The following is a 54,980-nucleotide window of genomic DNA, read 5'->3' on the forward strand; positions in this document are numbered from 1 at the left end:
CGGAAGCTAAGCCTTTCAGCGCCGATGGTACTGCAGGGGGGACCCTGTGGGAGAGTAGGACGCCGCCGAACAAATTGTGGGGAAAGCCCCGCACCAGACTCTTCGGAGTCACGGTGCGGGGCTTTCTCGCGTTTCAGGGCATTTTGGGGCGGAATTTGGGGTCCGTGAGACCGGGTGCTCGTACCCCCTGTGCATCCGTGGGCTCTCGCTGACGGTAGGGTCAGGGGGCATCGTCGGCACATTTCCCACAGGAGGCCCCCGGGTGGAGGTCCAGGAGACTCGCGTTCAGACGGACCGGGTGCTCACCATCCCCAATATTCTCAGCATGGCGCGCCTCGTCGGCGTACCGCTCTTCCTGTGGCTGATTCTCCGCCCTGCCTTTGGCGGGCCGAACAGCGATGGCTGGGCCCTGCTGGTGTTGGCGTTGAGCGGTGTCAGTGACTACCTGGACGGGAAGCTGGCCCGGCGCTGGAACCAGATCAGCAATCTGGGGCGACTGCTCGACCCGGCTGCCGACCGGTTGTACATCCTTTCCACGCTGGTAGGTCTCACCTGGCGGGAGATCCTGCCGATTTGGTTGACTGCTGCCCTTGTGGCCCGTGAGTTGATGCTTCTGGTGATGGTGGGAATCCTTCGCCGGCACGGCTATCCGCCGCCCCAGGTGAACTTCTTGGGTAAGGCCGCGACGTTCAACCTGATGTATGCCTTCCCGCTGCTGCTGCTCAGTGACGGACATGGATGGCTTGCCTCCCTTGCGGCGATTTTCGGATGGGCGTTCGCCGGATGGGGTACAACTCTCTATTGGTGGGCAGGCATCCTGTATGTGGTTCAGGTCCGTCGGTTGGTGAAGGCGGACATAGCGGCCGATTGAGCTCGGCGACCAGTGGGCCCCGGCGGCGAGTCGGCAGCCGCGTGTGACGCCAGAGGCCTGCCCGGTCGGGCGAAGTCGGCCACACCGTCGTCTCTTCAAGGAGGACGTTTCCGACATGAAGGCCGTCGTGATGGCTGGTGGCGAAGGCACACGCCTTCGCCCCATGACCTCTAGCATGCCCAAGCCACTCCTGCCGGTCGTCAACCGACCGATCATGGAGCATGTGCTACGGCTGCTCAAGCGGCATGGGCTCAATGAGACCGTCGTAACCGTGCAGTTCCTGGCGTCGCTCGTCAGGAACTATTTCGGTGACGGAGAAGAGCTCGGAATGGAGCTCACCTATGCCAATGAAGAGAAGCCCCTCGGTACCGCGGGAAGCGTCAAGAATGCCGAGGAAGCCCTCAAGGACGATGCCTTTCTGGTCATCTCGGGTGACGCCCTCACCGACTTCGATCTGACCGACCTCATCAATTTCCACAAGGAGAAGGGCGCACTCGTCACGGTGTGCCTGACCCGTGTGCCCAATCCCCTCGAATTCGGCATCACCATTGTCGACGAAGAGGGAAAGGTCGAGCGTTTCCTGGAGAAGCCGACGTGGGGGCAGGTTTTCTCCGACACCGTGAATACGGGCATCTATGTGATGGAGCCCGAGGTATTCGACTACGTCGAGGCCGACAAGTCCGTCGACTGGTCCGGCGACGTTTTCCCGCAGCTGATGAAGGAAGGCAAGCCGATCTACGGCTATGTCGCCGAGGGCTACTGGGAAGATGTCGGCACCCACGAGAGCTACGTCAAGGCGCAGGCCGACGTGCTCGAAGGCAAGGTCGATGTCGAGATCGACGGTTTCGAGATCTCCCCGGGCGTATGGGTCGCGGAAGGCGCCGAGGTGCATCCCGACGCCGTCCTCCGTGGGCCCCTCTACATCGGGGATTACGCGAAGGTCGAAGCGGATGTGGAGATCCGCGAGCACACCGTCGTCGGATCGAACGTCGTCGTAAAGAGCGGTGCCTTCCTGCACAAGGCCGTCGTTCACGACAACGTCTACATCGGCCAGCACAGCAATCTGCGTGGCTGTGTGATCGGCAAGAACACCGACATCATGCGGGCCGCACGTATCGAGGACGGCGCTGTCATCGGGGACGAATGCCTCGTCGGTGAGGAATCGATCGTCCAGGGGAATGTCAGGGTCTATCCGTTCAAGACCATCGAGGCCGGCGCCTTCGTCAACACGTCGGTGATCTGGGAGTCGCGGGGGCAGGCCCACCTCTTCGGGGCCCGGGGCGTTTCCGGGATCCTCAATGTCGAGATCACGCCGGAGCTGGCCGTACGCCTTGCGGGTGCGTACGCCACCACGCTCAAGAAGGGGTCGACCGTCACCACGGCGCGCGACCACTCCCGCGGCGCGCGGGCACTGAAGCGGGCGGTCATCTCGGCGCTGCAGGCCAGCGCCATAGATGTACGGGATCTGGAGAACGTGCCGTTGCCGGTCGCGCGGCAGCAGACCGCGCGGGGCAGCGCCGGCGGGATCATGATCCGTACGTCGCCAGGTGTGCCGGACTCCGTCGACATCATGTTCTTCGACGAGCGGGGCGCCGACCTTTCACAGGCGGGGCAGCGCAAGCTCGACCGGGTCTACGCGCGCCAGGAGTACCGGCGGGCCTTCCCGGGAGAGATCGGCGATCTGCAGTTCCCCTCCAGCGTCTTCGACTCGTACACCGGGTCGCTGCTGCGCAAGGCCGACACCACCGGCATCGCGGAGGCCGGGCTGAAGGTGGTCGTCGACGCGTCCAACGGCAGTGCCGGTCTCGTGCTGCCCAGCCTGCTCGGCCGGCTCAAGGTGGACTCGCTGACGATCAACCCGGGTCTGGACGAGTCCCGGCCCACCGAGTCCGCGGAGAGCAGACGGGCCGGGCTCGTGCGACTCGGGGAGATCGTCGCCTCGGCGCGGGCCGCGTTCGGGGTGCGGTTCGACCCGGTCGGCGAGCGGCTCTCGCTGGTCGACGAGCGGGGCCGGATCGTCGAGGACGACCGGGCGCTGCTTGTGATGCTCGACCTGGTCGCCGCCGAGCGGCGCAGCGGGCGGGTGGCCCTGCCGGTCACGACCACCAGAATCGCCGAGCAGGTGGCGGCGTACCACGGCACTCAGGTGGAGTGGACGACCACTTCGCCGGACGATCTGACCAGGGTGGGCCGCGAAGAGTCCACTATCTTCGGCGGGGACGGGCGTGGCGGGTTCATCGTGCCCGAGTTCAGCAGCGTCTTCGACGGCGCGGCCGCGTTCGTGCGGCTCATCGGGCTGGTCGCACGCACCCAGCTCACGCTCAGCCAGATCGATGCGCGGATACCGCAGGCGCATGTGCTGCGGCGGGACATCCCGACGCCGTGGGCGGTCAAGGGCATGGTGATGCGCCGGGTCGTGGAGGCCGCCGGCGGCCGATTCGTGGACACGACCGACGGCGTACGGGTCGTCGAGGCCGATGGACGTTGGGTGATGGTGCTGCCCGATCCGGCCGAGGCCGTCACTCATCTGTGGGCCGAGGGGCCGGACGACGTGTCGGCGCAGGCGCTGCTCGACGAATGGGCCGCAGTGGTCGACAGCGCAGGTCACTGACGTTGTAGCGGTGTGCCGGGCCAAGCTTGGAGGTGCGGCTCGGCACACCGGTGGGGCCATTCGGTGGTAGCGGCGGCGACGTGCGACGATGTGCGGCATGCCGCAGCAGCCCCCCGTTCGGAGCACGCCGTCTCCGCCTCCGCGTCCCGACGCGTCGATGTCGCTGCTGACCAATGTCATGGACCACGCGCTTGACGACGGCTATGCGGAGGCGACCGCCCGCCGCAAGGCCGAGGGCGATGCCGGGATGCCGCGCACGCTGAAGGCCAAGCTGGGTCTCGCGGCCGGTCTGGTGCTTGCCGCCCTGGTCGTGACGGTCGGGGCCGCGCAGGCCCGTATCACCGCTCCCGTGGTCGCCAAGGAGCGCCAGGAGCTGATCAACCGGGTCGAGTCGGAGACCAAGGCCGCCGACAAGCTGCAGAACGATGTCGACGGGCTGCGGACCGAGGTCGGGGACCAGCAGCGCAAGGCGCTTGAGAAGCACGGCGGCGACCAGGGTGAACTCGTGGAGCTGTTGTCCGGCGCCACCGAGGTGCACGGGCCGGGTGTGAAACTGGTCGTCGACGACGCCAAGGACACGGCCCAGGGCGACGGGAGCCGCCCCCGGGAGAGCACGACCTTCGCGGACACCGGCCGGGTGCGCGACCGCGACATGCAGCGCGTCGTCAACGGGCTGTGGCAGTCGGGCGCGGAGGCCATCGCCATCAACGGGCAGCGCCTGACATCGTTTTCGGCGATCCGGGCCGCGGGCGACGCCATACTGGTCGACAACAGGCCACTGGTGCCGCCGTACACGGTGCTCGCGGTGGGGGACGGCAAGAAGCTGAGTACCGACTTCCAGGACAGCGCGGACGGTCAGTACCTGCATGTGCTGGAGCAGAACTACGGGATCAGGGCCAGCATTTCGGCCGAGGGAGACGTGCGTCTCCCGGCGGCGCCGAGCCTGACCGTACGGACAGCAAAGCCAATGGCCACGGGCGCCGGCAAGGGCGTGGCCGATACAGGGAAAGGCACATCGTGATCGCCGTACTTGGCCTCGTCGTGGGAGTCGTGGTCGGACTTTTCGTCCGGCCCGAGGTGCCTGCGGTGGTCGAGCCGTATCTGCCGATCGCCGTGGTGGCGGCACTCGACGCGGTCTTCGGCGGGCTTCGTGCCATGCTCGACGGCATCTTTGTCGACAAGGTCTTCGTCGTCTCCTTCCTGTCGAACGTGGTGGTCGCGGCTCTGATCGTGTTCCTCGGCGACAAGTTGGGCGTCGGCGCGCAGCTGTCGACCGGCGTGGTCGTGGTGCTCGGCATCCGGATCTTCTCCAACGCCGCCGCCATCCGACGGCACGTCTTCAGGGCCTGAGGCCGATGAGCGACGCGAAGAACACCGATCAGGGTGACGGCGACGAGCAGCGGCCCGTCGACGCGCCGGACGAAGCAGGCGAGGCGAAGGCTCAGCTGACGGGGCGCCAGCGGCTCGCCGCGGGGCTCTGGCCGCCGCGGGTCAGCCGTGCGCAGCTCATCGTGGCGCTGCTGCTGTTCGTCCTCGGCCTCGGCCTCGCCATCCAGGTCCGCTCCAACAGCGACAACAGTGCGCTGCGTGGCGCCCGCCAGGAGGATCTGGTGCGGATCCTGGATGAACTCGACTCGCGTACGAAGCGTCTTGAGGATGAGAAGCAGCGTCTGGAGGGTCAGCGCACCGAGCTGGAGACCAGCTCGAACCAGGCCGAGGAGGCGCGCAAGCAGACCGTGGAGAAGGAGCAGCAGCTCGGCATCCTGGCCGGCACGGTCGCGGCGCAGGGGCCCGGCATCACGTTGACGATCAGTGACCCCAAGGGCGCTGTCGAGTCCGACAAGGTACTTGACACCGTGCAGGAGCTGCGCGCAGCAGGGGCGGAGGCGGTCCAGATCAACGACGTCCGTGTGGTGGCCAACACCTACTTCTCGGACGAGACCGGTGGCATCGGTATCGACGGCAAGAAGGTCACCGCGCCGTACGTCTTCAAGGTGATCGGCAGGCCGCAGGATCTGGAACCGGCTCTGAACATCCCCGGTGGAGTCGTGCAGACTCTGGAGAAGGAGCAGGCCACCGCCACAGTGGCCCGCTCGGAGAAGATCGTTGTGAACGCCTTGCGAGCCGCGAAGCGGCCTGACTACGCTCAGTCGTCCTCGCACTGATGAGAGTGGGCGTGAGACCTGCCGCACAAGGGCAGGAGGTTGCGGGGGGTCGCCGCTTCGTAACAGTGGTGCGTGGTGGAAACTGTTTGGCGGATACGGACGTTGTGAGGATGTCCGGGTCGGCAGGTGTGTTGATTCTGGGTTCGTCCTGCCCCACGGGCGGGTCTATTTCGGTCAAGGGGAATCGCCCGTGAAGTTGTTTGCGAAGTTGTTCGGCAAGAGCGCACGCCAGGACGGCGGCAGCGCCGCCAGGCACCGTGCTCAGCGCCCCGGAGGGGCGGAGGAGCAGGGCGGCGAGCGTCCGCTGTTCCGCGATGAGGTGGCTGGTTCCGGTGGTGACATTCCGGGCGCGTCGTCTGTTGACCCCGCGGGTGCAGGCCGCATAGGTTTCGGAGAACCGTCAACCTCAAGTACGGGTGGAGGGTTTGACTCCGACCCGTATGCCACCAGTGCCCACGCGGTGCCGCCGCGGCAGGAGGATCCGTCGATGTCGGGCATGCCTGTTTGTACGAGGTGCGGGCACAGCAATGCCGCCGCCAGCCGTTTCTGCTCCAACTGCGGGGCCCCGCTGCGGCCCGGTGTCGTTCCGGAGCGCGCCTCCGAGACCACCTCGACCATCTCGATCTCGGGCCTTGAGGCGTACGACGCCGAGGTGACCGGCCAGACGCAGCTGCCGTCGCTCTCCCCGGAGGCACAGGCCGCGGTCGACGCCCTGCCGCAGGGCTCGGCGCTCCTGGTGGTGCGCCGCGGGCCGAACTCGGGAAGCCGCTTCCTCCTGGACGGCGAGCTGACCACGGCCGGCCGTCACCCGCAGAGCGACATCTTCCTGGACGACGTGACGGTCTCGCGCCGCCACGTGGAGTTCCGGCGCGGTCCCGACGGGCGTTTCACCGTCTCCGACGTCGGCAGCCTCAACGGCACCTACGTGAACCGCGAGCGGATCGACTCCGTCGACCTGGCCAATGGCGACGAGGTCCAGATCGGGAAGTACCGCCTGGTCTTCTACGCGAGCCAGCGCTCTCTCTGAGTCCCGGCCGGGGAAGATTCATGCTGCAGACACCGACCGGCGGTGCCGGATCCGGCACCGCCGCCGCGGGCGGCCGGCTGATGAGCATCGGCGGGGTGCTCAACCAGCTGCGCGACGAATTTCCCGAAGTGACGATCTCGAAGATCCGGTTCCTGGAGTCCGAGGGCCTGGTGGAGCCCCGGCGTACGCCGTCGGGGTACCGCAAGTTCAGCGCCGAGGACGTCGAACGTCTCGCCCAGGTACTGCGGATGCAGCGGGACCACTATCTGCCGCTCAAGGTCATCCGCGAGCACCTGGACGCGCTGGGCCGCGGCGAGCAGCCTTCCCTGCCGGCCTCCGGCGGCCCCCGGGAGCTGCTCGACGGCCTCGGCGAGCAGGACGCTGACCGGCCCACGGCCGCCCGGGTGGGCCGGGCGGAGCTGATGGCGGCCGCCGAGGTCACCGAGGCGGAACTGGCCGAGTGGGAGTCGTACGGCCTGGTCACGCCCGGGCCCGAGGGCGGCTTCGACGCGGAGTCGGTGAATGTGGCGCGACTTGTGGCGGATCTGGGGCGATTCGGTCTGGAACCGCGCCATCTGCGCGCCATGAAGGCCGCCGCGGACCGCGAGGCGGGTCTGGTCGAGCAGGTGGTGGCTCCGCTGCGGTTGCACCGTAATCCGCAGACCAGGGCCCATGCGGAGGCCACCACGAAGGAGCTCGCGGCGCTGTCCGTGCGGCTCCATGCGGCACTGGTGCAGACCGCCCTGGGTGTCCGGCTTCACTGATCTTGTAGGTGCCCGACTACCCAAACCTGCCGAGCACGTCCTAGGGTTGCTGTGTGAACGAGCTCGACGTCGTGGGTGTCCGGGTGGAAATGCCCTCCAACCAACCGATCGTGCTCCTGCGTGAAGTGGGAGGCGATCGGTACCTCCCCATCTGGATCGGTCCGGGGGAGGCGACCGCGATCGCCTTCGCCCAACAGGGGATGGCGCCGGCGCGGCCGCTGACGCACGACCTTTTCAAGGACGTCCTTGAGGCCGTGGGCCAGGAGCTGACCGAAGTCCGCATCACGGACCTGCGCGAAGGCGTCTTCTACGCGGAGCTGGTCTTTGCCAGTGGTGTGGAAGTGAGCGCCCGGCCGTCCGACGCCATAGCGCTGGCCTTGCGCACCGGAACGCCGATCTACGGCAGTGACGGGGTCCTCGACGACGCGGGAATCGCCATTCCGGACGAGCAGGAGGACGAGGTCGAGAAGTTCCGCGAGTTCCTCGACCAGATCTCGCCCGAGGACTTCGGCACCAACAGCCAGTGAGCACCGGATGCGCGTGATCCGGGGGCCGTCCCCGGGGTGCCGTGCGCGGCGCGTACGCCGGGGCGGTTTCGGCGCATTCGAGTAGCCTTTCCCACAAGAGAGACACGGGAAACCACTCTCAGGGTGATTATCACTCGGCGTGCCGAGTGTGGCGATCGTTGACGCACCCCGAGTGACTGCCTACCGTCGAGTGGGCAGGTCAAGGACGGAGGGTCGGCGTGAGAATGAGCGGCGACGGTACGGCAGGGGGCGCTCCCGGACGAAGTCCGGGGGAGAGCGGGCCGTACCCGCTTCACAGCAGTGCGGCCGACCCGAGTACCGAGACGATCGGATACCGGGGGCCGACCGCGTGCGCGGCGGCGGGGATCACCTACCGACAGCTCGACTACTGGGCCCGTACCGGCCTGGTCGAGCCCAGTGTCCGTCCGGCCTACGGCTCGGGAACCCAGCGTCTTTACAGCTTCCGGGACGTCGTCGTCCTGAAGATCGTCAAGCGCTTCCTCGACACCGGTGTCGCGCTCCAGAACATCCGCGCCGCCGTGCAGCACCTGCGTGAGCGCGGCTTTCGCGACCTGGAGCGGATGACGCTGATGAGCGACGGGGCCACGGTGTACGAGTGCTCGTCCCCGGACGAGGTCGTGAACCTGCTCCAGGGCGGCCAGGGGATCTTCGGGATCGCCGTGGGCGTGGTGTGGCGGGACGTCGAGGCGGCCCTTTCGCAACTGCACGGCGAGCGTGTCGACACCGGCGAGACCCTGGTCGGGCACAACCCGGCCGACGAGCTGGCCAGGCGCCGCAACCGCGCGGTCTGAGCCGCCCGGCGGCCGTGCCGGGGCCGATTGTCAGTGGCGTACGGCAGCATCAGTGATGTGAGAGCCGCGCCGACCATCCTGCATCTGGACATGGATGCCTTCTTCGCCGCCGCAGAGCAGGCGTCGAAGCCCAGCCTGCGCGGAAAGCCGGTCATCGTGGGCGGCCTCGGCCCGCGCGGGGTGGTCTCGACGGCGTCGTACGAGGCCAGACGTTTCGGGGTGCGCTCGGCGATGCCGATGGCGCAGGCCCGGCGGCTCTGTCCGAACGCGGCGTATCTGGTGCCGCGCTTCCAGCTGTACCGCACGATCAGCGAGCAGGTGATGGAGCTGCTCGGCCGGCTGTCGCCGCTGGTCGAGCCGCTGAGCCTGGACGAGGCCTTCGTGGACCTGGAGGCCGGCGGGGTGGCCTTCGGGTCGGTCACGGCGCGGGAGGCCGGTGAGCGGCTGCGCAGGGACATCAGGGCGGTCACCGGGCTGAGCGGGTCGGTCGGGCTCGCCGGATCCAAGATGCTGGCCAAGATCGCCTCCGAGCAGGCGAAGCCGGACGGGCTCGTGCTCATAGAACCCGGCACCGAGCGGGAGCTCCTCGCCCCGATGCCGGTGCGCACCCTGCCGGGCGTGGGCCCGGCCACCGGGGAGCATCTGCGGCGGGCCGGGATGACGACCGTGGCCGACCTCGCCGAGGCCGGCGAGGACGAGCTCGTACGGCTGCTCGGGAAGTCGCACGGGGCCTCGCTGTACCGGATGGCGGCCGGGCACGACGACCGGCCCGTGGTGGCCGAGCGGGACACCAAGTCGGTGTCGGTGGAGGACACCTTCGACGTGGACCTGCACGACCGGGTGCGGATCATGACCGAGGTCGGCCGGCTCGCGGACCGGTGTGTGCAGCGGCTACGGGCGTCCGGGCACTCCGGCCGCACCATCGTGCTCAAGGTCCGCCGCTACGACTTCTCGACGCTGACGCGGTCCGAGACGTTGCGCGGGCCCACGGACGACCCGGGGGTGGTGCGGGAGGCCGCCGGGCGCCTGCTCGACTCCGTGGACACCACGGGCGGCGTGCGGCTGCTCGGCGTGGGGGTCAGCGGGCTCGCCGACTTCACGCAGGAGGACCTGTTCGCGCAGGCCGCCGAGGAGCGGGCCTCGGAGGCGCGGGCCGAGGAGGAGCCCGAGAACGAGGAGACCCCGGCGGCCGCTGCGGAGGCGGAGCCCGTGGAGGACCCGGCCCAGCGGCGGTGGCTGGCCGGGCACGACGTCACGCACGCCGAGTACGGGCCGGGATGGGTGCAGGGCAGCGGCGTGGGGCGGGTCACGGTGCGCTTCGAGACGCCGGCCTCGCTGGTGCCGGGGCGGGTGCGGACCTTCAGGGTGGACGACCCCGGCCTGGCGCCGTCGGAGCCACTGCCCCTGGTGGAGAAGGCGGAGCCGCTGTCCCCGGTCGAGGAAATCGAGACCAAGACAGAGACAGAGACCGAGACAGAGGCGGAGACCGAGGCGGACGGGGAGGCGGAGGCGGAGCCCGGAGGTGGGGCCCCGGCCGGTCAGGAGTCGCCGTTGGCAAGGCGGCCGAAGTCGCGGTCGGACGGCGGCGGGCCGGGGTCGGGGGCCGCGATGTCCAGACCGTAGTGGTGATACAGCTGGAGCTCCTGTTCCGGGGAGAGGTGGCGGCCCACGCCGAAGTCGGGGGCGTCCTTGATCAGGGCGCGCTCGTAGGGGACGTGCAGCGCCTCGTCGACCAGGGTGCTGGGTTCGAGCGGGACGAAGGCGTCCCGGCTGAACAGGCCGGTGCGCACCGCCGCCCACTCCGGTGCGCCCGTCGCGTCGTCGAGGTAGACCTCGTCCACCGTTCCGATCTTGCGTCCACTGCGGTCGTACGCCTTGCGGCCGATCAGGCTGCGCGGATCGATATCGGTCTGCACGGTCCCTCCAACTGGTCGCAACCGTTCACAACTGCTCCATAAGCACTACGAAAGTGCACATCGCGGGTGTTGGCCACTTGAGCAGTTGGACAAAGATTCGGGCTCGGACCTCGCTGGTAGGCTGGCAAACGGCTGCTGACCCCGTGCGGGAGAGTCCTCCGAAGTGCTCACTGAGTTCTCGGCGGGCGCCGAAGGAGCAACTCCTCCCCGGAATCTCTCAGGCCCACGGACCGCACGGACGAGGTCACTCTGGAAAGCAGGACGGGGGATGCGCGGGCACTTCGGCCCGGGCGGAACCTTTCCTCACCGACGGTGAAAACCGGGTCGCCTCTACGCGCCCCGGTGAAGCTCTCAGGTTGAGATGACAGAGGGGGAGGCCGTCCGGGTACCCGCGCCGTGGTGCCCCTCGCAGGTCGTGCGACCAGGAGGCCTCCGTAATGACCGCCAACCGCATTCCGCTCAGCCAGCTGGAGCGTGGCATCCCGTTCGAGCAGCGCCACATCGGGCCCGATGCCGAGGCTCAGGCGAAGATGCTCGCGCAGGTCGGCTACGGCTCGCTCGACGAGCTGACCGCCGCCGCCGTCCCCGACGTCATCAAGAGTGCCGGGGCGCTGGGGCTGCCCGAGGCGCGGACCGAGGCCGAGGTGCTCGCCGAGCTGCGTCAGCTCGCGGACCGCAACCAGGTGCTCGCCCCGATGATCGGCCTCGGCTACTACGGCACGTTCACGCCGCCGGTGATCCTGCGCAACGTCATGGAGAACCCGGCCTGGTACACGGCGTACACGCCTTACCAGCCGGAGATCTCGCAGGGCCGCCTTGAGGCGCTGCTCAACTTCCAGACCATGGTCGCCGAGCTGACCGGCCTGCCGACGTCGGGCGCCTCGCTGCTCGACGAGGGCACCGCCGCCGCCGAGGCGCTCGCCCTCTCCCGGCGCGTGGGCAAGGTCAAGGGCGGGGTCTTCCTCGTCGACGCCGACACCCTGCCGCAGACCGTCGCCGTGATCCAGACGCGTGCCGAGCCGACCGGCGTCGAGGTCGTCGTCGCCGATCTGAGCGAGGGCATCCCGGCCGAGGTGGCCGAGCGCGGCGTCTTCGGCGTGCTGCTCCAGTACCCGGGCGCCTCAGGCCAGGTCCGCGACCTGAAGCCCGTCATCGACGCGGCCCACGAGCTCGGCGCGATCGTCACTGTCGCCGCCGACCTGCTCGCCCTCACCCTGCTCGCCTCCCCCGGCTCGCTCGGCGCGGACATCGCCGTCGGTACGACCCAGCGCTTCGGCGTCCCGATGGGCTTCGGCGGCCCGCACGCCGGGTTCATGGCGGTGCAGGAGAAGTTCGCCCGCAGCCTGCCCGGCCGCCTCGTCGGGGTCTCCGTCGACGCGGACGGCAACAAGGCCTACCGTCTGGCCCTGCAGACCCGCGAGCAGCACATCCGCCGCGAGAAGGCCACCAGCAACATCTGCACTGCCCAGGTGCTGCTCGCCGTCATGGCCGGGATGTACGCCGTCTACCACGGCCCGGACGGGCTGAAGCAGATCGCGCAGCGCACCCACCGCTACGCCGTCGTGCTCGCCGAGGGCCTGAAGGCCGCCGGTGTCGACGTCGCCCACGGCGCCTACTTCGACACCCTCACCGTGCGGGTCCCGGGCAAGGCCGCGGGCGCCGTCGCCGCGGCCCGCCAGGGCGGGGTCAACCTGCACCTGGTCGACGCCGACACCGTCTCCATCGCTTGCGACGAGACCACCACCCGGGCCCAACTGGCCGCCGTCTGGGCCGCGTTCGGGGTCCACGCGGATGTCGAGGCACTGGATGCCGCGGCCGTCGACACCCTGCCCGCCGCCCTGCTGCGCAGCGACGAATTCCTGACCCACCCGGTGTTCCACCAGCACCGCTCCGAGACCGCGATGCTGCGCTACCTGCGCAAGCTCGCCGACCGCGACTACGCGCTCGACCGCGGCATGATCCCGCTCGGCTCCTGCACCATGAAGCTGAACGCGACCACCGAGATGGAGCCGGTGACCTGGCCCGAGTTCGGCCAGATGCACCCCTTCGCTCCGGTCGAGCAGGCCGCCGGCTACCTCACGCTCATCCGCGAGCTTGAGGAGCGGCTCGCCGAGGTCACCGGCTACGACGCGGTGTCCATCCAGCCCAACGCCGGTTCGCAGGGCGAGCTCGCGGGTCTGCTCGCGGTCCGCGCCTACCACCGCGCCAACGGCGACACCCAGCGCACCATCTGCCTCATCCCGTCCTCCGCGCACGGCACCAACGCCGCGAGCGCCGTGATGGCCGGAATGAAGGTCGTCGTCGTCAAGACCGCCGACGACGGCGAGGTCGACGCAGACGACCTGCGCGCCAAGATCGAGCAGTACCGCGACGAGCTCTCGGTGCTGATGATCACCTACCCGTCCACGCACGGCGTGTTCGAGGAGCACGTCGCCGACATCTGCGGTCTGGTCCACGAGGCCGGCGGCCAGGTGTACGTCGACGGCGCCAACCTCAACGCCCTGGTCGGGCTCGCCAAGCCGGGCAAGTTCGGCGGCGACGTCTCGCACCTCAACCTGCACAAGACGTTCTGCATCCCGCACGGCGGCGGCGGCCCCGGCGTCGGCCCGGTCGGTGTGCGTGCGCACCTCGCGCCGTACCTGCCGAACCACCCGCTGCAGCCCAGCGCCGGTCCGGAGACGGGCGTCGGCCCGATCTCGGCCGCCCCGTGGGGCTCGGCCGGCATCCTGCCGATCTCGTGGGCGTACGTGCGTCTCATGGGCGGCGAGGGCCTCAAGCGCGCGACCCAGGTCGCCGTGCTCGCCGCGAACTACATCGCCAAGCGCCTGGAGCCGCACTACCCGGTGCTCTACACCGGTCCCAACGGACTGGTCGCGCACGAGTGCATCGTGGACCTGCGGCCGCTGTCCAAGGCGACCGGCGTCAGCGTCGACGACATTGCCAAGCGCCTGATCGACTACGGCTTCCACGCGCCGACCATGTCGTTCCCGGTGGCCGGCACGCTGATGATCGAGCCCACCGAGTCCGAGGACCTGGCCGAGATCGACCGGTTCTGCGACACGATGATCGCGATCCGCGGCGAGATCGAGAAGGTCGCCTCCGGCGCCTGGCCGGCCGACGACAACCCGCTGGCCAACGCCCCGCACACCGCGGCCGCGCTCGGCGGCGAGTGGAACCACGCCTACAGCCGAGAGGACGCCGTTTTCCCGGCCGGCGTGTCGGCCGCCGACAAGTACTGGCCGCCGGTCCGCCGCATCGACGGCGCCTTCGGGGACCGCAACCTGGTCTGCTCCTGCCCGCCGCTGGACGAGTACGACAACTGACCGGACATGCGTAAGGGCCGGTTCGGGGTGTCTTCCCCGGGCCGGCCCTTGTGTTTCCGTACGGGACGAGTCCGCTGGGACCAGTCCGCACGAGAGCTGTCCGTACGAGGCCGCGCTAGGCGGCCGTCGCCACCTGCTCCGCCGTGAGCGACCGGTGCGGGGCGATGATCTGCCCGTCCGGCAGCAGCTCACCGGTGTCCTCGAAGAGCAGGACACCGTTGCACAGCAGGCTCCAGCCCTGCTCCGGGTGGTGTGCCACGGGCTTCGCGGCTTCCCGGTCGGCGGAGAAGGCTGTCGGGCAGGCTGGCTGGTGCTGGCACATGGATGCGTTCTTTCGCTGCGTCGTGGTGAGTGTGCTGCGGCTCGATGCGTTGTTGTTCATGGCCGCCCCCCGTAGTAAGTCGGTCGGTCCGATCCCAGTGTTGCCCCACGGGAGTCAATCCGCAGGGATTTCGCGGCAGCGCTTCCTACTGCTTAATGACGTATCACCCGCACGGACGGTTCAGCTCAACTGGCTTGTCTTTTCGGGTGGTTCGCAGTGGCCCGCCAGGACTAGCCCGTATGGCGGAGACGGCGCGTACGCAGCATAGACACACCGGTGCCCCGCGGCCACACCGGTCGCGGGGCACTTTTCCGCGCGTCGCCGAAGGCGAGGTCAGACGGGCTGGCCGAGCAGCGGGGCAGGGGCCAGGCGCAGGGTGAGCACCGGCAGCAGTTCGCTGACCCGCAGCGGGCGGTGGGCGCAGATGCCGGGCGGGGCGGGCGCCAGCGGAACCAGCAGGTCGTGCGGTGCGGGCGTGCCCGAGGCGCCGTCGGCGGTGGTGTCGCCGTGCAGCCACAGCGTGAGCATGTACAGCTCGGGTACCGACAGCAGCCGGGGCTGGTAGTGCGTGGTGAGCAGTTCGGCCTGGCGCACCGCGCGTGCCGTCGAGGCGATGTAGGGGCCCTCGAAGAAATGCGAGAAGGTCCAGCCGTCCGGCGTGAGCCGGGTGTCCGCGGCGGCGACCGGGTGGTCGGGGTCGCTGATGAGGAAACGCCAGCCGGCCAGGCGGGTGCGCGGGGTCCGGCCGCCCGGGGTGATCCCGTCCAGGACGTGCAGCGGGAGCGGGAGTTCGGGGGTGAGCGGACCTGGGGCGGAGCGGAGGGCCGGGGTGCGGGCCTCGCGGACGGCGGTGGGGGAACCGAGTGCCGCGAGGACGCTGCGCAGGGCGGGCGCGGGGGCCGGGGGGACATGCAGCGGCATGGTGGGTCGCCTCTCACTTCGGAGACACGGTGATGCGTGGGCAGTGCGGACGGCGCTGTCTGCGGTGCGGGGTCAGAGGGGGGCCGTCGTGCGATGGCCGGGGCGCCAACTCTCTGCCTCGTTTGCGGAGTTTATACGACACGTGTTCACGCAATGTTTCGGCTAGCTGTCGTCGATATTGCCCGCAAGTCGGTATCAGGTCCTTCTGTGCAGACGATTTACCCGAGGAAATGTCCTGTGCGGACCCCTCACCTGGAAAGGTGCCCCGCCGGGGGTCGGCCGAATCTCGTCGGTGTTTTTCACCATTGCCGACCGCTTGGTAACTGCCCGTTGCGGTATGCCTGCTGAATGTGCCGGAGACCTCAGCTTCTGAGGCTACTCCTTCGGTGCTGGCCCCGCAGGCGTTATGGATCAGTGAGGCTGGGCATTATCGACCGTGACGCGAGCGGCCGGTGTCGCTGGCTGCCCATTCGAGGAGGGACCCTTCGATGGGGGAGAAGGTCGTGGCAGGCGGATTCGACCTGTCCGATCGGCACCGCTACCGGGACAAGTTACAGCAGTGCCTGGAGGGGCTCGGGAGTCTCCTGGCCCAGAAGCGGTTCGACCGTCCCAGGAACCTGATGGGGCTGGAGCTGGAGTTGAATCTCGCGGGTCCCGACGGTATGCCGCGCATGATGAATGCCGAGGTGCTCGAACGCATCGCGAGCAGGGATTTCCAGACCGAACTCGGAATGTTCAACCTGGAAGTGAACATAGCCCCGCACCGGCTCGGCGGCCGCGTATTCGATCAGCTCGCCGAGGAGTTGAGGACCGGACTCGGGTATGCCGATCGCAAAGCCGCCGAGGTCGACGCGGGCATCATCATGATCGGAATTCTGCCGACCCTGACCCGGGACGATCTCGTACCCGGGAACCTTTCCGACGTCGACCGCTACACCCTGCTCAACGATCAAATAGTGGCGGCCCGGGGGGAGGATTTCACGCTCGACATCCAGGGGGTGGAACGGCTCGTCTGCACCTCCGCGTCGATCACCCCCGAAGCGGCCTGCACCTCCGTGCAGTTGCACCTCCAGGTGACGCCCGCGCGGTTCGCCGCGGTGTGGAACGCGGCGCAGGTGGTCACGGCCGTGCAGATCGTGGTGGGCGCCAACGCGCCCTTCCTGTTCGGGCGGGAGCTGTGGCGCGAGTCGCGGCCCCCGGTGTTCGCGCAGGCCACCGACACCAGACCGGCCGAGCTGCGCGCCCAAGGGGTGCGCCCGCGCACCTGGTTCGGGGAGCGCTGGGTGACGTCCGCGTACGAACTCTTCGAGGAGAACCTGCGCTTCTTCCCGCCGCTGCTGCCCATCTGCGACGAGGAGGAGCCGCTGAGCGTCATCGCGGACGGCGGAGTGCCGCGCCTGAAGGAACTGGTGCTGCACAACGGCACGATCTACCGCTGGAACCGGCCGGTGTACGGGATCGCCGACGGCGTGCCGCACCTCAGGGTGGAGAACCGGGTGCTCCCGGCCGGGCCCACCGTCACCGACGTCCTCGCCAACGCGGCCTTCTACTACGGCCTGGTGCGGGCGCTCGCGGAGGAGGCCAGGCCGGTGTGGACGCGGCTGCCGTTCGAGTCGGCCGCCGCCAACTTCGACACCGCGTGCCGGTACGGCATCGACGCCGAACTGCTCTGGCCTGCGCCCCGGCGCGGCGGCGGTCTCGCCCGGGTGCCCGCGGTCAAGCTCGTACGCGAGGAGCTGCTGCCGCTGGCGGCGGCCGGGCTTGACGCGTGGGGGGTCGAGCCGGCCGACCGGGACCACTACCTCGGCATCATCGAGGAGCGCTGCCGGCGTCGCGTCAACGGCGCGTCCTGGCAGGTCGACACCTACCGTCGGGTGCTGGCCACGGGGCTCGGCCGGGAGGCGGCGCTCGCGGCCACCACCCGGCGCTATCGGGAGCTGATGCTCGCGGGCGAGCCCGTGCACACCTGGCCGACGGGCTTTCCCGGCCAGTGACCAGCGCTAACCGCGCCGCTGGGCCTGCCCCAAGGCCGTGATCGCCTCAAGGATCACTGCCTGGATGTCGGCCGGGTCGTTCACCTGGTACCCGGCGCCGCCGGTCGCCTTCGCGATCTGCTGCACCTCGTTCTTGTCGGCGTCCGGGCCGACCGCGATGGCGATCAGCGGCACCGGCTTCGAGGGATCGGTGAGCTTCTGCAACTGCGCGACGAGGTCGGCCCGAGAGATGCTGCCGGGGTCCTCGTTGGCGCCGTCGGTCAGCAGCACCACCGCGTTGAACTTGCCTCTCGCGTACGTCGAGGTCGCCTCCTTGTAGGCGGCCAGTGTCGTGTCGTAGAGCCCGGTCGCGCCGCCCGGCACCGGTTGGAGCGCGGCGAACGCGTCCGTCAGCTTGTCGCGCTGGGTGCGGCCGCCGGCCGCCGGGTCGCCGAGCCGGGCGGTCGGCACCAGGCGGCGGTAGTCGCGTGAGCCATCGAGGTGGGTGGAGAAGTCCCACAGACCGATCTCGTCCTCGGGGGTGAACTGCGAAAGCGCCTGGAGCAGCGAGGCCTTGGTGACCTCCATCCGCGAGCGTCCGCCCGAGCCGGGCACCGTGGCCGCCATCGAACCCGACGCGTCCACCACCGTCGTCAGCCGCGCGCTCTGCACGGTGATCGTCCACATGCCGAGCGTGTCCTGCAGCTCCTGTGCCGACGGGGGATCGGCGGTGGCGCTCGCGTACGGCTGCGGCGAACCGCCCCCGGCGGCCGAGGCGACCGGGCCGACGGCGGGCTGGCCCGGCGTGCGGAAGCCCTGCCCGGCAAGCACCCCGACGGACTCGGGGTCGCCGAGCAGCGTCAGAAAACGCATCGCGGCCCGGCTCTCATTGGTGCTCATGCCCGCCTCGCGGACCATCGTGTACGGATAGTCCAGCTGCGGCGCGCCGTCCTTGGGGTAGAAGAGCCGCACGCCCTGTCCCGCGCCGCGTGAGGCGTTGTGCGCGAAGGCCGCCTGCTCGGACAGGATCACCGCCCGGTTGCGGCGCGCATCGCCGTTCTCTGCGGCCGAGTTGTCGCGAGCCAGTGTGTCCGCGACCTGGCCGTCGCTGTCGGAGACCCGCTGCGAGAGCAGCTTGGCGAGGGCCGCGGTCTGGGTGCTGCCGTCAGGGCCCCGGCTCGCCGCCGACTTGCCGATGCAGCTCAGCGCGAGCAGCCCGGCGGCGCTGTGCGCCGGGTCGGCCGAGCCGAGGCGCACCTTGCCGTCCTGCGCCGCGGCCCCGGTCAACTCGGCCCAGGTGTACGTCTTTGCGGGCCAGCCGAGAGACGTGGCGGCGGCCGGCACCGCGGCGAGGGCGACGGGCGAGGCGGCGACGTGGCCCGCGGTGACGACGGTGGCCGACCCGCTCGTGTCCTTCGCCCGGTCCACCCACAGGGAGGAGTCCGGAATCCACACGGAGAAGTCGGGTTTGCCGCCCGAAGTGAACGAAGCCGCGACCTTGTAGGAGTCGCGGGCGGTCACCCGGACGTCCATGCACGAGCCGTCCGAAGTGATCTTCTCCTTGCGGGCCCGGTCGGCGACGGTCTTCACGGCGGGCGCCACATCGGGCGAGGCGACCAGATCAAGCCGCACGGCGGAGGCCGCGCAGGAGCGGCCGAAGGAGAGCAGCCCGCGCTGTACGGCGATGGCCGTGCCCCCGGCCACGGTCAGGACGAGAGCGGTGGCGAGGGCGACCGTGCGGCGCCGACCGGTACTCCCGCGCTCCCCGGTGCTCCCGGTCGCGGCGTCGTCGGGCAAGCTGTGACGTCCCATGGCGGTGGTGCCCCTCCTTGAATCCTGAACAAGGAAAAGGGAGACCGCACCATCGCAATGGCGCCCGTCCCCCGGCCTGTCGCGCGCGATCTTCGTAATTTCTTTCGAGACCCTAGCGGGGCGGCGGTGGGGATGGAACGCGATTCGTCAACTGGAGGCAGGTGTGCAGGTGGAGGCCGAGCGTGTGGCTGATTCTCTTCCCGAAGAGGGGACTTCACCGCGGATCTTGCGGTCCGAGACCGTGCTTGTACTCGCGCTGTCGCTCGGCGCGAGCGGAGTTTCGGCGCTGATCAGCTTCATCGGCTCACTCACCAAGCCGGGCGGCCTCAAGCACCAGGCGGCGAACCTCAACACCTCGTACGCTCCCGGGCGGCCGTGGCTCGATCTCGCCTGGCAGCTCTTCGGGATCGCGACGGCGCTCGTGCCGGTCGCCCTCGTGGCGCATCTGCTGCTCCGCGAGCGGACCGGCGGCCTGCGGGTGATCGGTTTCGACCGGACGCGGCCCTGGTCCGACCTCGGCCGGGGCGCACTGATCGCCGCTGGGATCGGCAGCGCGGGGCTCGCCTTCTATCTGGTGGCGCGGGCGGCGGGCGGCAATCTGACCGTCGTCCCCGAGTCGCTGCCCGACGTGTGGTGGAAGTACCCGGTGCTCGTTCTCTCGGCGCTGCAGAACTCCGTGCTCGAAGAAGTGATCGTCGTCGGGTATCTGCTGCGCAGACTCGGGCAGTTGGGGTGGACGCCGATGGCCGCGCTCGTCGCGAGCTCCGTCCTGCGCGGCTCGTACCACCTCTACCAGGGCATCGGCGGCTTCCTCGGCAACATGGTGATGGGCGTGGTCTTCGTCCTGCTCTACCGGCGCTGGCGGCGCGTCGGGCCGCTGGTGGTGGCGCATTCGCTGCTCGACGTCGGGGCCTTCGTCGGGTACGCGCTGCTCGCGGGGAAGGTGAGCTGGCTGCCGACGATGTGAGCCGGAGCGAGAGGTGATGAGCCGGAGCGGCGAGGTAAGGGGCGTACGTCTATTGCGTACGCCCCTTACGTCGTTTGAGGCGTGCCCCTGGGACCGCGTCGTTGAGGCGCCTCCCTAGGGCGCGGTCAGCAGCTCGCCGTCAATGACGGTCACCGCACGGCCGGTGAGCAGGGTGCGCTCGCCCCGCAGCTCCGTACGGACGAGGCCGGAGCGGGCCGAGGCCTGGAGGCCCGTCAGCTCGGCCCGGCCGAGGCGCGCCGACCAGAACGGGGCGAGCGCGGTGTGGGCGCTGCCCGTCACCGGGTCCTCGTCGATGCCGACGTTGGGGAAGAAGCAGCGCGAGACGTAGTCGTATCCGGCGGAGGGGTCCGCGGCCGCGGCCGTCGCGATGATGCCGCGCCGGGAGTGCCTCCCCAGCGCGCGGGCGTCGGGCGCCAGGGCGCGTACGGCCGCCTCGTCGGGCAGCTCCACCAAAAGATCGCCGATGTCGGCCGAGGTGTCGTGGACCGAGACGATCGGGGCGCCGAGTGCCTCGGCGAGGCCGTCCGGGACGGCCTCCTCCTTGAGGGGCGAGGTCGGGAAGTCCAGGGTGATCGTGCCGTCCTCGGCGGCGGTCGCCCGGAGGATGCCGCAGCGCGCGGCGAACCGCACCGTCCCGGACGCGGCCCCCGTGGAGTGCAGGACGTGCGCGGTGGCCAGGGTGGCGTGGCCGCACATGTCGACCTCGGTGGCCGGGGTGAACCAGCGCAGCGCCCAGTCGGCGTCCCCGCCCGGCGGCAGCGGATGCGCGAACGCGGTCTCGGCGTGGTTGACCTCGCGGGCCACGTCCTGGAGCCAGCCGTCGGCCGGGAAGGCATCGAGCAGGAGGACGCCGGAGGGGTTGCCGGCGAAGGGGCGGTCGGTGAAGGCGTCGACGATTCGAATGCGCATGGCGGCACCGTACGGGACCGGAAAACCCGCAGGCCAAGGCCAATTCGCGGTGGCTGGACCGCTTCTGGGGGCGCTCCTTGCCCGGAAGGGGGTTGCCAAGCGACTGCCACCGATATATCGTTGACGCATCGCGACAGATCAACGATGGAAGGAAGCGAAACCATGCGTTCCCATGGATACGGACAGCAAGGACCCGGCCATCGCGGTCGGGGCGACTTCGAGGGGCGGCGTTCCGCCTTCGGGCCCTTCGGCCCCGGCTTCGGCGGGGGACCGTGGGGCGGACCGTTCGGTCCCGGTGGCCGTGGCGGCCGGGGCGGTCCGCGGGGCAGGGCGCGGCGCGGCGATGTGCGCGCGTCGATCCTGGCCCTCCTGAAGGACCGGCCGATGCACGGCTACGAGATGATCCAGGAGATCGGCGAGCGCAGCGGCGGGGCCTGGAAGCCCAGCCCCGGCTCGGTCTACCCCACCCTCCAGCTCCTGGAGGACGAGGGTCTGATCACCAGCGAGAGCGAGGGCGGCAAGAAGCTGTTCACGCTCACCGACGCCGGGCGCACGGAGGTCGAGTCGGGAGCCGAGGCCCCCTGGGAGGACGCCGGGCGCGGAGTCGACTGGGAGGCCATGCACGAGATCCGGCAGGCCGGCTTCGGTCTGATGGAGGCGTTCGGCCAGGTCTGGAAGACCGGGTCCGCCGACCAGCGCCAGAAGGCACTCGCAGTCATCAACGACGCCCGTAAGAAGCTCTATCTGATCCTTGCCGACGAGGACTGAACCTCGCGCAGAGCAAAGCCCCGCGGCCGCCACAGGCTCTCAAGCCGGCCGCGGGGCTTCGCGCGCTCAGACGCACAGGCCCCCGAGCTTGCGCAGCGACTCGTTGAGCGCGGCCGTCGCCGAGTCCTTGAGCTTGCCCGCCATGAGCGAGACCGCGGCGCCCGTGAACTCGCCGTCGATGCGGACCGTGGTGGCCGCGCCGTCGGCGATGACCGTGTACCGGTTGGCGACGTTCACACCCATGGGGCCCTTGCCCCGGATGCCGAAAACCCGGCCGGCCTCGAACTCGTCCACCGTCCACGCCACTTCGGCGGGGAAGCCCATGAGCTTCATGTTCTCCGCGTAGGTCGCGCCCAGCTCCAGCTTCTGGGGGCCGCCCGCGGGGAAGCTGGTGTGCGTGGCGTTCCACTCGCCGTACGAGGAGAAGTCGGTGAGCTGTGCCCAGACCTTCTCGGCCGGAGCCTCGATGCGTGCCTCCGCGCTGACCTCGGCCATGCGACCACTCCTTCGTGGGACTGTGACTTCGTGGGACGGTGACGGGGACGTGCGCGGAACGTAGCGGGAGCCGGACGAACATTCAATACTGATGAACCGTCAGATTCCCGGAGTTCGCGAGGCCCGCGGGCTCCGCACCGGCCTGCCCCGTGCCCCGCCCCGCGTCCTGCGCTCAGATCTTCTGGGTCTCCAGCGCCCAGATCCGCGCGGAGTCGAACAGGTCCGAGGCGCGCGGCCGCGCCGACTCGTCGTGGCAGTGGAACGCGGCCCAGAACAGATCGCCCGGCAGCGCCTCGCGCGGCGCGTACACCCGGTACACGTACTGCAGTCCGTCCTGGGCCAGGAGGGCGACCATCCAGCACATCGGCGCTCCCTCGGCGGGCGGTGGGGACGGCTGTGTCATGGGGGAGGGACGAGCCCCGGGCGCGGTGCGGTTGCGCCGGGGGCGCGGGCGCAGGGCGCCACGCGCCGTTGGGTTGCCCTCAGGGGGGAGATTTCCGAGATCTCATCCGTAAGGAGGAGAACCCGGTCATCCGTGCCCAACTTTCGCGGGAGAACGAATGCTCCTCCTCGGGGATGTTCTTCGAGCCGTCGGCTGATGAGGTTGAGGGGTGCACAGTCCTATCCCAGGGGCCCCTCACCAGGTCCCGTCCCCCGCAGACATCGAAGCCCGACTCACCGCGGAGCTGGCCTCGGTGGTCGCGGGCGCCCGCAGGCGTGCGCTGCGCGACGGGGACCGGCAGTTGGACACCGCGCATCTGCTGCACTCGCTGATGGAGAGCGACCCCGAGGTGCGGGCCGCGTTCGAGGACGGCCCGCAGGTGGCGCGCGTGCTCGGCTACCTGGTGCAGCGCAGCATCGGATACGGGCTGCGCTGGCAGGGCTCCGTGGAGGACTCGGGGGCGGTGCCGCTGATGACGCAGCCCGGCTGGTCGCCCAGCGCCCTGACGGCGATGGAGTACGCCCTGCGCCGGTCCGCGGCCCGCGGCGGTGAGCGGCTCACCGGACGGGACCTTCTTGCCGCGCTCGCCGCCGATCCGGAGTGCCGGGCCGTCCAGGTGCTCCAGCACGCCGGGGTGGACGCGGCCGCGCTGAGCGACGGCTTGGCGGAGCCCTCCGGCCAGGGGCTGACCGGCCAGCTGGGAGAGCCCACCCGGCAGGCCTGAAAGCCCCGGGCCGAGCCGCGTCGAGGCCTTCCGTGCGGCCGGGTTCCGCTCCCGCGTCTCGACAGGTGTCATGCGGATGACGGTCCTGACCCGGGCTGCCATGATGTGCCGATGCACGCGTCTCAGGGAAGAAGCGTCGGCCTGGGACTCGCCCTGGTGTCGGCCTTCGCGTTCGGTGGTTCAGGTGTGGCGGCCAAGCCGCTCATCGAGGCGGGGCTCGACCCGTTGCACGTGGTGTGGCTGCGGGTGACCGGTGCCGCGCTCGTCATGCTCCCGGTGGCCTGGCGCCACCGCCGCCTGGTGCTGCGCAGGCCCGCGCTGCTCGCCGGGTTCGGCCTCCTTGCCGTCGCCGGCGTCCAGGCCTGCTACTTCGCGTCGATCTCGCGCATACCCGTCGGCGTCGCCCTGCTCGTCGAGTACCTGGCGCCCGCGCTCGTCCTCGGCTGGGTCCGGTTCGTCCAGCGCCGGCCCGTGAGCCGCGCCGCCGCCGTCGGTGTGGTGCTCGCCGTCGGCGGGCTCGCCTGTGTCGTCGAGGTCTGGTCGGGGCTGAGCTTCGACGCGGTCGGGCTGCTCCTCGCGCTCGGCGCCGCCTGCTGCCAGGTCGGCTACTTCGTCCTGTCCGACCAGGGCGGCGAGGGCGAGGACGCGGCCGACCCGCTCGGCGTCATCGCCTACGGCCTGCTCATCGGCTCGCTTCTGCTGACCGTCGTGGCCCGACCCTGGGGCATGAAGTGGTCGGTGCTCGGCGGCAGCGCCGACATGAACGGCTCCCAGGTCCCCGCCGTGCTGCTGCTTTGCTGGATCGTGCTGATCGCGACCGTCCTCGCGTACGTCACCGGAGTCATCTCGGTGCGCAGGCTCTCGCCGCAGGTGGCCGGTGTGGTCGCCTGCCTGGAGGCGGTGCTCGCGACCGTCTTCGCCTGGGTCCTGCTCGGTGAACACCTCTCGGCGCCGCAGATGATCGGTGGCGCAGTGGTCCTGACCGGCGCGTTCATCGCCCAGTCCACGGCCCCCAGAGCGGCCTCGGGACCAGTCGCCTCGGGTGGCCCCGCGCCCTCCGAGGGGGAGTTGTCGGCCGGGCACTCCGCCGCCTAGGCTGGCGATCATGCATTCGACCGTACTGCCGCCTCCCGCCGCGTAACGCGGGCGGCCGCACTCCTGACGAAGACCCGGCTCGGGCAGTCCCCGAGCGGCTCGTCGCTGCCCGCGTACTCCACGCCAGCGCCCAGCCAGCCGTCTTCCTCCGCGGAGTACGTACGTGTCGAACTCTTCCACGGGCCTTGCCATGGGCCCCTCCACCACCCTGCCCGTAGGGCGCGGTCTGCTCTGTCTCGCCTTCGCCGGAGTCGCCTGGGGCACCGCGGGCGGCGCCGCGGCCCTGGTCTTCGGGGCCAGCGACCTCGGACCGCTCGCCCTGTCCTTCTGGCGCTGCGCCGGCGGACTCGTCCTGCTGCTCGGCGCGATGGCGCTGCGCCGCCGACCCGTACCCAAGGTCGCTGAACCGCGCGGCCGCCGGCTGCTGCGCATCCTCGGCAACGGCATCGGCCTGATGGTCTTCCAGAGCGCGTACTTCGCCGCCGTCGAGGCCACCGGCCTCGCGGTCGCGACCGTGGTGACGCTCGGTGCGGGCCCCGTCCTCATCGCGCTCGGAGCCCGCGTCGCCCTGGGCGAGCGGATCGGCCGGGCCGGCACCGCGGCCGTCGCCGGGGCGCTCGCAGGCCTCGCTGTCCTGTGGCTCGGCAACGGCGGCGGCACGGTCCGGCCCGCCGGGGTCGTGCTCGCCCTGCTGTCGGCCGGCGGATACGCGGCCATCACCCTGCTGACCAGGTGGCTCGGCCGCGACGGAGGCGCCGCCGACCCGTCGGCCACCACGGCCTGGGCCTTCGGCGTCGCGGCCCTGTGCCTCCTGCCGTTCGCCGGCGCGGAGGGCCTGCTTCCGCATACCGTGGAGCCGATGCGGGTGGTGTTCCTGCTGCTCTACGTGGCGGCCGTGCCCACCGCGCTCGCGTACGCCCTCTACTTCGCCGGGGCCGCGGTCGTCCGTGCCGCGACCGTCTCCGTGATCATGCTCCTTGAGCCGGTCAGCGCGGCCGTGATCGCGGTGTCCGTACTCGGCGAACGCATCACCCCGGCCACCGCGGCCGGCACCACGCTGCTGCTCCTCGCGGTGATCGGGCTCGCGGCGGCCGAGACGAGGCAGGCGGCCAGGGCCCGCCGCGAGGCGGTGGCGCGGTAGCGAGCGGTGGGCCCCCGCAGGACGGGGGCCCACCGCGGCGGGGACGCCGTGCGGGGGCTGCCGTCAGAGCGCCGACAGGTAGGCGGGCACGGGCAGCGCCGGGTCCAGGCCGTCCGCCGGGACGGGGGCGCCGTAACCGGGGGTGAGCGGCAGGACGCCGGACCAGTGGGGGAGCGAGAGGTCCTCGGGATCGTCGTTCGGGCCGCCGGTGCGGAGCTTCGCGGAGACCTCGTTCAGGTCGAGGCTGATCACCGCGGTCGCGGCCAGCTCCTTCGCGTTCGCGGGGCGCGAGTCGAGGGAGCGGCCCGGGACGACGTGGTCCACCAGCGCGTCGAGCGCGGTGCGCCGCTCCTCGGGGTCGGTGACCTCGTGGGCGATGCCGTGCACCACCACCGAGCGGTAGTTGATCGAGTGGTGGAAGGCGGACTTGGCCAGGACCAGGCCGTCGACGTGGGTCACGGTCAGGCACACCGGAAGGCCGGGATCGGCCTGGCCCGCCGCGCGCAGCGGGCGGGAGCCGGTCGAGCCGTGTATGTAGAGCCGCTCGCCGACCCGGGCGAAGAGCGTCGGCAGCACGACGGGCGCGCCGTCGCGGACGAAGCCCAGGTGGCAGACGTACGCCTCGTCGAGGATGCCGTGCACCAACTCGCGGTCGTACGAGGCCCGCTCGCGCGAGCGGGTCGGTACGGTGCGGTCGGTCGCCTGATAGGGGGCTGCGGTCGCGGTGTCCGACATTGCGTTCTCCATTGCACTAGTGCATAATCTATTTTGTGCTAGGAGAATATCGGATCGAAGGGCGCCGCGCATCGGAGATTGCCGAGAGCGTGGAGCGCGCGGTGGGCTCCGGAGGGCTCGAACCGGGTCAACTGCTGCCCCCGCTCAGGGAGTTGGCCACCGAGCTCGGCGTGAATCCCAACACCGTCGCGGCCGCCTACCGGCTGCTGCGCGACCGTGGAGTGATCGAGACGGCCGGCCGGCGCGGCAGCCGCGTGCGGCCGAGGCCCGCGAGCGCCGCCCGCGACCTCATCCGCGTGGACGTGCCCGACGGCGTGCGCAACATCGCCGACGGCAACCCGGACGCGACGTTGCTCCCGTCGCTGGGCGAGGCGCTGGCCGCCGCCGCCCGCGGCAACGCCGAGCAGCCGGAGCGCTACATGTACGGGCAGGAGCCCGTGGACGAGGAGCTGGCCGGCCTCGCCCGCGCCGACTTCGACGACGGGGGTGTGCCGGACGGGCCGGTCGGCGTGCTCTCGGGTTCGCTCGACGCCATCGAGCGGGTGCTCACCGCCCACCTGCGCCCCGGCGACGCGGTCGCGATCGAGGATCCCGGCTGGGGCGCGCTGCTCGACCTCGTACCGGCGCTCGGGCTGCGGCCCGAACCCATGGCCCTCGATGACGAGGGCCCGCTGCCCGAGGGGCTCGAACGTGCCCTGGCCGCGGGCGCCAAGGCCGTCGTGATCACCTGCCGGGCGCAGAACCCGACCGGCGCGGCCGTGAGCGCGGCCCGCGCCCGGGCCCTGCGCGGCGTGCTCGCCGCGCACCCCGGCGTGCTGCTCATCGAGGACGACCACGGCCACGGAATGGTCGACCTGCCGCTGCACTCGGTCGCCCCGGTCACCGAGCACTGGGCCTTCGTGCGGTCGGTGGCCAAGGCGTACGGTCCGGATCTGCGGCTCGCCGTGCTGACCGGGGACGCCGTCACCCTCGACCGGGTGCGCGGGCGCCAGCGGCTCGGGCCCGGGTGGGTCAGCAGGCTGCTCCAGCGGGCGGTCGTCGAGCTGTGGACGTCGGGCGCGGTCGACCCGGCGAAGGTCGCGCGCTCCTACCGCGAACGGCGCGAGGGCCTGTTGGGGGCGCTGCGCGAGCGGGGCGTCGAGGCGCACGGGCGCAGCGGGTTCGTGGTCTGGGTGCCGGTGCCCGACGAGACGGGCGCGGTGTCCCGGCTGCTCCACGCGGGTTGGGCGGTGGCGCCCGGCGCCCGCTTCCGGATGGCCTCGCCGCCCGGCGTGCGGCTCACCGTGTCGAGTCTGGCCCAGGACGAGATCGGGCCTCTGGCGGACGCCATCGCCTCCGCGATCGGCCCGGGCACCGGGACGCGCTACGCCTACTGAGAGCCTGTGTCCGAACCCGTGGACCCGGTGCGGCCGAGACGCGGACTCCAAGCCCTCGGCTTCGCGCGGGCGCGGCTCTGGGTGAGGGCCGCGCCCGCGAGCACGATGGCGGCGCCGACCGGCGTGTTCCAGCTGAGGCTCTCGCCGAGGACCGCGACGCCGGCGGCCGTGGCGATCACCGGGATGAAGTAGGTGACCATCTGCGCCGTCGTCGGGCCCACCTCGTTGACGAGCCCGTACTGGACGAGCACCGCGAGCCCCGTGCCGAGTGCGCCGAGCGCCGCGACCGCGAGGAGCGGAACGAGCGGGAAGGAGCTCGGGAAACCGGCGAACAGCGGGGTGACCAGAGCCAGTTGGAGGGTGGCGACGCCGAGCTGCGAGCCGATCAGGGACAGGTTGGAGTGGCCGCTGCCCGCCAGCGTGCGCCGGACGTAGATCCAGCCGATCGGGTAGCAGAGCGAGGCGAGCAGAGCCATCGCCGTGCCCGTGACGTCCAGGCCGTGGAAGCCCTGCCAGGCGCCGAGCACCGTGAGCACCCCGAGGAAGCCGAGGCCGAGCCCGGCGACCCGGCGGCGGGTCGGCCGGTCCTCGGAGAGCGCGACCATCGACAGAGCCATGCCCCACAGCGGCGAGGTCGCGTTGCAGATGCCGGCCAGTGTCGAGGGGATCGTCAGTTCCGAGTACGCGAAGAGCGAGAAGGGCGCGGCGTTGAGGAGCAGCGCCGCCACCGTGAGGTGCAGCCAGGTGCGGCGCCCGCGCGGCAGCCGCTCGCGTTTGACGGCCATCGCCACGGCGAGCACCAGCGTGCCGAACAGCAGCCGTCCGAAGGTCACCTGGAACGGCGCGTAGCCGTCCGTGCCGACCTTGATCAGCAGAAAGCTGAAGCCCCAGATCAGCGAGAGCGCCGCGAACCGGATGCGCCAGTCCAGGGCGGGGCGGCGCGGGACGGTTGTCGAGGTGGGTGTGGAGGAGGTGGCCCGGGACGGGGCGGTGGTGCTCATGACGACCAGGATGAGGCCGATAACTACGTAGCACAAGCGAGAAACCATGCGGGTAATCGGTTAGCATCGCTTACATGTTGAATCTGGAGCGCCTGCGCACCCTCGACGCGGTGGCCCGGCACGGCTCGGTGGGCGGTGCGGCCGATACCCTGCACGTGACGACCTCCGCCGTCTCCCAGCAGCTCGCCAAGCTGGAGCGGGAGGCCGGCCAGCCGCTGCTCGCCAAGAACGGGCGCGGCGTGCGGCTCACCGACGCAGGCCGGCTGCTCGCCGAGCACGCGGCCCGCATCCTGTCCCAAGTGCAGGTCGCCCAGGCCGAGTTGGAGGCCCAGCGCGGCCGGGTCGTCGGCGAACTCAGGATCGCGGGCTTCGCGACCGCCGCCCGCGGCCTGTTCCCCGCCGCGCTCGCCTCGCTGCGCGCCGAGCACCCGGGGCTCGCCGTCCGCTCGGACGAGCTGGAGGCCGACGAGTCGGTGCGGGGCGTGCTGCTCGGCGACCTCGACCTCGCGCTCGTACTCGACTGGTACAACAAGCCGCTGCCGCTGCCCGACGGGCTCGCCAAGCGGGCGGTCCTCGACGACCTCGCGGACGTCGCCCTGTCCGCCGGTCATCCGCTGGCCGACCGCGAGGCGGTGGACCTGGAGGAGTTCGCGGACGACGAGTGGATCACCTGGCCCGAGGGCGAGTTCTGCAACGAGTGGCTGATGTTCACCCTGCGCGGCAAGGGCATCGAACCGAAAATCGCCCATGTGGCTCGCGAACACGCCACCCAACTCGCCCTGGTGGAAGCCGGGTTGGGGGTCAGCATCGCCCCGCGCCTCGGCCGCGGTCCGATCCCCGACGGGGTACGGGTGGTTCCGGTGCGCGACGCGATGAGCCGCCACGTGTACGCGGTGTGGCGCGCCGACGCCGACCGCAGGCCCTCGATCCGGGCGGCGGTCGACGCGCTGGCGGCGGCGGGGGAGCGGCTGCTCTGAGGGCTTGGAGCCTCTCGCCCCCGCTCGGTTCAGACGGGGGCCACTACCGCCCGAACTCGCCGCCCAGCTTGCGGAAGTCCCACGACACCACGGTGTCCGGCGTCAGCCGCAGCCACGCGTGCCGCCCGTCGTGGACCATCTCCTCCAGGCCGAAGTTCTTCGCCGCGAACAGCCGCTCCACATCGGCGAGTTCAGGACACGGCTCCCCGGTGCGCGGGGCCTCGCCGACCGGCGCGACGCGACCGCTCAGCTCCACCCCGCGCAGTTCCCCGTACTCCGTGCCGTCGTCCACCACCACCGCGACCCGCGGGTCCTTGCCGAGCTGGGCCCAGCGGCGGCTGCGGGTGATCGAGTACAGCCAGAGCGAGCCGCCGTGCCAGACGTACCAGAGCGGGGCGACATGCGGGCTGCCGTCCGCCGAGACGGTGGCGACCCGGCAGGTGCGCTGCTCGCCGAGGAAGGCGTCGCGCTCCTGGTCGGTCATCATGATCCGGTGACCCCGGCGCTGTGTGGCGGCCATGTGCGCCATCCCTTCCACGGTTGCATGCCGAACAGGCATTCTGACGGTACGTCAGAAATCATGGCGCGCTCTTCCCCCGGAACGCAATGGCGGTTAGCCTCCCGCGCCATGGCGACGAAGGAACTCCTCGCGGAACAGCTCGACCCCGCCTCCACGGTCCTGATGACCGTCGAGTGCCAGCAGGGCGTGGTCGGCGCGGACAGCGCGCTGCCCGAACTCGCCAAGGAGGCAAGGGAGTCGGGGGCGCTGCGCAATGTGGCCCGCCTTGTGGCGGGCGCGCACGAGGTGGGTGTCCAGGTGCTGCACGCGGTCGCGGAGCGCCGCCCCGACGGGCGCGGGTCCAACCGCAACGCGCGGCTGTTCCGGGCCGCCGAACGGCTGCCCGTGCAGCAGTACTCCGGCTCGCGGGCGGTGCGGATCGCCGAGCCGATCGAGGTGGCCGACGAGGACATCGTCGTACGCCGCCTGCACGGCCTGTCGCCCGTGGCCGGCACGGACGTGGACCCGCTGCTCCGCAACCTGGGCTGCCGCACCCTCGTCGTCACCGGCGTCTCGGCCAACGTGGCCATCCCCAACGCGGTCTTCGACGCCGTCAACCTCGGCTACACGGTGGTGGTCGCGGCGGACGCGATCGCGGGGGTGCCGGCCGACTACACCCCCGCGATGATCCGCAACACCCTCGCCCTGGTCGCCACGGTGGCCGCCACCGACGACATCCTGGGCTGTCTCAAGGTGGCCCGCCGCGTCACGCGAGCTTGATCGAACCTCCCTCGACGGAGATCGCGGCGGCGGGCAGCGGGGACGGCGCGGGGCCGCCCTTGACGCTGCCGTCCGCGACGTCGAACTTGCTGCCGTGACAAGGGCAGTTGATGGTTCCGCCCGACACCGACGACACGGCGCAGCCCTGATGCGTGCACTTCGCCGAGAACGCCTTGAACTGGCCCGCGGTCGGCTGGGTGACCACGACGCCCTGCGCGGCGAAGATCTTCCCGCCGCCCTGCGGTATGTCCGACGTCCTGCCGAGTACACCCCCGGCGTCCTTGCCGCCGCCCCCGGCGGGCTTGGCGTCGTCGGCGCCCGCGTTGTCCGAGCCGCCCCCGCACGCGGTCAGCGCGGCGGCGATCCCGGCCGCGCCGACACACGCGATGACGGTGCGGCGCGCCGGTACCTGCACGGGTACGGACTGCGATTCGGTGCTCATGCTGACTGTCCTCTCGATGTATGACGCGTAGCTGCGTGAGGGTGTACGGGAGAGGCGCGCGGGGCGTTCAGCGATCCGCTCGGTTCTCGGAACCTGTGTCCAAGTCCAGTCGCGGTACCGCCCAGCGCCAATCGCCAGTTGCCCCGCCGCGGCACGGCCGAGGAACGGCGTACGGTTGCGCATGCCCGCCGCGGCAGCGGGTGCGGCCCCTCCCGTGCGGGGGAGTCGCTGAAACCGTCCAGGGACGAGGGGTGTCGGAAGTGATTCGAAAGCTGCAGGCGGTCGCGCTGGACTGCGCCGATCCGGTACGGCTCGCGGAGTTCTACGCGGAACTGCTCGGTGGCCGGGTGGTCGCGGACCCGGGGGATTCCGACTGGGTCGAGGTGCACGGGTTCGAGGGAACGCCGCTGGCCTGCCAGCGGGTGGACGGCTACCGGCCGCCCGAATGGCCCGGCCAGCAGCACCCGCAGCAGCTCCATCTGGACTTCGACGTCGACGACTTGGAAGGGGAGGAGAAGCGGGCGCTCGCTCTCGGCGCGACCGTCCTTGAGCGGACGGACCAGCTTCGCCCAGAGGCCAACTGGCGGGTCTACGCGGACCCGGCCGGCCATCCGTTCTGCCTCTGCCTCCACTGAGCCCACCGAGCCCTGCAGGGGCTGAGGCGGCCCTCGGGATCGTCACTATGCTCACTTCATGCCGAAAATGTTGAATGAGGTCGTCGCGACCCGGTACGTCACGCCGTTGCGTGAGGGCGGATCGCTTCCGGGGATCGTCGAGGCGGACGATTTCGGAACGTATGTCATGAAGTTCACCGGCGCCGGCCAGGGCCGCAAGACGCTCGTCGCCGAGGTCATCTGCGGCGAACTCGGCCGGCGCCTCGGGCTGCGCGTCCCGGAACTGGTCACCATCCAGCTCGACCCGGTCATCGGCCTGTCCGAGCCCGACCAGGAGGTGCAGGAACTCCTGAAGGCGAGTGGCGGCCTCAACCTCGGGATGGACTACCTGCCGGGCTCGCTCGGCTTCGACCCGCTCGCCTACCAGGTGGACGCGGCCGAGGCAGGGAAGGTCGTCTGGTTCGACGCGCTGATCAACAACGTCGACCGGTCGTGGCGCAACCCCAACATGCTGGTGTGGCACGGCGACCTGTGGCTCATCGACCACGGCGCCACGATGATCTGGCACCACAACTGGCCCGGTGCCGCGGCCTCCGCGGCCAAGCCGTACAACGCCTCCGACCACGCGCTCGCGCCGTTCGGCCCCGACGTCGCCGCCGCTGCCGCGGAGCTCGCGCCCCTGGTCACCGAGGAGCTCCTGACCGAGGTCGCGGCCCTGGTGCCCTGCGAGTGGCTGGTCGACGAGCCCGGATTCGACAGTACCGACGCGCTGCGCCGCGCCTACGTCGAGCCGCTGCTCGCCCGCGCCGCGACGATCCACGAGCGGATCACGCTGGACGCCCCCACCGCGGCCAAGCCCTCGCAGGCCCCCGGCTGGCTGACCGAGCCCGCCAAGCCGTGGCCGCACCCCACCAAGAACACCCAGAACAGCAAGAGCCCCGAGAAGGATGCCGAACGTTGAGCAAGCGCGATGTCTTCGAGTACGCGCTGCTGCGCGTGGTGCCACGCGTCGAGCGCGGTGAGTGTTTCAACGCGGGTGTGCTGGTCTACTGCCGCGCCCGCTCCTTCGTCGCGGCACGCACGCATCTGGACGAGGCGAAGCTGAAGGCGCTCGACCCGGCCGCCGACGTCGTGGGCGTACGGGCCGCGCTGCGCGCCGTCGAGGGTGTCTGCGGCGGCGGCGAGGGGGCCGGACAGGCGGCGGGCGACGACGCCGGCCGCCGCTTCCGCTGGCTGATCGCGCCGCGCTCCACGGTCGTCCAGCCGGGCCCGGTGCACACCGGCCTGACCGCCGATCCGGCGGCCGAGGCCGAGCGGCTGCTCGACCTCCTGGTGCGCTGAATTCCGCCCCGGCAGGGGTGTGACATGCGCCGGGGGATCCGTGGGCCGTTGACACCGGGTGCCAGGGCTTCTAGCGTCTCGACTGCTGAAGCTACTAAGCGGTTGCTCAGTGACTGAGGGCCGCGGATCCCAGGGCGAGGAGAACAGCATGTCCACCACCGAGCAGCGTGTCGCCATCGTGACCGGGGCGGCGCGGGGCATTGGCGCCGCGACCGCCGTCCGGCTTGCGGCCGAGGGCCGGGCCGTCGCCGTACTCGACCTCGACGAGGCGGCCTGCAAGGACACCGTCGACAAGATCACCGCGGCGGGCGGCCGGGCCATCGCCGTCGGCTGCGACGTGTCGGACAGCGCCCAGGTGGAGGCGGCCGTCGAGCGCGTCGCGGCCGAGCTCGGCGCGCCGACCATCCTCGTCAACAACGCGGGCGTGCTGCGCGACAACCTCCTCTTCAAGATGAGCGAGTCGGACTGGGACACCGTGATGAACGTGCACCTCAAGGGCGCGTTCCTGATGGCCAAGGCCTGTCAGAAGCACATGGTGGATGCCAAGTGGGGCCGCATCGTCTCGCTCTCCTCGTCCTCCGCCCTCGGCAACCGCGGCCAGGCCAACTACTCCGCCGTCAAGGCCGGCCTGCAGGGCTTCACCAAGACCCTCGCCAAGGAGCTCGGCAAGTTCGGCATCACCGCCAACGCGGTCGCCCCCGGCTTCATCGTCACCGAGATGACCGCGCAGACCGCCGCCCGGGTCGGCATGGGCTTCGAGGAGTTCCAGGCAGCGGCCGCCACCCAGATCCCCGTCCAGCGCGTCGGCTTCCCCGAGGACATCGCCAACGCGATCGCCTTCTTCTCGGGCGACGCCGCCGGATTCGTCTCCGGACAGGTCATGTACGTGGCCGGCGGACCGCTCAACTAAGGCCAGGGGCAAGGGACATGACTGAACTTCCTGAACTGTCGGGCAAGGTGGCCCTGGTCACCGGAGCCAGCCGCGGCATCGGCTACGGCATCGCCGAGGCGCTCGTCGCCCGCGGCGACCGGGTGTGCATCACCGGACGCGGCGAGGACGCCCTCAAGGAGGCCGTCGAGAAGCTCGGCTCCGACCGGGTCATCGCGGTCGCGGGCAAGGCCGCCGACGAGGCCCACCAGGCCACCGTCGTCGAGCGCACCATGGAGGCCTTCGGCCGGGTCGACTTCCTGGTCAACAACGCCGGCACGAACCCGGTGTTCGGCCCGATCGCCGAGCTCGACCTGAACGTCGCGCGCAAGGTGTACGAGACGAACGTGATCTCCGCGCTCGGCTTCGCGCAGCAGACCTGGAAGGCCTGGCAGAAGGACAACGGCGGCGCGATCGTCAACATCGCCTCCATCGCCGGCGTCTCCGCCTCGCCCTTCATCGGCGCGTACGGCATGAGCAAGGCGGCCATGGTCAATCTGACCCTCCAGCTGGCGCACGAGTTCGCGCCGGTGGTCCGGGTCAACGCGATCGCCCCGGCCGTGATCAAGACCAAGTTCGCCCAGGCGCTCTACGAGGGCCGCGAGGCGGAGGCGGCCGCCGCCTATCCGCTGGGCCGGCTCGGCGTGCCCGCCGACATCGGCGGCGCGGCCGCCTTCCTCACCTCCGAGCAGTCGGACTGGGTCACCGGACAGACGCTGGTCGTCGACGGCGGGCTGTTCCTGAACGCCGGAGTGCACTGACGCGAAGGAGTCCGCGAACACTGAGCGGATTTGCTCCTGAATATTCCAAAGTGCCCTGCTGAGACGGTCGGTCGAATCAGCGGGGCACTGCGGTATGGTCTGCCGACCCATGGCCGATCGAGGAGCGTGCACGTGTTCAAACGGACCATCTGCCGGCGCACCATGGCGGCCCTTGCGTCCATATCCCTGCTCGGTGGCTGCGGACTGCTCTCGGGGGGCAGTTCTCAGGCGCAGCAGGAGATCACAGTGGGGACGACGAGCGAACCGAGCACACTCGACCCGGCCGCGTCCTGGGACGGATCGTGGGAGTTGTACCGGAATGTCTTCCAGACCCTGGTGGCCTTCCCGACCGGCAGCAGCTCCCCGCAGCCCGACGCCGCGCAGTCCTGCCAGTTCCAGGACAAGTCGAGCCGCACGTTCACCTGCACATTGCGCAAGGGAATGACCTTCTCCGACGGAGCCAGGCTCGACGCGAACGCCGTCAAGTACTCCATCGACCGCATCGTGAAGATCAATGTGAAGGCGGGCCCCAAGGGGCTGCTCAGCAGCCTGGACCACGTCACCGTCGACAACGACCTGACCGTCACCTTCCACCTCAACAAGCCGGACGCGACCTTCCCGTACGTGCTCGGCGCGCCCGCCATGTCGATCGTGGACCCCAAGGCCTACCCGGCCGACAAGCTCCGCGACGACGGCGGGCTCACCGGCTCGGGCCCGTACACGCTCGACTCGTACAAGCCGGGCGACCGCGCGGTCCTGAAGAAGAACGACAGCTACCAGGGCTTCGCGCAGCTCAAGAACGACGGCGTCACCATCCGCTACTTCCGCGACTCCAAGACCATGGTGGACGCCCTCAAGAGCAAGCAGATCGACGTCACCTACCGCGGCATCACCGCCGACGAGGTCGAGGACGTACGCAACGAGAAGGCCGCGGGCAAGCCGCTGGAGCTCGTCGAGAACACCGGCACCGAGATCCGCTTCCTGGTGTTCAACCCCAAGGACCCCGAGGCCGCGAACCCGGCGGTACGCCGGGCGGTCGCCCAGCTCGTCGACCGCGACGCCCTCGTCGCGAAGGTCTACAAGGGCACCGCCGAGCCGCTGTACTCGATGGTCCCGACCGGCGTGAACGGGCACACCACCAGCTTCTTCGACGCCTTCGGCTCGCCCAGCGTCGACAAGGCGAGGCAGATCCTGCGCAAGGCCGGCATCACCGCCCCGGTCCCGCTCACCTTCTGGTACACCACCGACCGCTACGGCTCCTCCATGGCGGCGGAGTTCCAGGAACTCAAGCGCCAGCTCGACGCCTCCGGGCTGTTCAGCGTCACGCTCAACAGCCGCCCCTGGAAGACGTACACCGAGGGCTTCCAGGCCGGCGACTTCCCCGTCTTCGGACGCGGCTGGTTCCCCGACTTCCCCGACCCGGACAACTTCATCGCGCCGTTCGTCGGCAAGGAGAACGCGGTCGGCACGCCCTACGATCCGCGCGAGATCACCACGCAGCTGATCCCGCAGTCCCGCGAGATCTCCGACCGGGGCGCGGTGAGCAAGCAGTTCGAACGCGCCCAGGACATCCTCGTCGACGACGTACGGCTGCTGCCCCTGTGGCAGGGCAAGCTCTACATCGCGGCGAGCGACGACATCGCGGGCGGCGAGCGCGCCATGGACCCGCAGACCGTCATGCAGATGTGGGAGCTGCACCGCAAGACCAGCTGGTAGGAGCGGGCGCGGACGGCGTTGTCAGTGCCTGGGGGTAGGTTCGGAAATCCGCAACGAGAGTGCGGTAACCGAATGTCCCACGGAGGTTGTTGACGTGACCGATATCGCCATGCTGCCCGAATCCTGGCAGGGCGTCCTCGGCGAGGAGCTCCAGAAGCCGTACTTCAAGGAGCTCACCGCGTTCGTCGAGGAGGAGCGGGCGAAGGGCCGCGTCTTCCCGCCCCGCGAGGAGGTCTTCGCGGCCCTGGACGCGACGCCGTACGAGAAGGTGAAGGTCCTGATCCTCGGCCAGGACCCCTACCACGGCGAGGGCCAGGGGCACGGCCTGTGCTTCTCGGTGCGGCCCGGTGTCAAGACGCCGCCGTCGCTGCGCAACATCTACAAGGAGATGCGCGACGAGCTCGGCCTGGACATCCCCGACAACGGCTATCTGATGCCATGGGCCGAGCAGGGCGTGCTGCTGCTCAACGCGGTGCTCACCGTGCGTGCCGGCGAGGCCAACTCGCACAAGGGCAAGGGCTGGGAGAAGTTCACCGACGCGGTGATCCGCGCGGTCGCCTCGCGGCCCGACCCGGCGGTCTTCGTGCTGTGGGGCAACTACGCGCAGAAGAAGCTCCCGCTGATCGACGAGGAGCGCCACGTCGTGGTCAAGGGCGCCCACCCCTCGCCGCTCTCGGCCAAGAAGTTCTTCGGCTCGCACCCGTTCACGCAGATCAACGAGGCGGTCGCGGCGCAGGGCCACGCCCCGATCGACTGGCGCGTGCCGAACCTGGGCTGAGGCGGATCGGTCAAGGGGGTGGCCGGGCGTTGTGACGGCGTCCGGCTGACAGGCCCGGGACCCCGCCCGAGCCTGAGGCCGATTGTCAGTGGTGGCCGCTAGCTTCGGAGTCGTTCGGCTTTTCGTGACGACTGGACGACTGGTGGAGACAGCGGTGACGGACATGCAGGAAGCCCCGGGGGACATCGTGATGACCCGGATCGGGCAAGCGATGATGCTGCTGCACGGCGGGGACCGCGAGGAGGCCCGCAACCGCTTCGGCGCCCTGTGGACGGAGATCGGCGAGGACGGCGACGCGCTCCACCGCTGCACCCTGGCCCACTACATGGCGGACGCCCAGGACGATGCGGGGGACGAACTGGCCTGGGATCTCAGGGCGTTGGCGGCGGCCGACGGCCTGAGCCAGGAGCGCCTCACCGAGCACCACGCCTGGCTCGCGGTGCGGGCCTTCTACCCCTCGCTCCACCTCAACCTCGCCGCCGACTACATGAAGCTGCACCGCCCCCAGGAGGCCCGGCTCCACCTCGACCGGGCCCACGCCGCCCTGGACGCACTGTCCGACGACGCGTACGGGAACGACATCCGCGAGGCGGTGCGGCGGCTTGAGAGACAGCTGGACGCCGTATGACGGGCCGTCAATTGCCATAGGCCTCACGGCAGATGCGTGCCTCCGGGCTGTCCGCCTGCCAGCCGCCGTAGCCCTGGCCCAGTGCGCAGATGCCGCCCGCGGCGGGCGGCGCCGGGGCGGGCCGGGGGTGCTGCTTCCTGGGAGCGGCGGTGTGATGCCTGGGCTGCTCGGCCCGGGGACGGTGGTGAGGGCGGGGCGCGTCCCGATGCTCCGCCTTCGGCGGCGGTGTCGGCGAAGGGGGAAGGGAGGGGGAGGGGGCGTCCGGGGGTGTGAGCGTGTCCAGGGCCTCGCGGGCCGGGGCCTGGACGACCTGCGGGGCGACCTCGCCCTGCTGCCGGGTGGGTGGGGCGGGTCGCTGGGCGGGCGTGGTCCGGGCGTCGACGGAGACACAGCCCGAGACGCATCCGCAGACGGTGAGGGCCGCCAGGGCCGTCATGAGCTTCAGCGCGTTCCTGGTTCGGTGCATCAGGCAACTCTGCTGGCTGCGGCGGGAGTTGGGCGACCGTGCGGGCCCACAATGGCCCGCACGAGTGACCCGGGCACGCCCCGGTGTACCCGGCTGCCCCGGTGTTTCCCTGGGGCTCACTCGCCCGTCGAGCCGTCGATCGCCTCGCGGATCAGGTCGGCGTGGCCGTTGTGGCGGGCGTACTCCTCGATCATGTGGGTGTAGATCCAGCGGAGGTTGAAGTGCTGGCCGCCCCGGGCGGTGCCGATGCTGAGATCGTCCAGGTCGTGCTTGGCGGCGTGCGAGCGGGCGGTCGCGACCTCGCGCCGCCAGGTGGCCAGGGCATCCGCGTAGGTGTCGTCGGCGCCGAAGTGGAAGTCGCCGTCCGGGTCCTCCTCGGTCCCGTACACCCAACTGTCGGGCTCGCCGCCGAACACCGTGGTGAACCACCAGCGTTCGACCTCGGTCAGGTGGCGCAGCAGTCCGAGCAGGGTGAGCGTCGAGCTCGGCACGGCGGCCCGCTTGAGCTGCTCGTCGGTGAGCCCGGAGCACTTCCAGACCAGCGTTCGGCGGTGGTACTCCAGCCAGCCGTCGAGCATCGCCCGCTCGGTCGCGTCCAACGCGGGCTCGTTGCGCTCGTCCGGCTCGGTCGTCTCGGTCTTCTGGGCCGGAGGTACTTCGGAGGTCGTCATGCCGTCATCCTGGCCGACGGCCTCGGCCCGCGGCCAACGGTTATCCGAGCGGCGGCCCGGTCAGCATCCCGCGCAGCAGCTCGGTGAAGCCGCGGCGGATCTCCGGCTCCGACGGCACCTCGGCATGGTAGGAACCGGCCACGCAGGAGAACATCAGGCCTTCGCTGAACGAGATCAGGCAGAGGGCGTGGCGTTCGGGCGCGCCTGACCCGGCGGCCTTCATCAGCGCCACGAGCGGCGCCCTGAACTGCCGCCCGGCCGCGTCGTAGTACGCGCGCAGCTCCGGTCGCCGGGTCGCCTCCAGGGCCAACTCGTAGCGGGATACGAGCAGTTCGCGGTGGCCGGTGAGATAGCGGTGCAGGGCCAGGGCCAACGCGCCGGCCAGGCCGTCGAGACCGCTCCCCGGCGCCGGCATCTCGGCCGGGACCAGCACCTTGGCCTCGCGCTCGGCCAGCCGCCTGACCGCCGCTTCGAGCAGCGCCCGGCGGGTCCGCGCCTGGTTGGAGGTCGAGCCCTGAGGCAGCCCCGCCAGTTCGTCGACGGCCCGGTGGGTGAGCCCGCGCATGCCCCGCTCGGTGAGCAGGGCGAGCGCCGTGTCGGCGATGAGTTCGGCACGCGAGGTGCCCGGGGTGCGTGCGGCCATGGGATCAATCTATCCCGTGCACTACGGCTGTAGTACCGTGAGCTTCTCACTACAGGCGTAGTCGACAGGGGGCGTCATGGACGGATGCAGCGGCAACGGGGCACCTCGCGCGGTGGTCGTGGGCGGCGGAATCGGCGGGCTCACCGCCGCCGTGGCCCTGGTACGGCGGGGCTGGCGGGTCACCGTCCTGGAGCGGGCGGCGGAGCTGAAGCCGGTCGGCTCGGGGATCGGCCTCGCTCCCAACGCCCAGCGGGCCCTCGACGTCATCGGCCTCGGCGACGCCATCAGGGCGCTCGCCGCCTGGCAGGGGGAGGGCGGCCTGCGCACCCCGAGCGGCCGCTGGCTCTCGCGCACCGACCCGCAGGCCGCGGCCAAGGCCTTCGGCGGCCCGATGGTCCTGCTGCACCGGGCGACCCTGATCGACACCCTCGCCGCCGCGCTCCCCGAAGGGGCCCTGCGCACCGGCGAGTCGGCGGAACTGGCCGACCCCGGGGCCGCCGACCGCCCCGCCGTGGTACGCACCGCCGACGGGGACATCGAGGCGGACCTGGTCGTCGGCGCCGACGGCATCAACTCCGCTCTGCGCAAGGCCCTGTTCCCCGCCCACCCCGGCACCGCTTACTCCGGATTCACCACCTGGCGCGTCGTGGTGCCAGGCCACGGCCGGCCCTTCGCTCCGCACGAGACCTGGGGGCCCGGCCGCATCTGGGGCACCCAGCCGCTGAAGGACGGCCGCGTCTACGCCTACGCGGCGGCCAGGGCCCCACAGGGCGGACAAGCCCCCGACGGTGAACTCGCCGAACTGCACAAGCTGTTCGGCGCCTGGCACGATCCGATCCCGGCCGTCCTCGAAGCAGCCGAGGGCGTCCCGGTGCTGCGCAACGACGTCCACCGGATCGCCGAGGCGCTGCCCGCCTACCACCGCGGCCGGGTCGCCCTCATCGGCGACGCCGCCCACGCCATGGCGCCGACGCTGGGCCAGGGCGGCAACCAGGCCATCGAGGACGCCATCGTCCTCGCCCACCACGCGGATCCGTACGGAGGTCTCGCCACCGGCCTCGCCCACTACAGCGCCGAGCGGCTGCCCCGCACCATGGGCATCGTCCGCAAGGCGGAGCGGACCGCACGGCTCAACATGCTGCGCAACCCGGCAGGCATCGCGGTCCGCAACGCCCTGATCAGCGCGGTCTCCGCCCTCGGCCCCGCTGTCGCGCTCCGCTCCTTCGCGGACATCGCCACCTGGCAGCCACCCGTGCGCACGTATGCTGACCAGGCAAGGAAGCAGGACACCGCTCGGCGACAGGAGACCCCGTGAAGGTCGGATGCATCGGACTCGGGGACATCGCGCAGAAGGCCTATCTGCCAGTTCTGACCATGCTGCCGGGCACGGAACTGCATCTGCAGACCCGCACCCCGGCCACCCTCGCGAAGGTGGCCGACACCCACCGCATCCCGGCCGCGCAGTGCCACACCGACCTCGACGCGCTGCTCGCGCAGGACCTCGACGCGGCGTTCGTGCACGCGCCGACCGAGGTGCACCCGGCGATCGTGGCCCGGCTGCTCGAAGCGGGCGTGCCGACCTATGTCGACAAGCCACTGGCGTACGAACTCGCCGAGTCCGAGCACCTGGTGGCGCTCGCCGAGGAGCGCGGCGTCAGCCTCGCCGTCGGCTTCAACCGGCGGCTCGCGCCCGGCTACGCCCAGTGCGCCGACCATCCGCGCGAGCTGATCCTCATGCAGAAGAACCGCGTCGGGCTTCCCGAGGACCCGCGCACCCTGGTGCTCGACGACTTCATCCACGTCGTGGACACACTGCGCTTCCTCGCGCCGGGACCGATCGATCACACCGTCGTACGGGCCCGGGTCCGCCGCGGGCTGCTGGAGCACGTGGTCCTCCAGCTCTCCGGCGACGGCTTCACCGCGATCGGCACCATGAACCGGATGAGCGGGTCCGCCGAGGAGATCCTGGAGGTCTCCGGGCAGGACACCAAGCGCCAGGTCCTCAACCTCGCCGAGGTCGTGGACCACAAGGGCCAGCCGACCGTGCGCCGCCGCGGCGACTGGGTGCCGGTCGCCCGCCAGCGCGGCATCGAGCAGTCCGTCCACGCCTTCCTCGACGCCGTACGGGCGGGCAAGACGATCAGCGCGCAGGACGCGCTGGCGACCCATGAGCTGTGCGAGCGGGTGGTGCGGGAGGCCCTGGAGCAGGCTTCCTGAGAGCGCGCGCGCCTTCGGCCGCGCAGAACAGGGCGAGCGCCGCGAGCGCCGAGTACACCGCCCAGTCGCCGAGCCGCACATAGGGCGTGGTGCCGGTGGCGAGCGGGACGTCGTAGACAGCCGAGGTGCTGGCGGAGGTGGGGAGCCACGCGCCGATCCGGCCGCCGTCGGGGCCGTAGACCGCGCTGATCCCGGTCAGCGTCGCATGGACCGCCGGGCGGCCCGTCTCGGCGGCGCGCAGCGCGGCAAGCGAGGCGTGCTGGGCGGGCGCCCAGGTGTCCTGGAACGTCGAGGTCGACGACTGCGCGATGAGCAACTGGGCGCCCCCGCGCACCAGATGGCGGCTCATGTCGGGGAACGCGGACTCGAAGCACACCAGCGGCCCCACCCGCACCGCGTCCGGCAGCGTCATCACCACGGGCGTCGTGCCGCGCTGCCGGTCCTCGCCGGCCGCCTTGCCGACCGAGGTCGCCCAGCCGAGCAGCGAACGGGCCGGGACGTACTCGCCGAACGGCACGAGCCGCATCTTGTCGTAGCGCTGCCCGGTCGGGCCGCGGGGCCCCACCAGGACCGAACTCTTGAAGATCCCCGGCTTGTCGGACCTGCGCGCGTCCACGTTCACCAGGATGTCCGCGCCCAGGTCCTTGGAGAGCGCCGCGATCCGAGCGGCCAGGTCGGGGCGGGCCGCCAGATCCTGTCCGACGCTGCTCTCGCCCCACACGACGAGGTCCACGTGCTGCCCGGCCAGCGCACGGGTCAGCGCCTCGCTGCGGGCGAACCGGACGTCACCATTCTCGATCACGCCGGGCTGCACCACGGCGACCCTGATCCGGCCGTCCCGCTCCATGTGCGGCGCCCACATCCACACGGCCCCGGTGGTGAGGGCGCACACCACCAGGACGGACACCATGGCGATACGTACAGGGGGGAGCGCCACACAGAGGACGACGGCGGTGTTGACCGCCACCACGAGCAGGCTCACCAGCCACACCCCGCCCACCGACATCAGCCGCAGCGCCGGAGCGACCTCCCACTGGCTCGCGCCGAGCAGCCCCCACGGCCCGCCGAGCCCCTGCCACGACCGGACGAGCTCCACCACCAGCCATCCCGAGGGCACCACCGCGACGGCGGTCAGCGCGCGCGGGACCGAGGGCCCGCAGCCCAGCGTCGCGCGCACCAGGATGCCCCACGGCGCCCAGAGCAGCCCGAGCAGCCCGGCCAGGACCACGATGAAGACGTTGAGGCTCGGCAGCAGCCAGTGGTGCACCGCGAGCATGAACCCGACGCCGCCGAGCCACCCGTCGAGCGCCGCCCGCCGGGCGCTGCCAGCGGAGCGGACAAGCAGCAGCCAGGGCACCAGGGCGACGTACGCGAACCACCACAGCGAAGGCGCCGGGAAGGCGAGGGAGGGCAGCGCCCCGGCGAGCACCGCGGCCGCCCCGCGCCACCGGGCATCGCTTTGACGCGGTGTGTGACGGCCGACCGGAATCCGCATGCAGCGCCTCCTTGCCCGCCCCCGTGATCAGTTGGGTTCTCCTGCCAGTGTGCAGGTCAGGGACCGCCGCGCACAGACGGCCCGGCGCCCGGCGCGTCCCGCCCGCCGCTCATTCCCCGGCGAGCGCCCCCGACATCCGTCGCCACTTCTCGTGCACGGTCACCGACCTCAGCCGCCAGCCCGCGTCCGTACGGACCAGCGAGAAGGCGTAGCGGCCGCCGGACTCGAAGTCGGGGGCGGGCGGGGTGCCGTCGCCGTTGGCGCCGAAGCACATCGGGTTGAGGTAGTCGGCGCGCAGCTCGGCCCGGTCGCCCGGATAACCGCCGAGGTCCTGCAGGGTCAGCAGCCGGTTGGCGATCAGGTGCTGGCGGACCGGGAAGAGCCGCATGGTCTCCGCGAGCCAGCGGGCCACCTCCTCGGCCGAGCCCTCGATGCCGCCCGCCGGGCGGTAGTCCGCGCGGCCGTCGGCGGCGAACAGGGCGCGGTAGGCGGTCCAGTCCCCGTCGTCGACGGCCGCCGCATATCCGGTGATGAGTTCGTCGACGGCCAAGCGGTCGAGCAGGGTCCCGAGATCCACGCGCTGCGTCATCGGCTCAGTCTGTGCCAGCGAGCCCGGAACGCCAAGAGCCCTGCACTTGTGGCTGGTTGGCGCCCCGTGCTACCGCTGGCGCCATGACTGATGAGACGGCTCCGGCGGTACGCAGCGAACGGCGCGGCCCGGTCACGACGGTGATCCTTTCGCGGCCCGGCGTGCGCAACGCGGTGGACGGCCCGACCGCGAAGGCCCTCGCCGACGCCTTCCGCGCCTTCGAGGCCGACGAGGGGGCCTCGGTGGCGGTGCTCTGGGGCGAGGGCGGCACATTCTGCGCGGGCGCCGACCTGAAGGCCATCGGCACCGAACGCGGCAACACCGTCACCGAGGACGGCGACGGCCCGATGGGACCGACCCGCCTCAGGCTCTCCAAGCCGGTGATCGCGGCCGTCGCCGGTCACGCGGTGGCGGGCGGCCTCGAACTCGCGCTGTGGTGCGATCTGCGGGTGATGGAGGAGGACGCCGTGTTCGGCGTCTTCTGCCGGCGCTGGGGCGTGCCCCTGATCGACGGCGGGACGGTACGGCTGCCGAGGCTCATAGGGGCGGGCCGCGCCATGGACCTGGTTCTCACCGGGCGGCCGGTGGACTCGGCCGAGGCCCACGCCATCGGCCTCGCCGACCGGGTCGTCCCCACCGGCACCGCCCTCGCCGCGGCGCAGCGGCTGGCCGCCGAGATCGCCGCCTTCCCGCAGACGTGCCTGCGCCACGACCGGATGTCGCTGCTCGAACAGGAGGGCCTCGGCGAACCGGAAGCCCTGCTGGGCGAGGTGCGCCACGGCGCCCACGCGCTGGAGGAGGCGACCAGGGGAGCGGCGAGGTTCGCGGCGGGGGCCGGCCGGCACGGAGCGTTCGAGGAGTTCGAGGGCCAGGGCTGACCGTCGGCTCTCGCGGCTCCCCGATGTGGCGCCGCTCTCACGGTCGGCGGACAACGCGCCCGCGCTTACGGCCGGCGGATGTACGGCGTCGTCACCGTCAGCGGGGTGAAGCCGAGGCGCTGCAGGATGGGGCGGCTCTGGTCGGACGCGTCGACCTGGAGGTAGCGGTAGCCGCGCTCGGCGGCGATGCGGGTGCGGTAGGCGATCAGGGCGCGGTAGATCCCCTTGCCGCGCCACTCGGGGAGGGTGCCGCCGCCCCACAGACTGGCGAACTCGGTACCGGGGTGGAAGTCCATGCGGGCCGCGCTCACCGGCACGTCCCCGGCCATGGCAACGACCGCCGTGATGGTGTCGGGGGCCTCGGCGAACTGGGCGAGGAGGCGTTCCCTGACACGCGCGGAGGAGTCGTTGCCGAAGGCCCGCTCGTGGACGTGCGTCATGAGGTCCACCCCGGCCGTGTCGGTCACCGGGCGCAGGGTGATGCCGTCGGCGGGCTCCACGTCGAGGGGGAGGTCCGCGACCCGGGCGACCATGAGGGTCTCCTCTGGCTCGGCCTCGAATCCGGCCGCGCGCAGGCGCTGCCCGAGGTCGGCGGGGCGGTCGTGGGCGTACAGCTTCCACTCGCACTCGTTGCCGAGCGAGGCGAAGTGGCGGGCCTGGGCCGCGATCTCCGCGTCCGCGGTCGCCGCGGTCAGGTCCGACCAGAGGATGCCGTTCCACACATGGCCGGGACCCACCTGCCGTACGACGTCGCCGGTCCGCTCGATCGTCGCGCCAAGGCCGTCCGGCAGGGCGTTCTGCCGTATCTGCCGGTCGAAGATCGCGAGCAACTCGTCATCGGTGCCGCTGTGCGGCGTGTTGGTGTGCATCCGGCCACTCCAACACCGTGACCAGGGCCACAGCAACTGGAATTCGCGGGGCTCAGGCCCGCCGACGCGAGGCGGCTCCCGCTGCCACGGGGGTGCTTTCGTCCACCGCCGCGGCCCACTCGGTGAGCAGCCGCTCGTACTCCTCCGCGGGCCAGTGCCCGTCCGCGCCGTCGACGAGCGCACGGATGGCGTCGTTGGCGGCGTTCAGGTCGGACGGCGCGGGGCCGGGCCGCTCGGAGGAGGAGGACATGCGACCAGGCTACGGGGCCGGTCGGACAACCGACCCGGCCAAATGCGCCGAACCCCAGGTGGGAGCGGTGGGGTGGTGGGCAAGATCACAGGCTGTGGGACGTTTGGCCCGCCCGATGTCAGGCCGCCTGGGCGGCGTCATCGCGTACGGCCGCGGCCCACTCGACCAGGAGCCAGTGGTAGCGCTCCTCCTCTTCGGGCGAGAGGCGCCCGTCGGACCGCTCCCACAGCGAGCGGATCTCCGCGTTCACCACGTCGGCAGGGCGAAGGGAGCGGCGGTCGAAAGTCGGGGGCATGGGGAGAAGCCTACGGCCATCAGGTGACCCAGCGCCACGGAGTGGGAACTCTCAGCCAACATGAGGCAGTTGAGGGAGGTGAGGAGGCCGATATGAAGCGGTTCCCGGGGGCGGAATCCGGACAGGTGGCCGCACCGGCGCGACAACTGCCCGGCTCGGTCGGGGCGTTGCCCGGCACCGGGGCGGACGTCGCCGCCTATCCTCGCGGCATGGAGCAGAGCGAGGTTCTCAAGCGAGTGATCGGCATTCTCACCGAGGCCGGGGACTACCGCCGCCGCATCGAGGCGGACGCCGAACGGGGCGCCCGGGACACGGAGATCGGCATCGTCACCGCTCTGCTCAACGAGACGATGCCGCACATCGAGATCCCGGCCGACGCCACCCCGCAGGAGATGGCCGCCCTCGTGGCCAGGGAGGTCGGCGGGGCCATCCGCCAGCTCGTCGCCGCGTTCAGCCTGGCGTTCGTGGCGCTCGCCCAGGTCCACGACTCCGGCGAGCAGGACGTGACATCGGCCGACGTGCTCCAGGACCTGGCGCTGCGCGCGGAGGAGCTGAAGGGGGACGGCCCGGAGTCGTCGGCGGGCTGACGGAGGCAACTCCCGTACGGATCCCCTTGCTTGTGGCTCAACTCCCTTACGAATGGCGCGAGTTAGAGGCCGCCGCCCGCGTCCGGGCTGAGGGTGCCCGCGGCGATGAGGACGAACAGGGCGATGCCGAGCACGATGCGGTAGACCACGAAGGGCATGAAGCTCTTGCTGGAGATGAACTTCATAAACCACGCGATCACCGCGAACCCCACGCCGAAGGCGATGACCGCGGCGAAGAGCGTCGGAAGCATCGGAGCCTGACCCGGGCCGCCCGCGTCCTTCAGCTCGAAGACCCCCGAGGCCAGTACGGCGGGGATGGCGAGCAGGAAGGAGTAACGGGCCGCCGCCTCGCGGGTGTAGCCCATGAGGAGGCCGCCGCTGATGGTGGCGCCGGAGCGCGAGACGCCCGGGATGAGGGCCATGGCCTGGCAGATGCCGTAGATCAGGCCGTCCCTGGTGCTGAGTTCGCGCAACGACTTGCGCTCCTTGGCGGCCCGGTGGCGGCCGCCCGACTCGTCGCGGGCCGCGAGCCGGTCGGCGATGCCCAGCACGAGGCCCATCGCGACCAGGGTGGTGGCGATCACCCGCAGATCGCGGAAGGAGGTGTCGATCTGGTGCTTCAGGACGATGCCGAGCACCCCGATCGGGATCGAACCGATGATGACGAGCCAGCCCATCCGCGCATCGTGGTCATCGCGCAGGGAGCGGTCGGTGAGCGAGCGGAACCAGGCAGAGACGATCCGCGCGATGTCCTTGCGGAAGTAGATGAGGACGGCCGTCTCGGTGCCGATCTGCGTGATCGCCGTGAACGCCGGACCCGGGTCCTGCCAGCCCGCGAAGGCCGCGGTCAGCCGCAGATGCGCGCTGGAGGAGATGGGCAGGAACTCCGTCAGCCCCTGGACGAGCCCGAGTATGAACGATTCGAACCAAGACATGGGTTGCTGTGCCATCCAAGAGGGTCGGGGGCCGCGGCCGGTGGGCACGACGGGGACCGGCCGGAGCGCCGGGGCAGCACGGCTGCACCGGAGATCTTGCGCGGATCGAGGGCACGGTAACGGCCGTGGGTTAACGGATGGTTGACACTACGAGGCGTGGGGGAAGCGCGGCCGGTACGGCGAAACAGGGGGGCTCCCCGCGAGGGCGGCCGTACGTCGGCTCCGCCCTGCCGCTACCGCTACCGCAGCCGGTGGCGCTTGCGCCAGGCCACCGCGGCGGCCGCGGCTCCGCTCAGCACGATGAAGCCCATCGCGATCAGGAAGGCGGGCGAGGTCGGCGACGAGGCGCTGCTGCCCGCGACGACGTACGCGAGGGTGTTGGGGACCGAGCCGAGGCCGGTCGCGAGGAGGAACGGCGCCCAGCCCATGCGCGAGACCGCCGCGCAGTAGTTGGCGGCGGCGAAGGGCACGCCGGGGAACAGCCGGATCGCCATCATCGAGCGGAACCCGTGCCGCGACAGCTGGCCGTCCGCCGCCCTCAGCCAGCGCCCGCGCAACAGGGGCCGCAGCGCGTCCTGCCCGAGCACCCGGCCGAGCCCGAACGCAATGCCTGCGCCCAGCACGGTGCCCGCGAGGGAGGACGCGAATCCGGCCCAGGTGGCGAAGAGGGCCCCGGCGGCCAGATTGAGGATCGGGCGCGGCACGAACGCCGCCGTGCACAGCCCGTACGCCACCGCGAAGAGCACCACCGCGCCGGCCCCGCCCACCTGCGGCGGCCAGCCGTCGGCGAGCAGCCGCTGGGGCTGCAGCACCAGCACGGCACCCCCTGCGGCCGCGAGCACCACGACGAGCAGCCCGAGCCGCGCCCACGGCGAGAGCACTGCTCTCGCGCAGCGGGCGGCGAGGCCGGGGGACGGGCGGACGGCGGGGGCGAGCATTCGGGGAGACTAACCGACGCCGACGGATGCCCGGTGTAAGAGCCGGCCTGCGCGAGGACGCCAACACCGACCCGGGCGCGGTACGCGCCACAGCGGCGGCCGAGCGCGAACGCCTGTCGCCGCTGTCCGTGCGCGGGGCGTCGAAGCACCTGTGGGCGGCGCCCGACGCCCCGACTTCCGCCCGCCGAAAACCATTCGACGCCTCCCCGCCCACCAGGGATGATCGGCGACATGTCCAGGTACGCCTTCCTCGCAGCGCCCTCCGCGGGCGCGGACACGCCGAAGGCTGCCGTCATCACAACGGCCTCCGCAGTCGCAGCGTCCCTCGGTGGCGCCCGAAGCTGACCCTTCCCGGACAGTCCGGCGGACCCCGCACGGGGAGGGTCGGCCGTATCGAGGGGTCCGAGCACAGCTCCGCGACCACGCGAGGGACATTCAGCCATGCCCAAGACGGCATACGTACGCACCAAGCCCCACCTCAACATCGGCACCATGGGCCACGTCGACCACGGCAGGACGGCCCTGACCGCCGCCATCACCAAAGTGCTCGCCGAGCGCGGCAGCGGCACGTTCGTGCCGTTCGACCGGATCAACCGGATCGACCTGGTCGACCGGGCCCCGGAGGAGGCCGCCCGCGGCACCACCATCGACATCGCGCACGTCGAGTCCGAGACCGGCACCCGCCACCACGCGCACGTCGACATGCCGGGTCACGCCGACTACGTCAAGAACATGGTCACCGGCGCCGCCCAACTCGACGGCGCGATCCTCGTGGTCTCCGCACTCGACGGGATCATGCCGCAGACCGCGGAGCACGTCCTGCTCGCCCGTCACGTGGGGGTGGACCACATCGTGGTCGCGCTCAACAAGGCGGACGAGGGGAACGAAGAGCTGACCGACCTGGTCGAGCTGGAGGCCCGCGAGCTGCTCTCCTCGCGCGGATACGGAGGAGACTCCGTGCCCGTCGTACGGGTCTCGGGGTTCAAGGCCCTTGCGGGCGAGCCGCGTTGGACCGAGGCGGTCGGCGCGCTGCTCGACGCCGTGGACACATATGTGCCCATGCCCGAACGGTACCTGGACGCGCCGTTCCCGCTGCCCGTCGAGAACGTGCTCACCATCACCGAGGTGGGGGATGTGGGCGGATTTACGTTCCGAATGGAGTGCGGTGGGTGTGTTGAGGGGTTGCGCGCGGCTGGGGTGAGGGGCTGGCCCTTCCGCCGTGGTGAGTGAGCCGGCATGCGGGGGAGAGCCGCGCGAGGCCGGGCTCTGGGGCTGATGGCCGGCAGGGAATGCGAGGTGCCCCGGCCGGCCCTGCCTGGATTAGCCGTCGAAGATCATCATGTTCAGGCCAAAGTTTTTCGCCCGATTCTCTACGAATTAAATGGGTTGGGTAATTTCTGTCGGGAGTTGAATTTGGCGGGGCGGTGAAATTGTGCCAACCGATGCGTTTGGTGCTTCCTCTGTGATCCGGTATTTGCGGCCTGGACGCCTCGTGTGCGCCGTCGTCGGCGGTGCCCCGATGGATCGGCCGATTCCGGGGAGCCTGGTCACGGTGGAGCCGGGGCCGATTGAGGTGGCGTGATTGCATGGGAGGGGTATCGCAGGACCACTCGCCATGAACGGAGCAGCCATGATAAAGAGTTCGGGACGGACTTTACAGAATTTCTCGGACAATTGTCTCGGCCCTGTCGGCCGGTGTTTCCATGGTTATGGCTCACGTCGTGGCCGTGACGGCGTCCGTGGTCTGTCCGTTCTGCTCGCGCCGACAGCGCTGGTCCCATTGGTTCCACAGACAAGGGGCAAACGTGCTTGAACTGCGTGAAATCGAATGCCTCATCACCCTCAGCGAGCAGCTCCATTTCGGGCGGACGGGCAGCAAGCTGCGCATTTCGCAGTCGCGGGTGAGTCGCCTGCTGCGGGATGCCGAGCAGAAGGTCGGTGGCCAGCTCTTCGAGCGGAGCAGCCGGCATGTGCGGATGACCGCCCTGGGAAAGCTTCTGATCGACAGACTGTGGCCGCTGCACGAAGGGTTGAACGACGCCTGCGCCGATGCCGTCGCCCTGTCACGCGGCACCGCGGGCACCGCGCGGCTCGGATTCACCGGTGCCGCGGGCGGAGGATATGCGGCCAGGCTGATCCGCTCGGCACGCGCGTACGCCCCTGCGCGAACCGAACGGCCTCGCGTCCCGTGACGAAGCCGGTCAGGATGCCGACGCCGTCGCCGGGCGGGGAGTCGTCCACCGTGGACAGGAGCGGGCCATCGGCACTCACCGACCAGCCGGAGAGCCCGTGATCACGCCAGAGCGGGCGCGGGTACACGAGGTGCACCTTGACGGCGCAGCCCGGGACCGTGGTGGAACCGGCGCGACGGAAGGGCAGCCCCGGACGGTACTCGATGGCGTCGGCGAGCAGCGGGGGCACGGCGACGATGAGGGAGTCGGCCTCGTGGACACCCCGGTCGGTGTGCACGCGCACCGTGGAGCCGTGTTCCTCGACCACGCGCGCGGGCTCCCCGAGAAGGACCCGGTCCCCCAGCTTGGCGGCGAGCAACTCGCTCAGCCGATGGGCGCCCCCGTCGACCCGGTCCTCCTGCGCGCCGCCCGCGAACGCGTTGAGATAGCGGATGCCGCCGCCGGACTTCAGATAGAAGGCCATGTGCAGGACGGACACGTCGGCCGGGTCGGCGGCCATCATCTCGCCCAGGAACAGTGGGAAGAACAGCCGGGCGTCGGCGTGGTCGACATGCTGCCCGACCCATTCCGCCGCGCTGATCCGGTCCAGGCGCTCGGCGTCCGGCGTGAGCCACGGAGCGTCGGTGCGGACCGATCGGGTCACCTCGTCCAGGGCATCGAACAACTGCCCAAGGGCGACGGCGCTCAGGGGCGGGAAGCGGCCTTCGCTGCCCTGTGGGCCGCCGCCGAGGGAGAACCTGCTCCGGCCGTCGGTGGTGGTGGGCGTGGTGACCAGGCCCAGGCGGGCGATGAGGGACTTCAGTTCGGTGTGACGCTCGCCGAGGTAGGCGGCGCCCGCGTCCGCCCACTGGCCCGGGGCCGCTTCGATGCCGTGGGTACGGCCGCCCACCCGGTCGCGGGCCTCCAGTACCGTCACCTGCCGTCCCGCATCGGCGAGTGCGGTGGCGGCGGTGAGCCCGGCGAGCCCGGCTCCGACGATGAGGGTGGTCACGCGGTCACGCTCGCAATCAGCTCGGCCATGCGTCCCGCCATTGCTGTGACGTTGTACGGCGCCACCCGGGTATGCGCTGCCAGTCGGGTTCAGTCAATTCCTTGCGCTGATATGCGTAGAGCTGGTGAGGCATGCTTCCCCCGTTGGAATAAAGCCGGAAGCCCGAATGGGGGGAGTCGCGAATTCGCGCAGAGAGAGCGGAACGCCTGGGAATGCCCCCCCGTGTATCAGGCATGTTTCCTGCCGCTCACAGGGATCTTGGCTCAGGCCCATGACGTGATCAAGCGCGATATTCGCATCGTGTGATGCCCCTGGGGAATCGTCGCAGGTGAGAGGGGGTTCTGTCGCGCGTCAGTTCATCGCCTGTTCGTCTTCGCCGGGCGGAAACAGGCCGTTTTGCTGCGCGGGAAAGGGGAGGTCGTGCGGCTGCCCGACTGGCGGAACGGATGGGCACCTGCGGGCCGGCATGGCTGGTCCGCTCCCTTGGCGTCCGGGGATGGAAATCAGTCACGGCTGGGTCCCGTCGTGCCCTTCAGTTTCCGGCGCTATGGATGTCACCGCAGGTCAAAAGCTTATGCCTGGTAGGGGTTGGCGACTTTTCCAGCCAGAAGCCGGACCCTTCTTGCCCCCGGTGAGTGCCCGTTCGTAGATTGGAGGCCTCTTCGTGATCTTGAATGTTGTGGCTTGAATGCTGTGGGGGGAGCGAGCACATGGGGGAGCCGGCGATACGTCCGCCGGGGCGCAATCGGACAACGGCGTCCGTGCAGGAGACCAACGGGTGGCCGGCCGTGCTGTGACGCGGCCCCTCCCTGACACGACACACGACGACACGACACACGACTGCGATCGGCTTCGACCCCGGCTCCTGTCCGGTTCGGCGTTCGCGATCCTTCTTGTCCCACTGGGCCGTTGAGGCCTGAGTTCTCATCCCACATGTCCAGGCCTCGCGCATCGTGCGCCGAAGGCCAGTCCGGTGTGCTTGGCCGTCGCCGGGCACAACCGTCACGGAAAGGCTGTCATGGAAAGGCTGAGCGAGGTGCACGGGAGCGCTGGCGCGCTCGCAGCGACCGACGTGCCGGAGATACCGATTCCGGACAGCGGTCTGAGCGAGGTCTTCGAGAAGCAGGTCGCCGAGACACCCGACGCGGTCGCAGTCGAGTACGGGCCGAACGGTGAACACCGGCTCTCCTACACGGAGTTGAACGCCCGTGCCGATTCTCTAGCCCGGCGTCTCGTCGCCCACGGCGCCCGTCGCGGCGGCCGCGTCGGCGTGCTGGTCGAGCGGTCCGCCGCCGTTGTGGTGACCCTGCTCGCCCTCGCGAAGACGGGCGCCGCCTATGTGCCGCTCGACGCGCGTTCTCCCGAGGCGCGGCTGGGCGCGATCCTCGACGGCTCCGACTGCGTGCTGCTGGTGGTGGACGCGAGCACCGAGCAGCACCCCGTGGCGGCGGGGCGGCGCACCGTGCTGATCGGCGAGGGCGACGTGGCCGACGGCATGTCCGACGGAGTGCAACCGCCGTACGACGCCGCCGTCGACGAGCCGGGCGCCGAGGCACCCGGGGCCGACGACGTGCTGTGCGTCATGCACACCTCCGGGTCCACGGGCATCCCCAAGGGGGTGCGGGTCACGCACCGCAACCTGCTCGCCCTGGCGCTCGACCGCGTGTGGCGCGGCGGCGCCCACGAGCGGGTCCTGTTCCACTCGCCGCACGCCTTCGACGCCTCCGCGTACGAGATCTGGGTGCCGCTGCTGTCCGGCGGCCGCGTCGTGGTGGCCCCCGAGGAGATCAACGCCCCGCTCCTGCGACGCCTGGTGGGCAGTGGCCGGGTCACCGCACTGTGGCTCACCGCGGGCCTGTTCGGGGCGCTGGCCACCGGCGACCCGGGATGTCTGAACGGTGCCCGTGAGGTGTGGGCCGGCGGTGACGTGGTTCCGGCACACGCGGTGCGCCGTGTCGTCGACGCCTGCCCCGGGATCACCCTCTACAACGGCTACGGCCCGACCGAGACCACCACCTTCGCCACCCGCCACCGCATCCACCCCGGGCCGCCGGTGGACGGGGACATCCCCATCGGCCGCCCGATGGACCACACCCGCGTGTACCTCCTCGACGAGGAGCTGCGGCCCGTCACGGACGGGGAGACCGGGCAGCTGTACGTGGCCGGGGCGCATGTCACCGCCGGGTACGCGGGCGACGAGGCACTGACCCGGGAGCGGTTCCTGCCCGACCCGTTCGGCGAGCGGGGCGAGCGGATGTACGCCACCGGGGACCTGGCTCGCAAGGACGCGGCCGGTGACCTGCGGTACGTGGGGCGCGCCGACCGCCAGGTCAAGGTCAACGGGTTCCGCATCGAACCGGGGGAGACGGAGGCGGCGCTGGTGCGGCAGCCCTCCGTCGCCCAGGCGTCGGTCGTCGTCGACAAGGACGGAGACGGTGGTGGCCGGATGACGGCCTATGTCGTTCTCGAAGACGGAGCGCAGGACGGATCGGGGGACGGATCGGGCGTCGATGTCGTGGCGTTGTGCCGTGCCCTGCGGGACGAGCTGCCGTCCTATCTGGTGCCCGACGACGTGGTGACGCTGCCGCGCCTCCCGCTCACCACCAACGGCAAGATCGACCGCGCCCGGCTCGCCGAGACCTCGGGTGTGCCCGCCCTGGTGGAGCGCTGGGTGCGCCGCCGGCCGACCGAACCCGCCGTGCACGACCCGGTGACCGGCACCCGTCTGACGTATGCGCGGCTGTGGCAGCGCTCCGGGCGGCTCGCCGCCGCGCTCGCGGGC

At 70.9% G+C, this 54,980-nt stretch carries 56 protein-coding genes, 1 rRNA gene, 1 pseudogene and 1 riboswitch (1 of these 59 running past the window's edge); of the genes and pseudogenes, 36 read left to right on the plus strand and 22 right to left on the minus strand.

The features are described 5' to 3' along the window. The 11 genes from rrf to ACWC2B_RS26280 all read left to right on the plus strand — a co-directional run. Positions 1–71: ribosomal RNA gene (gene rrf, locus ACWC2B_RS26230) — 5S ribosomal RNA — on the plus strand; the annotation flags it as partial. 191 nt (positions 72–262) lie between these two features. Beyond that, complete coding sequence (locus ACWC2B_RS26235) at positions 263–871, plus strand: CDP-alcohol phosphatidyltransferase family protein (protein WP_450720646.1); 609 nt, start codon at positions 263–265, stop codon at positions 869–871. Positions 872–986: 115 nt separating this feature from the next. Continuing rightward, the gene (locus tag ACWC2B_RS26240) at positions 987–3,482 is read left to right on the plus strand and encodes a mannose-1-phosphate guanyltransferase (RefSeq protein ID WP_053729715.1); all 2,496 of its coding nucleotides are present in this window, start codon (positions 987–989) and stop codon (positions 3,480–3,482) included. Positions 3,483–3,570: 88 nt separating this feature from the next. Beyond that, positions 3,571–4,503 (plus strand): DUF881 domain-containing protein, encoded by a 933-nt coding sequence (locus ACWC2B_RS26245; RefSeq protein WP_450720648.1) that lies wholly within the window; start codon positions 3,571–3,573, stop codon positions 4,501–4,503. Beyond that, positions 4,500–4,832 (plus strand): small basic family protein, encoded by a 333-nt coding sequence (locus ACWC2B_RS26250; protein ID WP_031069011.1) that lies wholly within the window; start codon positions 4,500–4,502, stop codon positions 4,830–4,832. Before ACWC2B_RS26245 ends, ACWC2B_RS26250 begins: the two co-directional genes overlap by 4 nt. A 5-nt stretch (positions 4,833–4,837) precedes the next feature. After that, entirely contained in the window at positions 4,838–5,647 is an 810-nt protein-coding gene (locus tag ACWC2B_RS26255) for a DUF881 domain-containing protein (protein ID WP_450720651.1), read from the plus strand. 82 nt (positions 5,648–5,729) lie between these two features. Further along, complete coding sequence (locus tag ACWC2B_RS26260) at positions 5,730–6,674, plus strand: FHA domain-containing protein (protein WP_450720819.1); 945 nt, start codon at positions 5,730–5,732, stop codon at positions 6,672–6,674. Positions 6,675–6,694: 20 nt separating this feature from the next. Continuing rightward, positions 6,695–7,438, plus strand: coding sequence for a transcriptional regulator FtsR (ftsR, locus tag ACWC2B_RS26265; protein WP_450720653.1), 744 nt, complete (start codon positions 6,695–6,697; stop codon positions 7,436–7,438). Positions 7,439–7,491: 53 nt separating this feature from the next. After that, positions 7,492–7,965: a bifunctional nuclease family protein gene (locus ACWC2B_RS26270; protein WP_006123076.1), complete on the plus strand. Its 474-nt coding sequence runs from the start codon at positions 7,492–7,494 to the stop codon at positions 7,963–7,965. Positions 7,966–8,189: 224 nt separating this feature from the next. Further along, positions 8,190–8,777, plus strand: a complete 588-nt coding sequence (locus ACWC2B_RS26275) for a MerR family transcriptional regulator (protein ID WP_386001939.1) — start codon at positions 8,190–8,192, stop codon at positions 8,775–8,777. 57 nt (positions 8,778–8,834) lie between these two features. After that, entirely contained in the window at positions 8,835–10,400 is a 1,566-nt protein-coding gene (locus ACWC2B_RS26280; RefSeq protein ID WP_450720655.1) for a DNA polymerase IV, read from the plus strand. Here ACWC2B_RS26280 and ACWC2B_RS26285 read toward each other — a convergent pair. Beyond that, positions 10,316–10,693 (minus strand): PRC-barrel domain-containing protein, encoded by a 378-nt coding sequence (locus tag ACWC2B_RS26285; protein ID WP_450720657.1) that lies wholly within the window; start codon positions 10,691–10,693, stop codon positions 10,316–10,318. The two genes, ACWC2B_RS26280 and ACWC2B_RS26285, sit on opposite strands and share 85 nt — an antisense overlap. A gap of 136 nt (positions 10,694–10,829) precedes the next feature. Next, positions 10,830–10,936, plus strand: a riboswitch (glycine riboswitch). Between the two features lie 194 nt (positions 10,937–11,130). Here ACWC2B_RS26285 and gcvP point away from each other — a divergent pair. After that, positions 11,131–14,016, plus strand: a complete 2,886-nt coding sequence (gene gcvP / locus ACWC2B_RS26290) for an aminomethyl-transferring glycine dehydrogenase (protein ID WP_450720659.1) — start codon at positions 11,131–11,133, stop codon at positions 14,014–14,016. A 115-nt stretch (positions 14,017–14,131) separates the two neighbouring features. On the opposite strand, the gene ACWC2B_RS26295 is transcribed toward gcvP, so the two are convergent. Together ACWC2B_RS26295 and ACWC2B_RS26300 are read right to left on the minus strand one after the other, a co-directional pair. Beyond that, positions 14,132–14,338, minus strand: a complete 207-nt coding sequence (locus ACWC2B_RS26295) for a DUF5999 family protein (protein ID WP_053729707.1) — start codon at positions 14,336–14,338, stop codon at positions 14,132–14,134. Between the two features lie 333 nt (positions 14,339–14,671). Continuing rightward, positions 14,672–15,259 (minus strand): hypothetical protein, encoded by a 588-nt coding sequence (locus ACWC2B_RS26300; RefSeq protein WP_450720661.1) that lies wholly within the window; start codon positions 15,257–15,259, stop codon positions 14,672–14,674. A 488-nt stretch (positions 15,260–15,747) separates the two neighbouring features. On the opposite strand from ACWC2B_RS26300, the gene ACWC2B_RS26305 reads away from it, so the two are divergent. After that, positions 15,748–17,253, plus strand: a complete 1,506-nt coding sequence (locus ACWC2B_RS26305; protein ID WP_450720663.1) for a glutamate--cysteine ligase — start codon at positions 15,748–15,750, stop codon at positions 17,251–17,253. Positions 17,254–17,259: 6 nt separating this feature from the next. Here the strand turns inward: ACWC2B_RS26305 and ACWC2B_RS26310 are convergent, their stop codons facing one another. Further along, the gene (locus ACWC2B_RS26310) at positions 17,260–19,044 is read right to left on the minus strand and encodes a VWA domain-containing protein (RefSeq protein WP_450720665.1); all 1,785 of its coding nucleotides are present in this window, start codon (positions 19,042–19,044) and stop codon (positions 17,260–17,262) included. Positions 19,045–19,228: 184 nt separating this feature from the next. On the opposite strand from ACWC2B_RS26310, the gene ACWC2B_RS26315 reads away from it, so the two are divergent. Beyond that, positions 19,229–20,011, plus strand: coding sequence for a CPBP family intramembrane glutamic endopeptidase (locus tag ACWC2B_RS26315; protein ID WP_450720667.1), 783 nt, complete (start codon positions 19,229–19,231; stop codon positions 20,009–20,011). A gap of 114 nt (positions 20,012–20,125) precedes the next feature. Here the strand turns inward: ACWC2B_RS26315 and ACWC2B_RS26320 are convergent, their stop codons facing one another. Then, complete coding sequence (locus ACWC2B_RS26320; RefSeq protein WP_450720669.1) at positions 20,126–20,941, minus strand: PhzF family phenazine biosynthesis protein; 816 nt, start codon at positions 20,939–20,941, stop codon at positions 20,126–20,128. Between the two features lie 162 nt (positions 20,942–21,103). Between ACWC2B_RS26320 and ACWC2B_RS26325 the strand changes: the two genes are divergently transcribed. Continuing rightward, a complete protein-coding gene (locus ACWC2B_RS26325) occupies positions 21,104–21,709 on the plus strand; it encodes a PadR family transcriptional regulator (RefSeq protein ID WP_450720671.1) in 606 nt (201 codons plus the stop codon). A 66-nt stretch (positions 21,710–21,775) separates the two neighbouring features. On the opposite strand, the gene ACWC2B_RS26330 is transcribed toward ACWC2B_RS26325, so the two are convergent. Next, the gene (locus ACWC2B_RS26330; protein WP_450720673.1) at positions 21,776–22,204 is read right to left on the minus strand and encodes a type II toxin-antitoxin system Rv0910 family toxin; all 429 of its coding nucleotides are present in this window, start codon (positions 22,202–22,204) and stop codon (positions 21,776–21,778) included. Positions 22,205–22,376: 172 nt separating this feature from the next. Then, a complete protein-coding gene (locus tag ACWC2B_RS26335; RefSeq protein ID WP_398882196.1) occupies positions 22,377–22,568 on the minus strand; it encodes a hypothetical protein in 192 nt (63 codons plus the stop codon). A 247-nt stretch (positions 22,569–22,815) separates the two neighbouring features. On the opposite strand from ACWC2B_RS26335, the gene ACWC2B_RS26340 reads away from it, so the two are divergent. The 3 genes from ACWC2B_RS26340 to ACWC2B_RS26350 all read left to right on the plus strand — a co-directional run bounded on the left by ACWC2B_RS26340 (position 22,816) and on the right by ACWC2B_RS26350 (position 25,606). Further along, on the plus strand, positions 22,816–23,370 hold the full coding sequence (locus tag ACWC2B_RS26340; RefSeq protein WP_450720675.1) for a Clp protease N-terminal domain-containing protein: 555 nt from the start codon (positions 22,816–22,818) through the stop codon (positions 23,368–23,370). Positions 23,371–23,481: 111 nt separating this feature from the next. Next, positions 23,482–24,465, plus strand: coding sequence for an EamA family transporter (locus ACWC2B_RS26345; protein WP_450720677.1), 984 nt, complete (start codon positions 23,482–23,484; stop codon positions 24,463–24,465). A gap of 190 nt (positions 24,466–24,655) precedes the next feature. Beyond that, the gene (locus tag ACWC2B_RS26350) at positions 24,656–25,606 is read left to right on the plus strand and encodes a DMT family transporter (protein WP_450720823.1); all 951 of its coding nucleotides are present in this window, start codon (positions 24,656–24,658) and stop codon (positions 25,604–25,606) included. 63 nt (positions 25,607–25,669) lie between these two features. Here ACWC2B_RS26350 and ACWC2B_RS26355 read toward each other — a convergent pair whose 3' ends face one another. Continuing rightward, complete coding sequence (locus ACWC2B_RS26355; protein ID WP_450720679.1) at positions 25,670–26,353, minus strand: pyridoxamine 5'-phosphate oxidase family protein; 684 nt, start codon at positions 26,351–26,353, stop codon at positions 25,670–25,672. Positions 26,354–26,376: 23 nt separating this feature from the next. Here ACWC2B_RS26355 and ACWC2B_RS26360 point away from each other — a divergent pair, with 23 nt between their 5' ends. Further along, positions 26,377–27,717 (plus strand): aminotransferase class I/II-fold pyridoxal phosphate-dependent enzyme, encoded by a 1,341-nt coding sequence (locus ACWC2B_RS26360; protein ID WP_450720681.1) that lies wholly within the window; start codon positions 26,377–26,379, stop codon positions 27,715–27,717. Here the strand turns inward: ACWC2B_RS26360 and ACWC2B_RS26365 are convergent. Further along, a complete protein-coding gene (locus tag ACWC2B_RS26365; RefSeq protein WP_450720683.1) occupies positions 27,711–28,718 on the minus strand; it encodes a DMT family transporter in 1,008 nt (335 codons plus the stop codon). The two genes, ACWC2B_RS26360 and ACWC2B_RS26365, sit on opposite strands and share 7 nt — an antisense overlap. A 74-nt stretch (positions 28,719–28,792) precedes the next feature. Here ACWC2B_RS26365 and ACWC2B_RS26370 point away from each other — a divergent pair, with 74 nt between their 5' ends. Next, complete coding sequence (locus tag ACWC2B_RS26370) at positions 28,793–29,695, plus strand: LysR family transcriptional regulator (RefSeq protein ID WP_450720685.1); 903 nt, start codon at positions 28,793–28,795, stop codon at positions 29,693–29,695. 43 nt (positions 29,696–29,738) lie between these two features. Here the strand turns inward: ACWC2B_RS26370 and ACWC2B_RS26375 are convergent, their stop codons facing one another. Next, entirely contained in the window at positions 29,739–30,215 is a 477-nt protein-coding gene (locus ACWC2B_RS26375; RefSeq protein ID WP_450720687.1) for a pyridoxamine 5'-phosphate oxidase family protein, read from the minus strand. Positions 30,216–30,323: 108 nt separating this feature from the next. On the opposite strand from ACWC2B_RS26375, the gene ACWC2B_RS26380 reads away from it, so the two are divergent. After that, positions 30,324–30,974, plus strand: coding sequence for an isochorismatase family protein (locus ACWC2B_RS26380; RefSeq protein WP_450720689.1), 651 nt, complete (start codon positions 30,324–30,326; stop codon positions 30,972–30,974). Here ACWC2B_RS26380 and ACWC2B_RS26385 read toward each other — a convergent pair. Further along, positions 30,961–31,416, minus strand: a complete 456-nt coding sequence (locus ACWC2B_RS26385; protein WP_450720691.1) for a Rieske (2Fe-2S) protein — start codon at positions 31,414–31,416, stop codon at positions 30,961–30,963. The genes ACWC2B_RS26380 and ACWC2B_RS26385 overlap by 14 nt on opposite strands. A 260-nt stretch (positions 31,417–31,676) precedes the next feature. On the opposite strand from ACWC2B_RS26385, the gene ACWC2B_RS26390 reads away from it, so the two are divergent. From ACWC2B_RS26390 to ACWC2B_RS26425, 8 genes are all read left to right on the plus strand, one after another. After that, entirely contained in the window at positions 31,677–32,051 is a 375-nt protein-coding gene (locus ACWC2B_RS26390; protein WP_450720693.1) for a VOC family protein, read from the plus strand. A gap of 67 nt (positions 32,052–32,118) precedes the next feature. Continuing rightward, positions 32,119–32,991 carry a HipA family kinase gene (locus ACWC2B_RS26395; RefSeq protein ID WP_450720825.1) on the plus strand — a complete coding sequence of 291 codons (873 nt, stop codon included), beginning with the start codon at positions 32,119–32,121 and terminating at the stop codon, positions 32,989–32,991. Continuing rightward, positions 32,988–33,371 carry a DUF3037 domain-containing protein gene (locus ACWC2B_RS26400; protein ID WP_450720695.1) on the plus strand — a complete coding sequence of 128 codons (384 nt, stop codon included), beginning with the start codon at positions 32,988–32,990 and terminating at the stop codon, positions 33,369–33,371. Before ACWC2B_RS26395 ends, ACWC2B_RS26400 begins: the two co-directional genes overlap by 4 nt. 148 nt (positions 33,372–33,519) lie before the next feature. Further along, positions 33,520–34,281 (plus strand): 3-oxoacyl-ACP reductase FabG, encoded by a 762-nt coding sequence (gene fabG / locus ACWC2B_RS26405; protein ID WP_344373359.1) that lies wholly within the window; start codon positions 33,520–33,522, stop codon positions 34,279–34,281. 17 nt (positions 34,282–34,298) lie between these two features. Further along, complete coding sequence (locus tag ACWC2B_RS26410; RefSeq protein ID WP_450720697.1) at positions 34,299–35,060, plus strand: SDR family oxidoreductase; 762 nt, start codon at positions 34,299–34,301, stop codon at positions 35,058–35,060. Between the two features lie 162 nt (positions 35,061–35,222). After that, positions 35,223–36,776: an ABC transporter substrate-binding protein gene (locus ACWC2B_RS26415; RefSeq protein ID WP_450720827.1), complete on the plus strand. Its 1,554-nt coding sequence runs from the start codon at positions 35,223–35,225 to the stop codon at positions 36,774–36,776. Positions 36,777–36,870: 94 nt separating this feature from the next. Further along, the gene (locus tag ACWC2B_RS26420) at positions 36,871–37,554 is read left to right on the plus strand and encodes a uracil-DNA glycosylase (protein ID WP_450720699.1); all 684 of its coding nucleotides are present in this window, start codon (positions 36,871–36,873) and stop codon (positions 37,552–37,554) included. Positions 37,555–37,708: 154 nt separating this feature from the next. Beyond that, positions 37,709–38,182: a hypothetical protein gene (locus ACWC2B_RS26425; protein WP_450720829.1), complete on the plus strand. Its 474-nt coding sequence runs from the start codon at positions 37,709–37,711 to the stop codon at positions 38,180–38,182. Positions 38,183–38,189: 7 nt separating this feature from the next. Here ACWC2B_RS26425 and ACWC2B_RS26430 read toward each other — a convergent pair whose 3' ends face one another. The 3 genes from ACWC2B_RS26430 to ACWC2B_RS26440 all read right to left on the minus strand — a co-directional run bounded on the left by ACWC2B_RS26430 (position 38,190) and on the right by ACWC2B_RS26440 (position 39,962). Beyond that, positions 38,190–38,648, minus strand: a complete 459-nt coding sequence (locus tag ACWC2B_RS26430) for a hypothetical protein (RefSeq protein WP_450720701.1) — start codon at positions 38,646–38,648, stop codon at positions 38,190–38,192. A gap of 116 nt (positions 38,649–38,764) precedes the next feature. After that, on the minus strand, positions 38,765–39,319 hold the full coding sequence (locus tag ACWC2B_RS26435) for a DinB family protein (protein ID WP_450720703.1): 555 nt from the start codon (positions 39,317–39,319) through the stop codon (positions 38,765–38,767). Between the two features lie 40 nt (positions 39,320–39,359). Then, complete coding sequence (locus ACWC2B_RS26440; RefSeq protein ID WP_450720705.1) at positions 39,360–39,962, minus strand: TetR/AcrR family transcriptional regulator; 603 nt, start codon at positions 39,960–39,962, stop codon at positions 39,360–39,362. Positions 39,963–40,038: 76 nt separating this feature from the next. Between ACWC2B_RS26440 and ACWC2B_RS26445 the strand changes: the two genes are divergently transcribed. Both ACWC2B_RS26445 and ACWC2B_RS26450 read left to right on the plus strand, forming a co-directional pair. Next, complete coding sequence (locus tag ACWC2B_RS26445) at positions 40,039–41,277, plus strand: FAD-dependent oxidoreductase (RefSeq protein WP_450720707.1); 1,239 nt, start codon at positions 40,039–40,041, stop codon at positions 41,275–41,277. After that, positions 41,274–42,179: a Gfo/Idh/MocA family protein gene (locus ACWC2B_RS26450; protein WP_450720709.1), complete on the plus strand. Its 906-nt coding sequence runs from the start codon at positions 41,274–41,276 to the stop codon at positions 42,177–42,179. Before ACWC2B_RS26445 ends, ACWC2B_RS26450 begins: the two co-directional genes overlap by 4 nt. On the opposite strand, the gene lnt is transcribed toward ACWC2B_RS26450, so the two are convergent. Together lnt and ACWC2B_RS26460 are read right to left on the minus strand one after the other, a co-directional pair. After that, complete coding sequence (gene lnt / locus ACWC2B_RS26455; RefSeq protein ID WP_450720711.1) at positions 42,103–43,674, minus strand: apolipoprotein N-acyltransferase; 1,572 nt, start codon at positions 43,672–43,674, stop codon at positions 42,103–42,105. The two genes, ACWC2B_RS26450 and lnt, sit on opposite strands and share 77 nt — an antisense overlap. A 109-nt stretch (positions 43,675–43,783) precedes the next feature. After that, positions 43,784–44,263 carry a nuclear transport factor 2 family protein gene (locus tag ACWC2B_RS26460; protein ID WP_450720713.1) on the minus strand — a complete coding sequence of 160 codons (480 nt, stop codon included), beginning with the start codon at positions 44,261–44,263 and terminating at the stop codon, positions 43,784–43,786. 83 nt (positions 44,264–44,346) lie between these two features. Between ACWC2B_RS26460 and ACWC2B_RS26465 the strand changes: the two genes are divergently transcribed. Next, positions 44,347–45,141 (plus strand): crotonase/enoyl-CoA hydratase family protein, encoded by a 795-nt coding sequence (locus ACWC2B_RS26465; RefSeq protein WP_450720715.1) that lies wholly within the window; start codon positions 44,347–44,349, stop codon positions 45,139–45,141. A 65-nt stretch (positions 45,142–45,206) separates the two neighbouring features. Here ACWC2B_RS26465 and ACWC2B_RS26470 read toward each other — a convergent pair whose 3' ends face one another. The 3 genes from ACWC2B_RS26470 to ACWC2B_RS26480 all read right to left on the minus strand — a co-directional run bounded on the left by ACWC2B_RS26470 (position 45,207) and on the right by ACWC2B_RS26480 (position 46,555). Next, entirely contained in the window at positions 45,207–46,010 is an 804-nt protein-coding gene (locus ACWC2B_RS26470; RefSeq protein WP_450720717.1) for a GNAT family N-acetyltransferase, read from the minus strand. Between the two features lie 52 nt (positions 46,011–46,062). Continuing rightward, positions 46,063–46,260 (minus strand): hypothetical protein, encoded by a 198-nt coding sequence (locus tag ACWC2B_RS26475; protein WP_450720719.1) that lies wholly within the window; start codon positions 46,258–46,260, stop codon positions 46,063–46,065. Positions 46,261–46,378: 118 nt separating this feature from the next. Continuing rightward, entirely contained in the window at positions 46,379–46,555 is a 177-nt protein-coding gene (locus ACWC2B_RS26480; protein ID WP_450720721.1) for a hypothetical protein, read from the minus strand. Between the two features lie 209 nt (positions 46,556–46,764). Between ACWC2B_RS26480 and ACWC2B_RS26485 the strand changes: the two genes are divergently transcribed. Further along, the gene (locus ACWC2B_RS26485; protein WP_450720831.1) at positions 46,765–47,142 is read left to right on the plus strand and encodes a hypothetical protein; all 378 of its coding nucleotides are present in this window, start codon (positions 46,765–46,767) and stop codon (positions 47,140–47,142) included. A gap of 62 nt (positions 47,143–47,204) precedes the next feature. On the opposite strand, the gene ACWC2B_RS26490 is transcribed toward ACWC2B_RS26485, so the two are convergent. Beyond that, a complete protein-coding gene (locus ACWC2B_RS26490) occupies positions 47,205–48,077 on the minus strand; it encodes an undecaprenyl-diphosphate phosphatase (RefSeq protein WP_450720723.1) in 873 nt (290 codons plus the stop codon). A gap of 239 nt (positions 48,078–48,316) precedes the next feature. Next, positions 48,317–49,015, minus strand: a complete 699-nt coding sequence (locus ACWC2B_RS26495; RefSeq protein ID WP_450720725.1) for a TVP38/TMEM64 family protein — start codon at positions 49,013–49,015, stop codon at positions 48,317–48,319. Between the two features lie 441 nt (positions 49,016–49,456). On the opposite strand from ACWC2B_RS26495, the pseudogene ACWC2B_RS26500 reads away from it, so the two are divergent. Next, a pseudogene (locus ACWC2B_RS26500) lies at positions 49,457–50,152 on the plus strand (GTP-binding protein); the annotation flags it as partial. 668 nt (positions 50,153–50,820) lie between these two features. After that, positions 50,821–51,207, plus strand: a complete 387-nt coding sequence (locus ACWC2B_RS26505) for a LysR family transcriptional regulator (protein WP_450720727.1) — start codon at positions 50,821–50,823, stop codon at positions 51,205–51,207. Here the strand turns inward: ACWC2B_RS26505 and ACWC2B_RS26510 are convergent. Further along, positions 51,113–52,198: a flavin monoamine oxidase family protein gene (locus ACWC2B_RS26510; protein ID WP_450720729.1), complete on the minus strand. Its 1,086-nt coding sequence runs from the start codon at positions 52,196–52,198 to the stop codon at positions 51,113–51,115. The two genes, ACWC2B_RS26505 and ACWC2B_RS26510, sit on opposite strands and share 95 nt — an antisense overlap. 1,018 nt (positions 52,199–53,216) lie before the next feature. Between ACWC2B_RS26510 and ACWC2B_RS26515 the strand changes: the two genes are divergently transcribed. Continuing rightward, on the plus strand, positions 53,217–54,980 hold the 5' portion of the coding sequence (locus ACWC2B_RS26515) for an amino acid adenylation domain-containing protein (protein ID WP_450720731.1). Its footprint extends 3,324 nt past the window's final position; the window shows 1,764 of its 5,088 coding nt (coding positions 1–1,764); the start codon lies at positions 53,217–53,219; its stop codon lies beyond the right edge, outside the window.

Source organism: Streptomyces sp. NPDC001415 (assembly GCF_053597395.1).

Coding starts and splice junctions, on each gene's coding strand:
- ACWC2B_RS26240 (WP_053729715.1), top strand. CDS start 987: ATGAAGGCCGTCGTGATGGCTGGTGGCGAAGGCACACGCCTTCGCCCC.
- ACWC2B_RS26245 (WP_450720648.1), top strand. CDS start 3,571: ATGTGCGGCATGCCGCAGCAGCCCCCCGTTCGGAGCACGCCGTCTCCG.
- ACWC2B_RS26255 (WP_450720651.1), top strand. CDS start 4,838: ATGAGCGACGCGAAGAACACCGATCAGGGTGACGGCGACGAGCAGCGG.
- ftsR (WP_450720653.1), top strand. CDS start 6,695: ATGCTGCAGACACCGACCGGCGGTGCCGGATCCGGCACCGCCGCCGCG.
- ACWC2B_RS26275 (WP_386001939.1), top strand. CDS start 8,190: ATGAGCGGCGACGGTACGGCAGGGGGCGCTCCCGGACGAAGTCCGGGG.
- gcvP (WP_450720659.1), top strand. CDS start 11,131: ATGACCGCCAACCGCATTCCGCTCAGCCAGCTGGAGCGTGGCATCCCG.
- ACWC2B_RS26295 (WP_053729707.1), bottom strand. CDS start 14,338: ATGTGCCAGCACCAGCCAGCCTGCCCGACAGCCTTCTCCGCCGACCGG.
- ACWC2B_RS26300 (WP_450720661.1), bottom strand. CDS start 15,259: ATGCCGCTGCATGTCCCCCCGGCCCCCGCGCCCGCCCTGCGCAGCGTC.
- ACWC2B_RS26305 (WP_450720663.1), top strand. CDS start 15,748: ATGGGGGAGAAGGTCGTGGCAGGCGGATTCGACCTGTCCGATCGGCAC.
- ACWC2B_RS26310 (WP_450720665.1), bottom strand. CDS start 19,044: ATGGGACGTCACAGCTTGCCCGACGACGCCGCGACCGGGAGCACCGGG.
- ACWC2B_RS26320 (WP_450720669.1), bottom strand. CDS start 20,941: ATGCGCATTCGAATCGTCGACGCCTTCACCGACCGCCCCTTCGCCGGC.
- ACWC2B_RS26325 (WP_450720671.1), top strand. CDS start 21,104: ATGCGTTCCCATGGATACGGACAGCAAGGACCCGGCCATCGCGGTCGG.
- ACWC2B_RS26330 (WP_450720673.1), bottom strand. CDS start 22,204: ATGGCCGAGGTCAGCGCGGAGGCACGCATCGAGGCTCCGGCCGAGAAG.
- ACWC2B_RS26335 (WP_398882196.1), bottom strand. CDS start 22,568: ATGTGCTGGATGGTCGCCCTCCTGGCCCAGGACGGACTGCAGTACGTG.
- ACWC2B_RS26345 (WP_450720677.1), top strand. CDS start 23,482: ATGCACGCGTCTCAGGGAAGAAGCGTCGGCCTGGGACTCGCCCTGGTG.
- ACWC2B_RS26350 (WP_450720823.1), top strand. CDS start 24,656: ATGGGCCCCTCCACCACCCTGCCCGTAGGGCGCGGTCTGCTCTGTCTC.
- ACWC2B_RS26355 (WP_450720679.1), bottom strand. CDS start 26,353: ATGGAGAACGCAATGTCGGACACCGCGACCGCAGCCCCCTATCAGGCG.
- ACWC2B_RS26365 (WP_450720683.1), bottom strand. CDS start 28,718: ATGAGCACCACCGCCCCGTCCCGGGCCACCTCCTCCACACCCACCTCG.
- ACWC2B_RS26370 (WP_450720685.1), top strand. CDS start 28,793: ATGTTGAATCTGGAGCGCCTGCGCACCCTCGACGCGGTGGCCCGGCAC.
- ACWC2B_RS26375 (WP_450720687.1), bottom strand. CDS start 30,215: ATGGCCGCCACACAGCGCCGGGGTCACCGGATCATGATGACCGACCAG.
- ACWC2B_RS26380 (WP_450720689.1), top strand. CDS start 30,324: ATGGCGACGAAGGAACTCCTCGCGGAACAGCTCGACCCCGCCTCCACG.
- ACWC2B_RS26385 (WP_450720691.1), bottom strand. CDS start 31,416: ATGAGCACCGAATCGCAGTCCGTACCCGTGCAGGTACCGGCGCGCCGC.
- ACWC2B_RS26395 (WP_450720825.1), top strand. CDS start 32,119: ATGTTGAATGAGGTCGTCGCGACCCGGTACGTCACGCCGTTGCGTGAG.
- fabG (WP_344373359.1), top strand. CDS start 33,520: ATGTCCACCACCGAGCAGCGTGTCGCCATCGTGACCGGGGCGGCGCGG.
- ACWC2B_RS26410 (WP_450720697.1), top strand. CDS start 34,299: ATGACTGAACTTCCTGAACTGTCGGGCAAGGTGGCCCTGGTCACCGGA.
- ACWC2B_RS26415 (WP_450720827.1), top strand. CDS start 35,223: ATGGCGGCCCTTGCGTCCATATCCCTGCTCGGTGGCTGCGGACTGCTC.
- ACWC2B_RS26430 (WP_450720701.1), bottom strand. CDS start 38,648: ATGCACCGAACCAGGAACGCGCTGAAGCTCATGACGGCCCTGGCGGCC.
- ACWC2B_RS26435 (WP_450720703.1), bottom strand. CDS start 39,319: ATGACGACCTCCGAAGTACCTCCGGCCCAGAAGACCGAGACGACCGAG.
- ACWC2B_RS26440 (WP_450720705.1), bottom strand. CDS start 39,962: ATGGCCGCACGCACCCCGGGCACCTCGCGTGCCGAACTCATCGCCGAC.
- ACWC2B_RS26445 (WP_450720707.1), top strand. CDS start 40,039: ATGGACGGATGCAGCGGCAACGGGGCACCTCGCGCGGTGGTCGTGGGC.
- lnt (WP_450720711.1), bottom strand. CDS start 43,674: ATGCGGATTCCGGTCGGCCGTCACACACCGCGTCAAAGCGATGCCCGG.
- ACWC2B_RS26460 (WP_450720713.1), bottom strand. CDS start 44,263: ATGACGCAGCGCGTGGATCTCGGGACCCTGCTCGACCGCTTGGCCGTC.
- ACWC2B_RS26465 (WP_450720715.1), top strand. CDS start 44,347: ATGACTGATGAGACGGCTCCGGCGGTACGCAGCGAACGGCGCGGCCCG.
- ACWC2B_RS26470 (WP_450720717.1), bottom strand. CDS start 46,010: ATGCACACCAACACGCCGCACAGCGGCACCGATGACGAGTTGCTCGCG.
- ACWC2B_RS26475 (WP_450720719.1), bottom strand. CDS start 46,260: ATGTCCTCCTCCTCCGAGCGGCCCGGCCCCGCGCCGTCCGACCTGAAC.
- ACWC2B_RS26480 (WP_450720721.1), bottom strand. CDS start 46,555: ATGCCCCCGACTTTCGACCGCCGCTCCCTTCGCCCTGCCGACGTGGTG.
- ACWC2B_RS26485 (WP_450720831.1), top strand. CDS start 46,765: ATGGAGCAGAGCGAGGTTCTCAAGCGAGTGATCGGCATTCTCACCGAG.
- ACWC2B_RS26490 (WP_450720723.1), bottom strand. CDS start 48,077: ATGTCTTGGTTCGAATCGTTCATACTCGGGCTCGTCCAGGGGCTGACG.
- ACWC2B_RS26495 (WP_450720725.1), bottom strand. CDS start 49,015: ATGCTCGCCCCCGCCGTCCGCCCGTCCCCCGGCCTCGCCGCCCGCTGC.